This window comes from Methylobacterium sp. J-118, assembly GCF_057836565.1.
Genome location: NZ_JBYQFA010000001.1, coordinates 3,671,137 through 3,725,651, shown reverse-complemented (window position 1 = coordinate 3,725,651; position 54,515 = coordinate 3,671,137). Strand labels below are relative to the sequence as shown.

The window sequence follows — 54,515 nt, the reverse complement described above, 5'->3', positions numbered from 1 at the left end:
CGATGAAAAGCTTGCGGCCAACGAGCCGCCCTTAAGAGCCCCGCGACCACCCGTGCTTCACTAATCCCGGGACTGTTTTCACCGGGAGCATTGCCGTGGTCGGCAAGTCGAATGACGATCGTATCGTCCAGCGTTATCGGATCCTGCACGTCTTCCGGGCCCCGGTCGGCGGTCTGTTCCGCCATGTGGTGGACCTCGCCCGCCTCCAGGCCGCGGCCGGACACGCCGTGGGCATCGTCTGCGACTCCACGACCGGCGGCGAGCGTGGTGAGCGGGCCCTGGCGGACCTGATGCCCAGCCTGGAACTCGGCCTCGTGCGGATCCCGATGCGGCGGAACCCGCACCGGTCCGATTGGACCTGCCTGAAGGCGGTGGGGCGGCGGGCCGCCGCGGTGGGCGCCGAGGTGCTCCATGGGCACGGGGCGAAGGGCGGCGCCTTTGCCAGGCTCGCCCCGGGTAGCACGGCGATCCGTACCTACACGCCGCATGGCGGCAGCTACAATTACCGGCCGGGCACGCCGATCCATCGTCTCTACATGGGGGCCGAGGCGGTTCTTGCCCGCCGGACCGATGCTTTCCTGTTCGAGAGCGAATACGTCGCCGGACGGCACCGGACCTTCGTCGGCGGTCCCGAACGCGTGACCCGCATCGTCCACAACGGCATCGCGGAGGCGGAATTCGCCCCGATCGACCGCGTCGATGAACCCTTCGATCTCCTCTATGTCGGCGAGCTGCGCGAGGCCAAGGGTCTTCCGTACCTGCTCGATGCCCTCGTCCAGCTCCGGACCGAGGGCCGGTCCCTGCGCCTGCTGATGGTCGGCTCCGGGCCGGATGCCGACATCCTGCGTCAGAACGTCGAGCGCCTCGGCCTGGGCAGCGCGGTGTCCTTCGAACCGCCGCAGGCGATCCGCACCGTGCTGGCGCGGGGACGCATCCTGGTCGTCCCCTCGCTGGCGGAATCCCTGCCCTACGTGGTCCTGGAGGCCGCAGCCGCGGCGCAGCCGCTCGTGGCCACGCGGGTCGGTGGGATCCCCGAGATCTTCGGTGACGCCGCCGGCGATCTGGTCCCGCCACGGGATCCCGCTTCCCTCGCCGCCGGCATCCGGCGGGTGCTCGACGACGCGCCCGCGGTGCTCGACGCCCGCGTCCACGCGCTCAGCGCCGCGATCCGGCAGCGCTTCTCCCTGGAGCGGATGGGCAGCGAGGTCATCTCCGGTTACGCCGCGGCGTTTCAGGCCCGCGCGGATCGCCGCAATGTCGAAGCCCGGGAGATCGCCGGCGCGCGGACGGCCTGATCCGCCGATGCGCGCATCGCTCCGTCGCCGTGTGCCGGAGCGATGCGCGACGACGGAACGACCCGCGGACCGGGTCCGACGGTAAAATCGCCGCGGGCCGATCGCCTTTAAGTCTTCAGACAACGCCCCGTGCCACGCTGCGATTGAGAAGCCGCAGGCCGCTACGGGAGGAGCCGATCGATGAGTGCCTTCGACATCCGGGATCTCCTCGAAGCCGCCGGCCCTCTCCAGGCGCAGCCATCGCCCCGCGACGATGGCCCGGTACCGCTTGCCGAGACCTCCATACCGGGCGCAACGGCGGTGTCGCCGGTCGTGGTGGCTGGGCTGGTGCGGGCGGCGGAATGCGCCCTGATCTTCGGCCTCGGCGCGCTCCTGCACCTGCTGATGCTGCGCGGGCGGGTCCCGTTCGGCCTAACCTATGCCGGGGCGATCGGGCTCGTTGCGATCCTCACGGTTGCGCTGGTCCAGGCCGCCGGCGGCTATCGGATCTCCGCCTTCCGCGCCTTCTCCAAGAGCGCGATCCGGCTGATCGCCGCCTGGTCGCTGACCTTCCTGATCGTTGCCGCCGGGCTGGTCCTCGCCAAGGTGGCCGATCACTACTCGCGCCTGTGGCTCGCGACGTTCTACGGCACCGGCCTGACCGCTCTCCTGACCGGGCGCTTCCTCCTGTTCCGCGTGATCGAAGCGCAGACCCGGGCCGGACGCTTCGACCGGCGCACGGCGATCGTCGGTGGCGGCAAGCCGGCGGAAGATCTGATCGCCGCCCTAGAGACGCAGAGCGAGAGCGGCATCCGGATCGTCGGGGTGTTCGACGATCGCAACACCGACCGCTCGTCCGACGTGGTGGCGGGGCATCCGAAGCTCGGCAACGTCGACGATCTCGTCGCCTATGCCCGGCACGCCCGCCTCGACCTGATCGTCTTCACCATCCCGATCACCGCCGAAAACCGCATTTTGCAGATGCTGGCCAAGCTCTGGGTGCTGCCGATCGACATTCGCCTGTCGGCGCATGCGGCCAAGCTGCGCCTGCGGCCGCGCAGCTACTCGTATCTCGGCTCGGTCCCGGTGCTCGATGTCTTCGACAAGCCGATCGCCGACTGGGATGTCGTGGTGAAGGCGCTGTTCGACCGCTGCGTCGGATTGGTGATGCTGCTCGCCCTGGCGCCGATCCTGGTCGCCGTGGCGCTCGCGGTGCGCCTGACCTCGCGGGGGCCGATCCTGTTCCGCCAGAAGCGCCACGGCTTCAACAACGAGCTCATCGAGGTCTACAAGTTCCGGTCGATGTATGTCGACCAGTGCGACGCCGGTGCGGCCAGGATGGTCACCCGCGGCGACCCGCGCGTGACGCCGGTCGGGCGCTTCATCCGCAAGACCTCGCTGGACGAGCTGCCGCAATTGTTCAACGTGCTGAAGGGCGACCTTTCGCTGGTCGGTCCGCGTCCGCACGCGCTCCAGGCCAAGGCCGCCAATACCCTGTACGACCAGGTGGTCGACGGCTATTTCGCCCGGCACAAGGTCAAGCCCGGCATCACCGGCTGGGCGCAGGTCAACGGCTGGCGCGGCGAGACCGATACGTCGGAGAAGCTCCAGCGCCGTGTCGAGCACGACCTCTATTATATCGAGAACTGGTCGGTCTTGCTGGACTTGCAGATTCTGCTGACAACGCCGTTCGCGCTGCTCAAGACTGAGAACGCCTACTGAGATTCCGGCGGCCGGTCTGTGGCCGGCCGCCGGATCTTTTCGCCCTACGGTAGAGCGCCGGCCTTCTCCTTGGCCTTCATGATCGTGTCGCGACAGCCCTCAGCGTTACCGGCCTTGTCCTGCTGACGCGCCTGGGCGACCAGCTTCTTGGCGTCCTCGACGCCCGCCGCGGTCGGCTTGACGCTGGCATCCGACGGGGTCAGGGCCGGCGGCTTGTCGAGCGCCTTCGGGGAATTCGACGACGTCGTGCCGCCGGGCGGGGTCGTGCCGGTCACGGAGGCCGCGCCGGCGCTGTCGAGACGCCGCTGGAGGGTATCGACCTCGTCAGAACATGACGTCGCGAGGGCGGGTGTGGCTACGGCAAGCGCCAGGGCTGCGACGGCGAAACGAAACATCATCGATGGGGGTCTCCAAAGTGTCCGGACGCCACTGACACGCAACCCCGCCAGGGGGCGGGGACCGCGCGTCAGTGCGATTCACCGAGGAGACGCCGGGCGCATCGGCCCGTTCCCGAGACAGGAGGCCGCACGCGCCTCAGAGCAGGGGACGGGTGCCGCCGGCAACCTCTTGATTGCCGGCGCCGTCACCCCGAGCGCTCTCGCCGACGGGTTCGACGGCATGCGTCCCGACGGAAACGCGGAGCCGTTCCCGATGGCAGGGCGATCGGGAACGGCTCCAGCAAGGGCGTCAGCGTATCAGTACTTGCGGATGATCGGCTCCGGCGCCATCGCGACCGGCTCGGGGCCGAAGCGATAGGTCAGACCGGCATAGATCGACAGGGGCTGCGCCAGCGTCGTCGTCCGCGGATCGTTGATCGACAGGTTGCCGGCGATCGCGCCCGGCTCGGCGAAGGTACCGAATGTCGCGTAGCGGTTATTGGTGAGGTTGGTGATCAACCCGAAGATCTCCAGGTTCTTGGTCACATGGTACTTCGTGGTCAGGTTCATCACGTAATAGGCCGGCAGCTTGCGGTTCAGGTTCGAATCGTCACCCCGGAAGTAAGAGGACGAGAAGGCCGAGACGTTGAGGCCGAAGCGCCAATTCGGGGTGATGTTGTACTCGAACCCGGCCTTGATCTGGTGATCCGGGATCAACGGGATCTTGTTGCCCTTGTGGACGAAGATGGCCCCGTCGTCGGAGAGCGGGTTGTTGGGTGACGAGAGCGTTTGGTCAAACTGGTACGTGGCGTCGATCAAGGCGTAGTTGGCGTAGACCAGCAGATCGGGGTTGACGACGTACTCGGCGCTGACCTCAATGCCCTGCCGCCGGGTCGCCGGCACGTTGGTGTAGTAGGCGCGCGCCGCGTTGCCGGCGACGGCGATCTGGATGATGTCGTTCTTCAGGTCGGTGCGGAAGACGCCGGCCTTGTAGGTCAGGTTGCCGCCCGAGAGGAAGTTCGGGATCACGCCCCGGAAACCGACTTCATAGGTCTGGCCGGTGACCTGCTTGAGCGGCGGATCGGCGACCAGCGAATTCGGCAGCAGGCAAGGCTGGTTCGGGTTGGCGCAGGCGAGTTCCAGCGGTGTCGGCGCGCGGTTCGACTCCGAGTAGCTGCCGTAAAGGTTGAGCGCCGGGTCGAACTGGTAGGTCAGGCCCGCGAGCGGGTTGACCTTGGTGTATTCGTGGGTGCCCGTGACGTCCGGCGAGAACCCCGTCTGATCGACCGAGCGGATATGCGCGTAGTTGAGCCGGAAGCCTGCGGTGAGCGACAGGCGGTCGGTGACGTCGAGCGTGTCGGTGGCGTAGAGGCCGAGATACAGGTTCGAACCCGCGACCGAGCTCGGGGCGATGCCGAGGGCGCCCAGCGTGCGGAGGTACGGGGTGCCGAGGCCCGGAATGTTTCCATAGTACGGATTGCTCGGATCCGTGGAGATCAGGAGATTCGGGTTGATGACGCCGAGGGTGCTCGACGACTTGAACGAGTAATCGGCCGCGTCGACACTGCCGCCGATGACGAAGCTATTGGGCAGACCGAAGACCCGGTCGCGGTTGGCCGCCTGCAGCGAGCCACCGTAGCCCTGCGACTCCGTCTGGGTCGTGTCGATCGTCCCGTAGGGCACGTTCCGCGTGAAGGGGATGCGCTGGTTCTGCTGGCCGAGGAGCAGGAACTGGTTACGGAAGGCGTTCTGCGACTGGCCGGCCGACGGGCTGAACCCGTCATCCTGGTAGCAGAGGGAGCCGCGGAAGCTCGAGCGCGAGCTGCACTGCTCGAAATTGCCGTCGTTGCCGTCCACGTACCGCTCGCTGAAGCGGCGGAAATAGGCGTTGCCGGCAAGGTCCCAGGTCGGCGAGATGTCCACCCGGCCGGTCAGCTGAATCGTGCCGACCTCGGTTGTCTGCGTCTGCGGATAGGTGAAGATCGCCCGCGGATCGACATGGGTGAAGTCCACCGGGGTCGCGGCCGCCGCGCCGTAGAAGCTGCGCGCGGCGAGCCCGATCAGGTGGAACTCCGAATCCTGAGCGCGGTAGCCGAGGTCGGCGTAGAGCCGGCCGATGGTGCTCGGGTTCTCGTAGCGCCAGCCGCGGTCGTTCAGCCCGTCGCCGGTGAAGTAGAAGCTCCAGTTGTCGGAGACCTTGCCGTATTCGAGGTACCCGGCCGTGCGGCCGTCGGAGCCGCCGAACGCGCTGATCTCGGTGCCCTGCCAGGTGAAGCCGTTCTTCATCTGGATGTTGACCGCGCCGCCGATCGCGTTGAGGCCGAAGACCGGGTTGCCGGTGACGACATCGATCCGCTGGACCGCCTGCGGCGGGATCAGGTCGAAATTGACGACGTCGCCGAAGGCCTCGTTGATGCGGATGCCGTTCTGGTAGACGGCTAGGCCCTGCGGCACGCCCTGCACGGGCGATGCGGTGAAACCGCGGTAATTGAGATCGACGCGGTTGCTGTTGCCCTGCGAGTCGCTGAGATTCACGCCGGGCGTCTCGCGCGCGAAGGTGGCGAGGATATTGTCGGTGCCGCGGTCGACGTCGATCTGGCGCGTCGTGATGGTCTCGACGGTACTGGGGATCTTGTTGAGCGGTTGCTCGGAACCGCGCAGACGCACGCTGCCGGGTGCCACCGGTACCGTCGGCGCGATCTGCGCTGCCCGATCGAGATTCAGGGCCGGGCTGGAATTGCCGCCGCCGGCACCGACCGGCGAGGTCGAAACGACGCTGATCTCACCCAGCGTGACCGATTGCTGAGCGTGTGCCGCGCCTGGAGCAATCGAGAGCGCCAAGACTGAGGCAGACGCGAGCATGCTGCCCCGCAGCGTCCGACGTGACATTCCAATTCCCCTGCCTTGAGACCAGCGTCCGGTTGTTCCGGGCTTGGCGAGACTTTTGGCGGGTGGAGTTAAAGTTCACAATCGGGCTCACGGGCACGCGAGGGCTTTTGAGTGCTGTTTCGAGCGGAGAACGGTCAAACGCTCCGGCGCGTGGCGTTCTCGCAACAGTTATGCTTGCAAATTCAACGACTTGCGGAGCTTTAGGCAACACCGTTCGGGAAGATTCGGCAAGCGGTTGGCGACTGGATCGCCGCGCTCACAACCGTGCCTGAATCAACCGCGCGATCTCGCCCAACCGTTGCTCGAGGAGTTGCGGCACCTCGCAGACATAGGTGAGCGACTGGCTGCGCTCCTGGAAGATGCGCCGGTCCCAGGCGAACTTGGTTTCGAGATCGGACTGGTCCTTGGGCAGTTCGGTGGCGTCCGTGGCGCTCGGCGCGTCCTTGGTCTGGCTGATCTTGTCGGCCTCATCGCGGATGCGCTCCGCCATGCGCCGCTGGCCCTGGGCGTAGCGGCCGATGCCGCCCACGACCTTGTCGCGCTCGCCGTTGATCACCTCGAAGACGCCCGCGTAGACGCGGGTCAGGGCCTTGTCCTTCCCATCCTTGTCGGTGCCGAACTTGCCGGCGAATTCGTCGAGGAGCGGGCCGACCTGCGGCAACTCGGTGCGGCGGGAGGCGATCTTCTGGGCCAGCACCGCGGCGTCGTTGTCGCTGCCCCAGTCGCCGGCCGCCGCGATGTCCGGTCCGGTCCAGAACTGGCCGGGGCTGAGCGTGGCGACCTTGCGCTGGACGCAGGGCCAGTCCGGATCCTGCCGGGGCTGCGCGGATGCCGGTGCGGCCAGAAGCACCAGGCCGAGGACGGCATTGCGGGCGAGTCGGTTCATCGGGCGGGCTCCGTCAGGTGTTGTCGCCGGCCGGGCCACCGCGCCGGGCCATGATACCCCGGCCGGGATCGTAGGCGATCACCGCCATGCCGAAGAACGCGAGGGTCACGCCCACCACGACCGCGCAGGCGAGCGGCTCGAACTGGACGTAGAGGGCGAAGCGGACGAGCTGGACCGCGTGGCTGAACGGGTTCAGCTCGCAGATCCAGTACAGCGTCTCCGAGGATTCCCGGATCCGCCACAGGGGGTAGAGGGCCGAGGAGGCGAAGAACATCGGGAAGATTACGAAGTTCATCACACTGGCGAAGTTCTCAAGCTGGCGGACCAGCGAGGACAGGAACAGACCGATCGCCCCGAGCATCAGCCCCGAGGCCAAGAAGGCCGGGAGCGCCGTGAGATAGCCGAGCGGCGGGATGTCCGTCTCCCAGAAATAGGCCACCGCCAGGAAGGTGTAGGCCTGCACGATCGAGACCGAGACGCCCGCGATCAGCTTGGCGAGCAACAGCAGCCAGCGCGGATAGGGCGAGGTCAGCAGTACCTTCATGGACCCGACCTCGCGGTCGTAGACCATCGAGAGCGAGGATTGCATGCCGTTGAACAGCTGGATCATCACGGCCAGCCCCGGCACCACGTAGACCTCGTAGAGCACGTAGGTCTGGTAGGGCGGCTCGATGGAGACGCCGAGCGTGTTGCGGAAACCCGCCGCGAAGATGAACAGCCAGACCAGCGGCCGGACCAGGGCCGAGAAGAACCGCTCTTTCTGATTGAAGAAGCGCAGCAATTCCCGCCGGACGATGCCGCCGAGGCAAATCAGGTAGCCGACGGTGTCGAGCCGACCGATGCGCGCCGACGCGCTGTCGGCGGATGCAGCAGCGACCGGCGTCGACAGGCGTGTCGGAGCGCTCATGGGTGCTGCCCTCGATCGTACGATGATGCGCCGTTCGACGCCGTCATGCCGCCGCCCGCCCCGGCTCGGCCACGATGCGGCGGAACGCGTCCGCCAGGGCCTCCCCCGGGGCACCGATATCGCCGGCCCGGCCCTGCGCCACGATCCGGCCGCGATGCAGCACGACCGCGTCGTCCTCCGAGGAGATTTCCTCAAAGATATGAGTGGCCCAGAGAACCGACAGCCCCTCCTCGCGCACCAGCGCGCGCACGATCGCCACGATGTCGGTCCGCGATTCGAGGTCGAGGCCGACCGTCGGCTCGTCCAGCAGCAGCAGATCCGGACGGTGGATCAGCGACCGGGCGATCTCGATGCGGCGCGACTGGCCGCCCGAGAGCGTGCGGACCTTGTCGTGGCGCCGGTCCGCGAGCCCGACCCGATCGAGGAGCAGCCCGACGCGGTCCTTTCCGGCGCGACGGGTGATCCCGTGCAGGCTCGCGTGATACAGGAGGTTCTGCTCGACGGTGAGATCGGTATCCAGCGTCCGGGCCTGGAACACCACGCCGAGCCGGGCAAGTGCCCGGGAGGGCTCGCGGTCGAGGGCGTGGCCGAAGATCGAGACCCGTCCGGTCTGGTTGGTGTAGAGCCGGGTGATCACCGAGAACAGGGTGGTCTTGCCGGCGCCGTTGGGTCCGAGCAGCGCCGCGAAGCGGCCGCGGCCGACATCGAGCGAGACGTCGTCGAGCGCCGCGCGCGTGCCGAAGCGGTGGCCGACATGCTCCACCCGGAGCGCCGCCTCGCCGGTCATCGGCCGAGCGCTTTCCGGGCGTCGGCGACGGCATCGAGGCACTCGTCGAACTCGCCCTCTTTCTGCTCCCGCTCCGCGACCCGAAGGGCCTTCTTGAGCTTGGGCAGCGCGGCCTCGGACGGGTTCGCCGCGAGGGCGTCGCGGATCATGGCGATGCCCGCGGCGCAGGCGGAGGCATCGTCCGCCGCGAGGGCCGGGCCGGAGAGGACGAGGCACGAGGCCAGGAAGAACGCGCGCATCACTTCACCGTCAAAGTACCGGTCATGCCCTTGGCCTCGAGGCCGCGCGCCTCCCACTTGTAGCTGCCTGGCTTGATCGCAACGAACTCGATGGCGATCTCGCCGGGATCGTCGAATTCCAGGTGGTCGGGCGGGCCGCCGCCGTGGATCTCCTTGTGCTCGATCACGATCTGGTTGAACCAGATGTAGCGGAAGAACTCCGGCGCGTAGAACTTGTATTCCTGGTGACCCTTGGCGACGATGCGCAGCCGATAGGCCTTGCCGGATTCGAGCGTGATGTCCCTGTTCTCCACCGTGAAGTCGTTGCCCTGATCGTCGCCCAGGACGAGGTCGGGCAGGTTCTCCCGCTTCTTGGTGAGGTCCAGTGCCAGTGCCGGGCCGGCCGCGAACAGCCCCGCGCCGGCGAGAGCGGCCCATCGAAACATCCGCATCCTGTCGTTTCCCCCTGTGCCGCGTGATCCGCGGTCCTGGTTCATTCGAGCGGTCCCGCCGCCCAGCTCAGTTCGGCGAGATCGCCACGCCCCAGGGCAGCAGGCCGACCGGGATGCTCTTGACCACCTTCTCGGCGGCCACATCGATCACCGAGATGTCATTGGACGTGCCGTTCGTGGTGAACAGCTGCTTCTGGTCGGGCGTGAAGGCCAGCTGCCAGACGCGCTGGCCGACGGGGAGGTATTTCTCCACCGCGAACGTCTTGGCATCGATCACCGCGACGCGGTTGGCCGGGCCCAGCGCCACGAAGGCCTTGCTTCCGTCCTTCGTGATCCGGATACCCACGGGCTGGATCGCCTCGTCGTTCACGCTCGGGATCTTGAAGGTGATCTTCTTGATCACCCGGCGCTGGGCCACGTCGATGACGCTGACCGTGCCGCCGACCTCCGCGGACACCCACAGGAACTTGCCGTCGGCGGTGAATTCGGCGAAGCGCGGCCTTGCATCCACCAGCACGTTGTCGATAACCTGGAAGGTCTTCGTGTCGATGAAATGGGCCATGTTGGTCGTCTCGGAGGTGTTGACCAGGACCTTCCCGTCCGGCGACAGGCCCATGCCCTCCGGCTCGACGCCCACCGGCACCTCGGCGAGGACCTTGTTCTTCTCGATGTCGATAATCGTGACCTGGCTGTCGTCCTCGTTGGCGACGTAGAGCGGGTTGCCCGACGCGTCGAGGATGAACTGCTCCGGATCCGGACCCGAGCGCAGGGAGCGGACGACCTTGCCGGAGGCCGTGTCGAGCACGTCGATCCGGTCGTCGTCGCTGGCGCAGACGAACAGTTCCTTGCCGTCCTTGGACACGGTCACGCCGCGCGGGCGCCGGCCGACCTTCCAGGTACCGGTCACCGCCATCGTGTTCGTGTCGATGACGCTGACCGAATTGCCCTTCTCGTTGGTGACGTAGGCGGTGAAGGCGGCGGCCGGCCCGATGAGGGCGAACCAGGCGCCGAGGGCGACCACACTCAGACCTGCCTCGACGCGGCGGCTCATACCATTCCCTTCCCTTGCAGCTTCACGGCGTCCTCAATGGACGTTCTTGTCGGGCGATTGTAGTGCGATATCCGGGCGTTGGGAGGGCGCCGGCCGCTCGTCAACGCCGCAGGCAGTCCGGTCACTGTAACTTGCAGGTGGTCTCCGGGAGATCCACCCCCAGCGTGTCCAGGGGCGTGCGCTGGTGCAGGAAACCCTGTTCCGGCGCCACCGAGACCAGCGCCTTCGGTTGCACCACGATGATCGCCTGGCGCAGCTGGTGATCCCAGGGGCGGAAGCTCAGGGGCACGCCCTTGTAGGCCGGGAGGGTGAAGCCCGGATCAACGAGATAGGCGCCGATCACCGCCGGATCGTTAATCTTCTTGGCGGTCACGGCCTCGCCCACCGTCCGCACCGCAGCCCAGACCTGATAATCCAGGGGGCGCATCAGCCGGGAGGCCAATCGCCGGAACCGGTTCTGGGCCTGCGCGGCGCCCCAGGTCTCCAGCACCGGGGACCACGTGGTCGGTGTCAGCGCCTGCGTCCCGCCGACCGGGCGGGGATCCACCGTGCGGTAGGGGACGTAGTCGCCCCAATCGCCCTCCTCGTCGGCGACAACCGCCATGTCGTAGTCGAGCCCCCGGGTGAAGACCATCGCCTCCGCGCGGGTCGGCGTGTCGCCCCGCGCCTTGGCTAGGGGGCCGAAGGTCCAGGGCTTCTCGGCGGTGACCTTCAGCGCGAATTTCCGCGCCGAGTTGCGCATCGCGTCCGCGTAGGCCTTGTCGGCGTCGGTCGGGCCGACGATCAGAAAGATCTTCCGCCAGCGCATGACCGTGAGGTACTGCGCCAGGGCGTCGGTGAGCATCGCCCGGGACGGCAGGATGTGAAACACGTTGGCCCGGCAATCGGCACCGCGCAGCCGGTCGTCGGAGGCGCCGGCGTTCAGCACCACGACGCCCGTGTCCTTCACCGCATCCGCCACCGCCAGGACGGCGTCGGCGGGCAGCGCCAGGATGAGATAGCGCACGCCCTTGGCGATCAGGTCCTTCGCGGCTGCCACCGGGTCGGGCTTGTCGTCGGTCAGAGCCACGTCGTCGAGGGCGTAGGTCTGCTTGGTGAAGCGGCCGGTGGTGTTGTTGTCGGCGATGCCCATCCGGGCTCCGGCCAGCCCCTCATCCTCGGGGGCCGCCTCGGCGTCGTAGGAGGACGGGGCGGGCTGTGGCCGGTAGATCAGGCCGATATGGGTGTCGATGGCCTGTGGTGCGGGCTGCTGCGCCCGGGCCGCCATCGGCATGAGCGCCGCCAGGACGAGGGCCGCGCGCAGCCACTTCGGACGCGCCGGCCGCGGAAGAAGGGTCTGGGGTGCGGGATCGTGCATGTGCGCGGCCTCTACCAGTTTCCACCCCCGCCGCTCAATCGCGGCGCGTTGATGCGGTGTTCACGTTCCCGACGATGCACAGCCGGGCTTCGAAGATGGCTGCCGGCCCTCACGTTAGGTTCCAACCGTCTGCAGGCGCGGCACCTTGGGACGAGGACGCGGTTCGGAGGACGGTCTGTCGAGCGGGATGACCGGGACTTCGACGGCGCTAGATCCGTCGTGCGACGGCCGGGGCGCGAAGTACATTGCCAAAGTGTCCCGTCGCCCGACCTATGGCCGGAGAGGAGTCGCCCGTCGAGGCGGCCGCACCATGGAGAGGAACGTTCCGCCCATGCGCCACCTGTCCCTGCAAGCGGCGACCGCGTGCGGTCTCGTCGCCCTCGGAATCGCCCTGCCCGGCGCGGCTTTGGCCGCCGAGAAAGCGGCGGTGTTCCCCGTGGAGCTGTTCGAGCCCGGCGCGTCCTACGGGGCCAGGGCGCGCCCCGCCGATACCCGGAAGCTGACGCTCGTCACCGACGAATTGCGGAAGGCTCTCCACGACCAAGCCGGGCTGGAGATCGTCGACACGGCGCCGAAGGCCGACACCGTGGCCAAGGAAGGCCCCCTCTACAAGTGCGACGGCTGCGCGGCGGGCATCGGCAAGAGCCTGGGTGCGGACCTCGTCGTGACAGGCTATGTGGAGAAAGGGTCCGGTCAGATCTTCAACCTGAACGTCGCGATCGCCGATGCCGAGTCCGGCAAGGTCGTGCGCGGCGGGCAGGTGACGATCCGGGCCGACACCGACGAGACCTGGGCCCACGCCATGCGCTGGGTGGTGAAGAACCGCCTGCTCGCCGAGCCGCTGCCCGGGAAGTCCTGAGGCGTTCCATCGAGTCCCGAGTGTTCCGTGTCCTCCTCCTCCGTTCCGCGCCGAGCCCCGCCCCGCCTCCTCGTCAGCGTCCGTGATCCCGCCGAGGCCGAAGCCGCGCGGCTCGCGGGTGCCGACCTGATCGACGCCAAGGACCCGGAGCGCGGGGCCCTCGGCGCCCTCGAACCGGGCGTGGTGTGCGAGATCGTCGCCCGTGTCTCCGGCGGGGCCGAGACCAGTGCTGTCGCAGACCCGAATCCGGCGGCTCTGGCCGCGATGGCCGCAACCGGCGTGGCCTGGGTGAAGACCGGGCTCGATGCCGGGCACCGCGGCGACATCGCAGGCTGCGCGGCGCTCGCCGCGGCGGCGCCCGGGCGGGTGATCGCCGTGCTGTTCGCCGAGGACGGGCCTGCGGCCGAACTCGTGCCCGCGCTGGCGGAGGCGGGATTCGCCGGTGCGATGATCGATACGGCGGGCAAAACCGGCGCCCGCCTGCCCGATCTCGCTGCGTCGGATGACCTAGCGGCTTTTACGTCGGCCTGCCGCGCCCACGGCCTGATGAGCGGGCTCGCCGGCTCGCTTCGGGTGCTCGATATTACGGCCTTGGGGGCGCACGAGCCCGATTATCTCGGTTTCCGCGGCGGCCTCTGCCGCGACTTCGACCGGCGCAACGGCATCGATCCCCTGCGCATCGCGGAGGTGTTGCGCGCCCTGAGACCACACCACCGGGACGCCGCGTGATCGCCGTCGTGAAGGTCGGCGGCAGCCTGGAGACGGATCCGCATCGGCGGCGCGCCCTGCTGGCGTCGCTCGCGGACGGCGCGCTCGGCCGCTGCATCGTCGTCCCGGGCGGGGGAACCTTCGCCGGCGCGGTGCGGGCCGCGCAGGTCCGGGACCGGTTCAGCGATGCCGAGGCCCATCGCCGGGCCCTCGACGCCATGAGTGATGCGGCCGATATCTTCCGCGCGATCGAGCCGCGCCTCGTGCAGAGCCTGGACCCCTGGTCTGAGACCGCGCCGGCCCGGGCGCGGGTATGGAATCCGCGGCGGTTGCGCGCCGGCCATCCGGACATTCCCGAGACCTGGGACGTCACCTCCGACAGCCTCGCCCTGTGGCTGGCGCGCCAGGTCGGGGCGGAGCGCTGCGTGCTGGTGAAGTCCCGCGACCCCGCGCCGGGGCAGGATGCCGCCGCCCTGGCGCAGGACGGGCTGGTCGACGCCGCCTTCCCTGTCTTCGCCGAGCGCTTCGCGGGTCGGATCGAGATCTGGGGACCGGCTCAGCGCGTCGCGGTCGCGCCGAGGGTCATGGCGTGAGCGCTCCGGAGCACATCGTGTTCGTCACCGGGCGCCTCGCCCGGGCGCGGCTGGAGAAGGTCGCCGCCGGCCTGCCCGAAACATTTCGCTGGAGCATCGTGGATGCCGGCGTGAAGGTCGCGGCGCTCATGACGGAGGAGATCATCCGCCGCCGGGTCGAACTGCCCCCGGGCGCCACCCGTATCGTCCTGCCGGGCCGCTGCCGGGCCGATTCCGAACGCCTCGCCGGGCATTTCGGCGTGCCGGTGGAGCGGGGTCCCGACGAGGTCGTCGATCTGCCGGCCTGGCTCGGCCTGGCCGCCCGCAAGGTCGATCTCTCCCGGCACGACCTGCGGATCTTCTCGGAGATCGTCGATGCCTCTAAGATGAGCGTCGCGGAGATCCTGGCCAAGGGTCTCGACCTCGCCCGCCGGGGCGCGGACGTCATCGACCTCGGCGGCCTGCCCGACACGACGTTCCCGCATCTGGAGGATGCCGTGCGGGCCCTGAAGGGGGCTGGCCTGACGGTCAGCGTCGATTCCTTCTCCCGCGAGGAACTGGCCCGGGGCGCGGCCGCCGGCGCCGATTACCTGCTAAGCCTGAACGAGGAGACCCTCGACCTCGCCTTCGAGACGGACGCGGTGCCGATCCTGGTCCCGACACGGCCCGACGACCTGCCGTCCCTCGACCGGGCGATCGAACGCATGCAGAAGGCCGGGCGGCCGTTCCTCGCGGATCCGATCCTCGAGCCGATCCACCACGGGTTCGTGGATTCCATCGCCCGCTACCGCGAGACCCGCGCCCGCTGGCCCGACATCGCCATGATGATGGGGACCGGCAACCTCACCGAGTTGACCGAGGCGGATTCGCTGGGCATCACCGCCCTCCTCGTGGGCATGTGCTCGGAACTGGCGATCGGCAACGTCCTGATCGTCCAGGTCTCGAACCACACCCGCCGCACCGTCGAGGAGCACGACGCCGCACGGCGGGTGATGTACGCCGCCAAGGCCGATTCCGCCCTGCCCAAGGGCTACGGCCGGGCGCTGCTCGCCCTCCACGACAAGCGCCCCTTCGTGCAGAATCCCGAGGAGATCGCCCAGGCCGCCGCCGAAGTGCGCGATCCGAATTACCGGATCGCGGTCGCGGAGGACGGGATCCACGTCTACAACCGCGACATCCACAGGGTCAGCACCGACGCGATGGCCTTCTTCCCCGATCTCGCCGTGGCGAGCGACGGCGCCCACGCCTTCTATCTCGGGGCGGAACTCGCCAAGGCCGAGACCGCCTGGCGGCTCGGAAAGCGCTACGTGCAGGACGAGCCCCTCGACTGGGGTTGCGCGGCCGATGCCGAGATCGAAGACGCGACCGCCTTCAAGAAGGCCGGCCACACCCGGCATTCCGGCCCGGACGCCCCCCCGCCCGGTACGCGCGACGCCCGCCTGGTGAGGCCTGAGGCCGACGCGCGTCCCCCCGAGACCGTGTCCGCCGCCCCCGCCCGTTCCGGGACGGAGCCGGAGCACCGGCAGGATCCGCCCGCGCAGCTGGTCTGCGGTCGGCTCGTCCCATCGGACCGGACCTGAGCCGATGCCGCTGATCCTGGAGACCATCGTGACGACGCTCTCGCCGGCGGGCGAGGTCCACCTCGTCCCGTTCGGGTTGATCGGCGAGGCGGACGGCTACGTGCTGGCGCCGTTCCGGCCGTCGCCGACCATCGCCAATCTTGAGGCGAGCCCCTATTTCGCGGCCTCCAGCCCCCGGGACATCCGGGTGATCGCGGGCGCGGTGACCGGCCGGCGCGACTGGCCGACCGTGGCCTGCGACGCCATTCCCGGTCGCCGCCTCGCCGACAGCTTCGGGCACGCAGAGTTCGCGGTGGCTTCGGTCGAGGATCACGCGACCCGCCCACGCTTTCGCGGGCAGATGGTCCACAGCGCCGCGCACGCGCCGTTCATCGGCTATAACCGCGCCCAGGCGGCGGTTCTGGAGGGCGCGATACTCTCGACCCGGCTCCACATGCTGGAGCCCGACAAGGTGTTGACGGAGATGGCCTACCTCGCCATCGCCATCGGCAAGACCGCGGGCCCGCGCGAACGCGAGGCCTGGGACTGGATCGAGGACAAGGTTGCGGCGGCGCTCGGCCCCGCGGCGCGGATCCTCGGTCGGGACGACCGCTGAGGGCGGGAGGAGAAGGACACGATGAAGGCAATCACCCTGGCCTTGGCGGCCACCGCGGCGCTCGTCGCCGTGACGGCTCAGGCCCATGGCCCGACCCGGCGCAAGATTTCCGAGTCGATCGAGATCAACGCCCCGGCCGACAAGGTCTGGGCGGTGCTCGGCGACGTGAAGAACGCCGACTGGGTGCAGAACGTCACCAAGACCGAACTCACCGGCGACCCGGCGGGCAAGTTCAAGCGCGTGCTGACGCTGAAGAACGGCGATCAGATCCAGGAGACCAGCAACAAGTACAAGCCCGAGGACAAGCTGTTCTCGTACTACATCGACAAGGTCGACGTGAAGGACCTGCCGGCGAACGACTATTCGGCGACGATCACGGTCGAGCCCGAGGGCGACGCCAAGTCGAAGGTCGAATGGAAGGCGGCGTTCTACCGCGGCTACATGAACAACGATCCGCCGCCCGAGCTGAGCGACGAGGCCTCGGAGAAGGGCGTCGGCGACTGGATCAAGGCGAGCCTCGCGAATTTGAAGGCCAAGGTCGAGACGGGCTCGTGAGCCCGGCCCGGGGCCGATTGGCTTTCGCCGCCGGCCTCGCCCTCGTGGCGACCGTCGCCCGCGCCGAGCCGGCGCGGGAGGCGATCGTCACGGCGCAACTCGGCGGTGCCGTCGAGATCATCGACCTGAACGCGGGCACGCTGGTCCGCCGCATCCCCGTGGACGGGGCGCCAGCCGGTATCGCCCTGTCGGCGGATCGCAGGCTTGCCTACGTGACCCGCCCGGAGGGTCACGGGATTGCGGTAATCGACCTCGATGCCGGCCGCATCCTGTCCGAGGTGGCCCTGCCCGGCGGACCGCTCGGCATCGCGGCCGACCCGCGGGGCGGCACAGTCTACGTGGCCGACTGGTACGGCCACCGCCTGTTCGTCTTGACCGAGCGCGACGGCACGCTGCAGCCGGACGGCGAGATCGCCGTCGGGGCCTCGCCCTCCGGCATCGCCGTCAGCCCGGACGGGGCGACACTCTACGTGGCCAATCGCGAGGCCGATACGGTCTCGGTGGTGGATGCCGCCGGACGGCGTGAGACTAAGGTCATCCCGGTGGGCCAGCACCCGTTCGGCATCACCCTCGATGCCGCGGCGGGCCGGGCCTACACGGCCAACGTGACCAGCGACGACGTGTCGGTGATCGACCTGGCAGCGGGTCGTGAGATCGGACGGATCCCCACCGGCCGCCGCCCATACGTGATCGCCCTGGCGCAGGGCCGCGGCTTCGTCACCGATCAATATGCCGGCAGCGTCACGGTGTTCGACCTCACCACGCTCAAGCCGATCACCGACATCGATGTGGGCGACCACCCCGAGGGGATCGCAGCCGACGCCGACGGCCGCCTTTGCGTGGCCAACTGGGGCGATAATACCCTGAGCCTCATCGATGCTGGCACCCTCAAGGTGATCAAAACCGTACCGACAGGCAACGGCCCGCGCGCGTTCGGCACCTTCCTGCGTTGAAAGTCGGCACGCTTCGGGACGTCTCAAATCCGGGATGCCCCGAGATGCGCACGCCGCCCTCGGCGCAGCGCATCCCGGGTGCTTCGGCACGATCGCGGATGCCGCGTCGTGGTTTCCCCAAGGATGGAGCGGCCCGCCAAAGGGGTAAGACGCCTCGACCGGTCCGCGCCTGTCAGATCGCCGTCAGAACGTCCCGCGGTGCGGGGATCGCCGGTACGCGATGCGGGCCACCACCAGCGCGCCGCCCAACTGCAGAAATCCCGTTTCGCCCAGGTCGGGGGGGCCGAGATGGGCCTGGATCAGTATCCGCGTGAGTGCGTTCAGGGCGAGCAGGGTCAGGCAGAAGGCCGCTGCGGCCAGCAGGCTGGCGACGAACTCGGGCATACGATCGCTCCCGTTCCGAACGGGATCAGCCTAGCAAACCGTGAGCCAGGGCCAAGCTGCGCTTCCGGGATCGTCAGCGCCTTCGGGCGGGCGTCGCGGGCGCCTTGGCTTGCGCCGACGGGTCCTTCGCCGGTGCAGCGGGCATTTTGGCCTGCGCGGCCGGCGCCTGACGGGGCGTCTCGACGGCGAGCCGCTTGACCGGCCAGCCGTCGCTCCAGCGCTCCATGTCGGCAAGGCGCGGATTGGCCTTAAGGGTCGTCGCGTCGGAGCCGGCGAAGGCCGCGGCGGCGGCCAGATCGAAGGTCTTCCAGAATCCCAGGTAATCGAGCGCGTCCACCCGCGCGAGATTCACCTGCGCCACCAGCGTCTGCTGTTCGCCCGTCAGCGCCATATCGGCGGACCAGCGGAAGGGCGGCGGCTTCGGATCGTCCTTGGTCGCATCTTTCGGCTCCGGGGCGGGCTTGATCGCGCCGCCGTCGTAGGCCGTATCCAGACCGGCCGGGGCCGCCAGCGTCGCCGTGAGGGCCGGGAAGCCGTGATCGTCCGAGAGGATCCGAACGAACAGCTTGCGCTCGAACGGCACCCCACTCGCCTCACGCAGCAGGCGTCGGGCGGCCATGTCGGCGGCCCGCGTGTCCTTGTCGCCGACCATGGTGACGATGAGCGTGGACGGATCGATGACCGACAGGTCGCCGAGGGCGATGCCCCGCGATTTCGGTCCGCTGGCGATCCCACCGGGCGTCACGGCGAAGATCAGCTTCGGGACGGGCAGACCGCGCGCCTTGGCCTCGGCGGCGAGATCCAGGGCCAGGGGCGCGCCCGCCAGATGGCCGATCATCGCGACGCGCCCGAGGTCGGGCTTGGCCTCGCTGTCACCGGCGAGGTCGGCGAGGGCGGCCTTCACGAGTGATCCGGCGAGAGCGGGCGCGTCAGCCGGGCGGGTGCGGTTCACGTCCTGGAACCGCGGCAGGATGACGAGCCATCCCTGCCGGGCGAGGTGGTCGATCCAGGCCCCGTAGCTCTGCGGGTTCACGACCCCCCAGCCGTGCAGGAACACCGCGACCGGGCGGCCCACGTCCGGCGCGGCGCCCGCCGTATAGAACGCGAAGCTGCCGGCTGCGCCGCGCCCGAGGAGGCGCTTGGTTACCGCGGCCTTCCGGTCTCCGAAGCTCCCGGGCCCGTCTGCGGGCTGAGGCGGCGGCGTTGCCGCCCGGGCCGATATCGAACCGGCCAGGGTCATGATCGCGACCGCGACGAGCGATTCGCGAAGAGCGGTGAAACGCATGAAAGGCTCGATTGAGAAACGCGCTGCGCCGGCAGGACTGTCAGCGCTGAATAGCAGATTCTCTCCTGTTGGCGACTCGGTACGGCTCTTGTCGAAGCGGTAAGGCTTTAACCAACCGGACTTGTCTACGCGACTGCGCTCGCAGGGGCAGGCGGGAGCACCTGTGAGGCGCGATGATTTTTAACAGATCCTCTCGACGGTGCGCGGACTGACGCAAGCACATTGAGAAAGACGGCTGATCTGCACTCCCAGTCGGCGCGGAACGGGGAAAGGTCGCTTTTCGAGCGTCGAGCCGGCTCTACGGCGCGCTTGGGCGGCGTCAGGCCACGTGATGATCGCCCGGCCCCATACCGGACCCCTCAAGGCGCCGGGCGAGGTCCGCCAGTTCCAGAGGCAGCACCTGATCGGCCGCGCCGTAGAAACTGCGCAGTTCCTCGCTGAGGGATTCGAGAACTGTGGTCTCAGCCGTATCCCACTCCCCGGAGCGGCGGAGGGAATCGGCGTGATTGGCAGCGACGATCTTCATGGCGACGCTCGATCTGCGGTCTTTGGCGGGGGGGGGCGGCGCCGCACGTCAGGAGTGGCGTACAACGACGCCCCTGCTTCAAGTTTCCAAGCCGGGACTGATAATTTTGCCCCCGGGACCGATGATGGATGGACCACCGGTGCTGGGCGCGCGGCCCGCGGCCTGCTCGACCCAGGCCAGGATATCCTCGGCACGCCAGGGCTTCGGAATGAAGGTCGCGGAAACCCGCAGATCGCTCGGCTGATCGCCCGCGTCGCCTGATGTCAGGAGCACCCTGACCCGCGGCCAGGTTACGCCGATGATCCGCGCCAGTTCGAACCCGCCGATCGGTCCGGGCGTTCGCACGTCCGAGAAGACGACGCTGACCTCGTCGCCCCGGTCGTTAAGGATGGCAAGTGCCCGATCCGCGGTCTCGGCTTCGATCACGGTGAAGCCCGTATCCTCCAGGAGTGTGGCCGCGAGGAAGCGCTCGTCGGGTTGGTCCTCCACGACGAGAATCACGGGTTTCTGGCCGGTCTGTACCGAATCGCTCATGGGCCAGGACACTCTACAAGGGCTGAACGGCGGCCGCCGCGATCGGTTCAACACCGCATCGCGGTATCGAACCGGATCCGCGCGGACACGGAGCCTCCTGTGATCCTGGCATAATCGAGAAGTTCTGGTTGTGTCTTGAGTAACACAGCCTTCGACCAACGCCGAGATAGCCGTGCCGACATGGTCCAAAGACCTGCCGCCGAGCGCGATAGGTCAGTTCCAGGAAGCGATCGGAAGAGGCGGTTCATCCGGGACGGCGAAGGCGTCACCACATCCCGATCGAGCGCCGTAGTCCCGCACGGATTACCGCTCAGCCGACATCGTGCGCCTTGAGAAAGGCCAGCGCGCGCTGCCATCCGTCCTCCGCGGCCTCGCGCCGATAGCTCGGGCGGTAATCCGCATGGAAGCCGTGCGGCGCATCCGGATAGACGACCAATTCGACGCTCTTGCCCGCAGCCTTGGCCCGGTCGCGCGCCTCCTCCGCCGAGGCGACGGGAATGCCCGTATCGGCCCCGCCGTAGAGGGCGAGCAGCGGCGCGTTGATCTCCGCAGCGACATCGCCGGCCGTGCGCGGCTGGATGTCGGTCCGCTCGCCGCCGATGGGCCCGTACCAGGCGACCGCCGCCTTCAGGTCGCGGCGATGCGCGGCGTAGAGCCACACGTCGCGCCCGCCGCGGCACCATCCCATGACCGCGAGCCGGTGCAGGTCGCCCTTCGCGGCCGAGCCAGCCCAGGCCGCCGTGGCATCCAGGTCGTTGATCCACTGGGCATCCGGCGTCTTCGCGATGACGTCCCGGATGATGATCTTGGGATCGGTCATAGTCGAGAGATCGCCCTGCCGGGCATAGAGCTCGGGCGCGACGGCACAATATCCGACCTTGGCCAGGCGACGGCAGATGTCCTTGATGTACTCGTGGACGCCGAAGATCTCCTCGATCACCAGAACGATCGGGAACGGCCCCTCCCCCTCCGGGACGGCCCGATAGGCGGGCATCGGCCCGTCCGCGGCCGGGATCTTCACCTCGCCGGCCTCGATGCCGGTGGCGTCGGTGTGGATCACCTGCGCTTCGACCCGCGTCGTGGCGAGAGTCAGGCCGCTCATCAGGCTGGTCATCACGAAGCCGCGCCGCGACAGCGGCGGCACGATCAGGCCATCGAGACCCGCCGCGCGCCCTGCCGTGTCCTGATCCGCCATGGTGGGGTCTCCGTTGCTGCCCGGGAAGGGGTAGCGCGTTTGGCGACCGGCGTCTCCCAGGGGCCCGAAACTCCGGCGCGGATCGCCCTCGGCTCGACCAAAACTCCTTGGACGAAAAACGGTCGGGCGCCCGCCAGGGCCACCGACATCGTCGCCCCTCGTATGAGGCGTTACGCCCCCGCGGCGGTGAGCGCGCGGATGGCGGGCCGTGCCGTCGTCCAGACCCTGGCCGGCATCTCCCGCGGCTGCAGCATGTCGGACAGCGTGACGAAGGTCTCCGCGGCCGGCGCGACCACGGCTCGGATCCCGTAGCCCAGCGCGAAGGACCGGATCAGCTCGGCGTCCCGGGCGATGCCGAAACACTCGAGGGCGGCGAGAAACGCCTCCCGGAACAGGCTCGGCCGGCACCAGCGCTTCTCGGCCATCTGCAGCGGCCAGTCCCAGAGGCCCTCGGCCCGGCGCCTCGCGAGCGCGTCACGCGCGATGAAATAGCCGGTGTCCCGGTGCTCGATCCCCTCCGCCTGCACGGACCACTCATCATTGCCGTACAGCTCGGCCTCGGCCACGTCGTTCATCGGGTCCTCCGCGCTGGCTCGGCGTTCCGAAGCACCGGAACATTGCCGGAACACTGGCGCGGTTCGGCGCGTTGGTCAAGGTGATTGTTCCCGATGCGTTCGCTCAGACGGGACCCACCTCAGCGGCTTCGGAACAGCGCGTGCTCGACCCGGTCGCCGGGCTGGATACCGAGCTTGGCGGCCGTGCCGGCATTGAGTTCCAGAACGGCCACGACCGGGCTCCCTGACGGGATGATCGCGGTCGAAAGCGGCTCGGTGTCGGCCGCGATCCGGCTGATGGTTCCGTCCGGCCGGATGAAGACCATGTCCAGCGGCAGATAGGTGTTCTTCATCCACATAGTGACGGGCTCGTCACGCTCGAAATCGAACAGCATTCCGTGATCGGCCGCCATATGCCGGCGGAACATGAGACCGCGGGACCGGCCGGCATCGTCGCGCATCACCTCGACGTCGAAGCGCTTCGGCCCCGCCTTCGTGACGATCGTCAGCGCCTCCGCCTTGGGCGTGGCGGCCTGGGCCGGCGCCTGCGCGTGGACAGCCGGGACCGGAAAAAGGGTCGTCAGGCCAAGGCCGGCGATGGTCAGGGCCGTCGCGAGGCGGGACAGAACGTTCACGGGCTGGAGCCTCTCGGAAAGTGATGCGCCGTTTCAGCGCCGCTCCGCGCTGAGATAGTCCAAGACACCCGCGGGGGGAATCCGCGTCAGGGATCACCGGCTTCGGAACGGGATATGCGGAGCGGAGCCAGAAAGCGCCGCCTCGGCGCATCCCCCCGGGGGTCGGGATCGCGGCGGCGCGCTAATGCGAGGCCGGGAGCGCCCCGTCGATCAGTCGGACCTCGGCGGCCATGACGCCCTTCGAGCCGTCCCCGTAGCGGACCAGCACCGCCTCACCGGGCTTGAGTTCGGCGATCCCGTACCGGCGCAGGGTTTCCATGTGCACGAAGATGTCGGGGGTGCCGTCGCCCCGGGTCAGGAAGCCGAACCCCCGCAGGCGGTTGAACCATTTCACGACGGCGGTCTCGAGGCCGCTCGTCGGCGTCACGGTCACGTGGGTCCGCGGCAGCGGCATCTCCGAGGGATGCACCGCCGTTGCCTGATCCAGGGAGACCACCCGGAAGGCCTGCCAGCCGCGCGGCCGCTCCACGGCCTCCACGACGATGCGCGCCCCCTCGCTCGCCGCCTGATAGCCGTCCCGACGAAGGCAGGTGACGTGGAGGAGGATATCGGGCGCCCCGTCATCCGGCACGATGAAGCCGAATCCCTTGGAGACGTCGAACCACTTGATGTGGCCGGCCACCTCGACGAGGTCCAGAACCTCGTCCTCGCGCTGCATCGTCTCGCCGCCTCGGAGGTCGGCTGCCCGATCGAGGTTCTCCGGCCCGGATCCGCGTTCGTCAGACATGGCCGAGCAACCTACCCTGAATCACGCCGCGCGCTCTCCTGGCAAGATTAACGAAGTCCTGACTCCCGGGAAGCCCGTTTCGTCGGCAGGCGAGCTTGGCCGAGTTGCAATCTCGATGCTTGTATGCGCGGCGGCAACAGTCGATCGGTCGCAGGTCGTGGACCGATAGGTCTAAACGCACAGCGTCGTAAGGCGAATCTTCCGTTTGGCGGTCCCCGAAGTCGGCCGGAAGATCGAACCCCGGCACCGGTCACGTTTTTGAGAGGGTCCGTCGATCGCGGCACGCCGTTCCGGGTCGGCGCGGCGGGGCCTTGGCACCCACCGTAGCCGCGTGGTTTGGGTTCGACATCATGTCCGTCGACCCCGCCATCGATCTGCCCCCGGCCGCCCCGACCCCCGGGGCGCGGCGGCGATTGCCGATCATCGATGCGGCGCGCGCCACGGCCCTCGTCGCCATGGCGAGCTACCACGGGCTCTGGGACCTCGGATATCTCCGGCTGACCGCCGAGAACTACGCCCTGACGCCAGCCGGCCACCGCGCCGCCGAAACCATCGCCGGCAGCTTCCTGATCCTGGTCGGGGTCGGGCTCGTCCTGATGAACGGCCGGGGCCTCCGCCTCCGGCCGACCCTGATGCGGCTCGCGCGCATCGGCGGTGCGGCCGCCCTGGTGACCCTCGGGACCTGGATCGCGTTCCCCGACGCCTACGTGTTCTTCGGCATCCTGCACTGCATCGCGTTGTCGAGCGTGCTGGCGCTGCCCTTCCTGTTCCTGCCCGTACCGATCACCGCCCTAGCGGCAGCCCTGGTGCTCGCCGCACCGCTTCTCGTGCATGCGGCGGTGCTGGATGCGCCCGCGCTGTTCTTCCTGGGCCTCGGATCGGTGACGCCGCGGACCAACGATTACGTCCCGCTGTTCCCCTGGTTCGGCTTGGTGCTCGCCGGGATCGTCCTCGGCCGGGTCGGCCTGCCCAGGCTCGCGGGCTCGCGCCTCGGCGCCTGGTCACCGCGCTCGGCCCTCGGTCGCGGCGCGACCTTCACGGGCCGCCACAGTCTCGCGGTCTACCTGATCCACCAGCCGGTTCTGCTCGCCCTGCTCACCGGCGTGGTGGCGGTCACCGGTTCGAACCCGCGTGCCGGTCTCCGCTCGTTCCGCGCCGATTACGTGACGATCTGCACCCGCACCGGCGGCGAGCCGCCGCTCTGCCGGATCGCCGCCCGTTGCACGTCGGACGCGCTCCTCAAGGAGGATCTCTTCCGGGAGGACGGCAGGCCGTTCAGCGTGCCGGAGCGGCTGCGGGCTCAGGCGCTGTCGCAGGGGTGCTACAGCACCATCGAGAATGCCGCGCACGCGCCGCACTGACGCGCGCTGCGACAGACGCCGGCTCAATCCTTGGCGCGTTCCACGTAAGCCCCGTCGGCGGTCATGACGACGACGCGCGTCCCGGCCGCGATATGCGGCGGCACGGTGGTGCGCACGCCGTTCGACAGGGTGGCGGGCTTGTAGGATGAGGAGGCAGTCTGCCCCTTCAGCACCGGCTCGGTCTCGGTGACCTCCAGGGTCACGCGCTGCGGCAGCTCGATCGTCAGCGGCACGTCGTTATGGACGGACAGCATGACCGCCATGCCCTCCTGGAGATACGGGGCGGCGTCACCGACCACGTCCGCCGGCACCGCGACCTGCTCGTAGCTCTCGGGGTTCATGAAGTGGAACCCCTCGGCGTCGCTGTACAGGAAGGTGTGCTCGCGATCCTCCACGAAGGCGCGCTCGACCTGCTCCGTGGTCCGGTACCGCTCGGACACCTTCACGCCGTCCGTGATGCGGCGCATGTCGAGCTGGGTCACCGGCGTGCCCTTGCCGGGATGGATGTTCTCGGCGAACAGGATCACGTAGAGCTTGCCGTCTTTGTCGACGACGTTGCCCTTGCGGAGCGTTGAGGCAATCACCTTCACGGAATGGCGTCCTGCATTGACATGGGGAGCGGCACGCGCCAAGCGCGGGCTCTGCGTTTCGGACCCTCGCCACTATCGCATCTGCGTCCCGGTTGCCAGCGGGCGCCGAACCGTCGACGCGAGCCGACACCGGGTCCGTCGCGAACGCGTCGGCCCTGCGGCCGGACGGGGCCGAGGATGAGCCTGTGCCGAACCCAGCCGACCCTCGCCCGGCCCTGACCGCCTCGCCGCCCCGATGGTGGACTCCGGACCGCCATGCCGACCGCCGTCCGGCGCTGATCCTGCGCAACAGGCTCCTGGCGGCGATCCGGGCGTGGTTCGCTGCGGGCGACTTCGTCGAGGTGGAGGCGGCCTGCCTCCAGGTCTCGCCGGGCAACGAGGCGCATCTCTCGGCCTTCGCCACCGAGGCCGTCGGCGCGAGCGGTGCGCGCACGCCGCTCTATCTCCACACCTCGCCGGAATTCGCCTGCAAGAAGCTGCTGGCCGCCGGCGAGACGCGGCTGTTCAGCGTCGCCCGCGTGTTCCGCAACCGCGAGCGCGGGCCGCTGCACCATCCGGAATTCACGATGCTGGAATGGTATCGGGCCGGCGCGCCCTATACGGCGCTGATGGCGGATTGCATCGCATTGATTCGGCAGTCTGCCGCCACCGCGGAACTGCGCCGCTTCGTCTTTCGCGGCCGGGAGGCCGATCCCTACGCGGAGCCCGAGCGGCTGACCCTGGCCGAGGCCTTCGACCGGTTCGCGGGGATCGACCTGCTCGCCACCGTCACGCGCACCGGCGAGACCGATCGGGACGCCCTCGCCCGTATGGTCGCCGGTGCGGACCTGCGGGTCGCGTCGGACGATACCTGGGCCGACCTGTTCTCCCGGGTCCTCGTGGCGCGCATCGAGCCGCATCTCGGCATCGGACGGCCGACGATCCTGTGCGAGTATCCGGTGAGCGAGGCGGCGCTTGCCAGACCGGCGCCGCACGATCGCCGGGTGGCCGAGCGTTTCGAACTCTATGTCTGCGGGGTCGAACTCGCCAACGCGTTCGGCGAACTGACCGACCCGGAGGAACAGCGCCGCCGCTTCGAGATCGAGATGGCGGAGAAGGTCCGCGTCTACGGCGAACGCTATCCGATCGACGAGGAGTTCCTCGCTGCCCTCGCGACGATGCCGGACGCGTCAGGGATCGCCCTGGGCTTCGACCGGCTGGCGATGCTCGCCTGCGGCGCCGGCCGCATCGAGGATGTCATCTGGACCCCCGTGGCGGAGACCCTGGCGTGACCGATACCCTGCGCAGCGCCGACGACTTGGCCGCCGCCGGCCTGATCTCCGGCGTCGAGGCCGAGGTGCTGCGCACGGTGCTGGCCCGCTACGCCGTGTCGCTGACACCCGACATGGCCGAGCTGATCGATCCGACCGACCCGGACGATCCCATCGCCCGCCAATTCGTGCCCACCGCGGAGGAAGTCCGGATCGCGCCGGAGGAGCGTGCCGACCCGATCGGCGACGCCGCCCACGCGCCGGTGACCGGGATCGTCCACCGCTACCCCGACCGCGTGCTGCTCAAGCCGCTGCACGTCTGCCCCGTCTATTGCCGCTTCTGCTTCCGCCGGGAAATGGTCGGGCCGAATGGCCTCGGGACGCTGAGCGAGGACGAGCTGGAGGCCGCCATGGCCTACATCGCCGGCGATCCGCGGATCTGGGAGGTGGTGCTCACCGGCGGCGACCCGTTCGCGCTCTCGGCAAGACGCCTCGGAATCATCGCGGGGCGGCTGTCGGCCATTGACCACGTGCGCGTGCTGCGGATCCACACCCGCGTCCCCGTGGTCCGGCCCGACAGCGTGACGGATCCGCTCGTGCGCGCCCTGCGGACGTTCGGAGGCGCGGTCTTCGTCGCCCTGCACGCCAACCACCCGCGTGAGTTCACGCCGGGCGCCCGTGCCGCCTGCGCCCGTCTGATCGATGCCGGCATCCCGATGGTGAGCCAGTCCGTGCTCCTGCGCGGCGTCAACGACGATGCGGCGACGCTGGAGGCCCTGATGCGGACCTTCGTCGAGAACCGGATCAAGCCCTACTACCTGCACCACGGCGATCTCGCCCCGGGCACAGCCCACCTCCGCACCGGTCTCGCGGAGGGACAGACCCTGATGCGGACCCTGCGCGGGCGGCTCTCGGGGCTCGCACAGCCCACCTACGTGCTCGACATTCCCGGCGGCTACGGCAAGGTGCCGGTCGGGCCCAGCTATCTGCGCGACACCGCCGACGGGCAGCGGGTGACCGATCCGGACGGGCGCGAGCATCCCTATCCGCCCGAGGCATGAGGAAGACGCGTGACGCAACGCAGGCTCTGGGGACGGCTCACCTCGGTGAACGTCCAGAAGGCGGTCTGGGGGCTCGACGAGGCCGGACTGGCCTACGAGCGGATCGCGGCCGGCGGCGCCTACGGAATCGTCGCCGATCCCGCGTACCGCGCCCTGAATCCGAACGGCCTGGTCCCGACGCTGGAGGAGGACGGCTTCGTCCTCTGGGAGTCGAACGCGATCCTCCGCTATCTCGCGGCGATCAGCCCGGCCCTCGCGCTGCCGGATGATCCCCGCGCCCGCGCCCATGTCGAGCAGTGGCTCGATTGGCAGGCCACCAGCTTCACGCCCGCCATGCGCGACGCCTTCTGGCAACTCTATCGGTCGTCGGCGCCCGACCGCAGCGTCATCGCGGCTTCGGTCGCCAAGACCGAGGCCATGGCGGCGATCCTCGACGCGCATCTCGCGGTACGCGACTACGTGGTCGGGGACCGGTTCGGCATCGCCGATATCGCCCTCGGCTGCGCGGCGCATCGCTGGCTGAACCTCCCCACCGACCGCGTCGAGCGCCCGGCGCTGCGGCGATGGTACGCGCGCGTCGCCGCGCGGCCGGCGGCGGCCCGGGCACTCGGCGAGCCCATCGCCTGAGGGCTTGGCGGCCCAGGTCTCGGCCCTGACAGGTGGCGCTGGTGCTCGGACAGGCGCCTGTGCGGCCCCTGAACAGGATCACACCGTGGCGCCGATCTGCCAGGGCGCGAATTCCGAGGACCCGAAATCGAACTGCTCGCTCTTGGTCCGCTCGCCCCCCGCGACGCGCAGGATCTGTTCGAAGATCCGGCGCCCGGCCTGCTCGACGCTCTCCGCCCCGTCGAGGATCGTGCCGCAATTCACGTCCATGTCCTCCTCGAGCCGGCGATACATGGCCGAGTTCGTGGCGATCTTGATCGAGGGGGCCGGCTTGCAGCCGAACACGCTGCCGCGGCCGGTTGTGAAGCAGACGAGATTCGCGCCGCCCGCCACCTGCCCGGTCGCCGAGACCGGGTCGTAGCCGGGTGTGTCCATGAACACGAAGCCCTTGGCGGTCACGGGGTCGGCGTAGCGCAGGACGTCCACGAGGTTGGTGCTCCCGGCCTTGGCCATGGCGCCCAGGGATTTCTCCAGGATCGTCGTGAGGCCCCCGGCCTTGTTGCCGGGCGATGGGTTGGCGTCGATCTCCGATCCCTCTCTGCGGGTATAGTCCTCCCACCAGCGCATCAGGTCGACGAGCTTCTGGCCGATCTCGGCGCTCACGGCACGGCGGGTGAACAGGTGCTCCGCCCCATAGGTCTCGGTGGTCTCCGAGAGGATCACCGTGCCGCCGTTCCGGACCACGAGGTCGCTGGCGATCCCGAGCGCGGGATTGGCCGAGACCCCCGAATAGCCGTCCGAACCGCCGCATTGCAGGGCGACGATCAGCTCGCCCGCCGGCACCGGTTCGCGGCGGACCACGTCGGCCTCGGGCAGGATGCCCTTCACGAAGTCGATTCCGGCCTCGACGGTCCTGCGGGTGCCGCCCAACGCCTGGATGTTCATGCTGCGGATCCGGTCGCCGAGCCCCTGCTCCTCCAGGAAGGCACCGATCTGGTTCACCTCGCAGCCGAGCCCGATCATCACGATGTGCGAGAAGTTGACGTGCCGGGCATAGCCGGCGAGCGTCCGGCGCAGGAGCCGCAGCGGCTCGCCCATCGCCATGCCGCAGCCGGTCTTGTGGGTCAGCGCCACGACGCCGTCGACGTTCGGATAGGCGGCGAGCGGGTCGAGGCCGAGGATCGGGTGCCGCCGGAACGCGTCGGCGATGAGATTCGCCACGTGGGCGCTGCAATTCACCGAGGTCAGGATGCCGACGTAATTGCGGGTCGCCACGCGCCCGTCGGGGCGACGGATGCCCTGGAAGGTCGCTTGCGGCGTGATGCTCTGCGTCGGCCGGACATCGACCCCGAACGCGTAGTCGCGGGCGAATGCGCCCATGCCGAGATTGTGGACGTGGACATGCTGTCCGGCGGCGATGTCGGCCTTCGCGAAGCCGATGATCTGGCCGTACTTGAGCACCGGCGCGCCGCTGCGATGCGGGCGCACCGCCACCTTGTGGCCCGCCGGGATCCGCTCGGCCGCGGTCACGCCGTCCGCGACCGGCGTGCCGGGCTCGATCGCGGCCCGGGCGACGACGACGCCGTCGTCGGGGCGCAGGGCGATGACGGGAAAGGCGGACATGGGGCTCTCCTCGGGATGCGTCACGGTCGCGTCGCTCATCGGGCCGGCTCGGGGCGGAGCGCCGGGACGCGGGCGTCCCGGACCGGCAGCGGTGCGATCTCGCCGACCACGAACAGGTAGATGAAGGCGCCGAGCAGGCAGAAGCCGCCGGCCACCATCAGCGGGATGGCGAACGAGCCCTGCGTGACGGTGAGCATGATTCCGGTGAAGGTCGTCGTCACGATGCCGGCGACGTTCGAGGCGAAGTTCTGGATCCCGCCGATCGAGGCCACGTGGGCCGGCGTCGGCGCCACGTCGCCGGGCAGCGCCCAGATCGACGCGGCCGTGAAGGCGAGGCTGCCATAGGCCACGGCGAAGCACAGCAGGGCGACGTAGACGTTGGGCGCGATGATCGACAGCGTGATCACCGAGGACATCAGCATGCCGCCGACCAGGCAGGTCTTGCGGGCGGCGGTGAGGCTCCAGCCCCGGCGATAGAGAGCGTCCGAAGCGAAGCCGCCGAGCCAGCCCGCGGGGATCGAGGCGAGGGCCGGCAGGGTACCCAGGGTGCCGAGTTCCGCCAGCGAGAAGCCCCGGGCCTTGATCAGGTAGGTCGGGAACCACGTGATGAAGAAGTAGATCACGAAGTTCAGGCAGAAGAATCCGGCCATCATCCCCCAGACGGTGCGGTACCGGAACAGGGACAGCCACGGCACCTGATTCTGCGCCTCGGCGGCATCGACGGCCTTCGGCCGCTCCTGCGCGGCGCGGAGTCGGGCGAGGTCCTCCGGCGCGACGGCGGGGTGGTTCTCGGGCTCGCGGTAGAGCCACATCCAGAACACGGCCCAGACGAAGCCGAGCAGCCCGGTGACGATGAACGATTCGCGCCAGCCCAGCGTCGCGATCACCAAGGAGACCAGGGGGATCGCCAGCGCCGATCCGACCCGCGAGCCGCTGTCGAAGATGCTGCTGGCAAAGCTGCGCTCGCTCCGCGGGAACCACGAGGCCGCGACCTTGGCAAAGGACGGGTAGGCCCCGGCCTCGCCGACGCCGAGCAGCATGCGCAGGCCGAGCAGCGACAGGAAGCCCCGGCCGGCGGCGGTCAGCGCCGTGCAGGCCGACCACCAGACCACCGCCGCCACCAGCGACAGCCGCGCCCCGACCCGGTCGGCGACGTAGCCGAAGGGCAACTGCATGATCGCGTAGGTCCAGAAGAAGCCCGACAGGATCAGGCCCAGGTCGGTGGTGTTCAGCCCGAGCTCCTTGGCCATGGAGGGGGCTGCGACCGCGAGGTTGGCGCGGTCGATGTAGTTGATCGCGTTGGCGGCCATGCACAGGCCGATCATGAGCCAGCGTAAGCGGGGCATCGTGCTCCTCCCGAACGCGGGGATGGCGTCCCCGTCTGGAGCGGCGCCCCCGTTTTGGCCGGGGGTCGCCGCGGTCTCGTCCGATCAGGTCCGCTTCCGCGGACCCGGCTCAGTCACGGTAGGCATCCCCGTCGAGCCCGTGCGGCCGGCCCGCGGCCAGGAGCGTCTCCCAGACCGGCTCCGGCAACGGGACCCCCTCGGCGAGGCGCTGGGCGCGCATGCGGCGCTCCGGCTCGCCGGGCAGTAGCACCTCGGCGCCCGGCATCGGCCGGGCGCTCTTGAAGAAGTCGAGATAGGTTCGCGCCTCGGTGGCGAGGGCGTCCTCGGTCCCGAAGGCTTCGGGCCTCACGTAGATCGACAGCATGCCGTTGCAGATCCGCCGCCGGCCCGGCCCCGCCGTGCCGGAACCGGTGAGCGCCCCGGCGAGCAGCTCGCACATCAGGGCGAGGCCCGAGCCCTTGTGCTCGCCGAAGGCGCGGATCGCCCCCGTGCCGCGCTGGTTGTCGCGGGCGTCCCCGTCGAGGGGGCCGAACAGCGTCACGGGATCGGCGCTGAGGCGACCGTCCGGTTCGATCAGCGCGCCCGCCGGCAGCGGCTTGCCGCCCCGGGACGCGACCAGCACCTTGCCCTCGGCTACGGCCGAGGTGGCGAAATCGAGGATGACCGGCTCGGAATCCGGCACCGGGAAGCCGGCCGCGAAGGGGGCCGTGGAGAACCGCCGCTCGACGGAGCCGAAGGGCGCCACCAGCAGGCTCCCCGACACGTTGACGAAATGGACCGAGACCAGCCCCGACGCGGCGGCGCGCTCCGCCCATTCGCCGATCCGGCCGAGATGCCCGGCATGCCGGAGCGCGACGATCCCCACGCCGTTCGCCTGCGCCTTGGCGATCCCAAGATCGGTGGCGAAGGGCCCGGCGGTCTGCCCGAACCCGTAATGCGCGTCGATCAGGGCGAAGCACGGGGCATCGCTGACGATCTCAGGGACCCGGCCCGCCTCGACCTCGCCCGCGCGCAGCCACTCCACGTAGCGGGTGACCCGGACGACGCCGTGGCTGTCGTGGCCGGTGAGGTTGGCGGCGACCAGGAAACGGCCGATCCGCTCTGCCTCCGCCTCCGCGCAACCCTCGCGGACGAAGATGTCCCGCACATAGGCGGACAGCCTATCGGCCGAGATCCGCATGCCGTTACCTCCCTGGCCGCACCTCGCCGGGCGCGTGCGGGATGAAGCTAGCGCTCAAGGACGTGCCGCGCGAGCACCGGCGGTGACGTCCGAGCGGACCTGTCGTCCGATCGAAACATCGTCGGCGGGGGGCCCGTCACGAGATCTCGCGGATCAGCTTGGCGATGATCGCGCGCCCGAACGCCTCGAAGCCCTCGGCGGTCATCACGAACGCCCCCTCGCCGCCGATCACGAGGTTCCGGTAATAAGCCGCGAGGCCGCCGGCCGGGTTGGTGTGCTCCCTCAGGAAACCGGGCATTCCGTCCGGATCGGTGAGGATCACGATGCCGTTCACCGTGATCCCGGCCGTTACGGCGGCGTCCCGGGCCTCCGTGATCGAGCGGCCGGCATTGCCGGTGCCGTCACCCGAGACGTCGATCACCTTCCTGTCGGTCCGGAACGGTGCCCGCGCCAGCAGGTCGGCGGCGAAACCGATGGCCGATCCGATCGCGGTCCGGCCGTAGAAGGGGCGCTCCGCTGCGGCGAGCCGCGCCGCGAAGAGGCCCGCATCCTGCGCGGAGGCGATCACCATCCAGTCGACCGCGACGCGCTGCTCCCCGGGCCCGGCCCAGTCGAACAGGGCGACGCCGATGCGCCCGGCCGGCCCGTCGGCGATGGCCCGCAGGATCCGGGGATCGGCGAAGGCCTCGCCATAGCCGCGCCGTTCCAGGTCGAAGCGCGCCTCGCTGATGCTCAGGGAGACGTCCACCGCGAGCGCCAGCAGCACGTCCACGTCCAGGTCGGCCGCGGCGGCGCGGCCGCCGGGGAGGGACAGTGTCGCGAGCATTCCGGACAGGAGCTGGCGTCGCCGCATGGCCGACACTCGAGGGGAGGCGCCGCGCGCGGGGGCGGACGGCCGCATCCCAGGCAACGGACCTGCCGCCCCGCCAGTTCGATCCGTCGCCAGCCCGGCTCGAAATGGTTCCGCGCCGGGCCCTCGGCACCGTGCCGCTTTTGGTCCCATCCCGTGCCTGCCCGACGCCGCTAACTGGGCCTCACGAAGGCGCGTTGTGCGCTGCGAAAACCGGAAAACATCCTATGCGCATCGTCCACCGGATCGGACGCGGTCTCGAGAGCTTGATCGTGGCGGCCCTCATCGGGGCCGTGGCCCTGTTAAGCCGAACGATCGACGCCATGATCGGCTTCGTCGGCCGCCAATCCGATCGCCTCGAGGCCGGACTGGGGGAACTCGCCCGCCAATCCAAGGAACGGCACAGGCAGCAGGGCCGGCGACTGATCGATCCGATCAGCCTGAAATAGGTCGATGGCCGGGGCTCCCGTTTCGGGACGACGTGCTACAGCCCCGGCCCCTTGGCGGCCCCGAAGATGCGGCCGGGCCGATTGTCGGCACCACCCTGCAGCAGCACGACCCAGCTGTCGGCTTCGGCGATCGCGGCCTGCGTGTCGGGCACATCGAAGCTGACCGCCTGGCCGGTCCAGTGGCCGAGATGCTGCAGCCCCCGCACCACGTTGACGTAGGTCGCGGTCCGGCCGCCATTCTCGCCGGCCTGGATCGCGATCACCCGGCTGCGCAGGACGGGGACCAGCCAGACCTCGCCGCGCAGATCGGCCGCGAGGTCCGGCGCCGCCCCGATCTCCACCTGGATCCGGTCGCCGCGGATCTCGCCGCGCACCGGCACCGGCAGGCCGCCGCGCTGAGACGCATCGCGCATCAGCCGGTCGAGACCGGCTCTGTCGGAGCCCACCACCACGCCGCTGCCATCGATCACCGCCTGCGGGGTGAAGACCTGCCGGGCGCCGCGCGTCCGCGCATAGGCCCGCTGACGCTCGGTGAGGGGCCGCGAGGCCAGGGTGTCCTTCCAGCCGAGGTAATCCCAATAGGTCACCGGAAGGGTCAGGGCGATCACCCCGGGCTGGCGGGCGAGGTCGCGCAGCACCGGATCGGCCGTGCGGCAGGCCCCGCAGCCCTGGCTGGTGAACAGTTCCACGACCGCGCGAACCGGCTCGGCCCGCGCCGCGGAGGCAGCCACGGCGGTGCCGAGCAGCACGGCCGCGCGGAGCGCGCGACGGTCGCGGATCGGGGCGCGGTGCCGGGGATTCATGGGGACATCAGAGCGTCTGGTCCGCGTTCTGGGAAATCACGTTGGCTTGAGAAGCATCGACCGGCGGGCGGGACGCCGCCGATGCCATCCGCGGCTCGGGCAGCATGTCGGGTCGCCACCGGCGGTGCATCCAGAGCCACTGACCGGGATTCTCGCGCACCCATCCCTCGACCACGGCGGTCATCGCCTGCATGGTGCCGGGCACGTCGATGGTCCCGTCCGCGGCCCGCGGCAGAATGAGCGGCGGCGTCAGTTCCAAGCGGAAGCGGCCCTCCGGCAACCGCACGACCCGGACGCCGTGGACGGGGCACTCGTAGTGACGGACGAGCTTGGCGAGCAGCGGGTTGGCGAGGCAGGGCCGCCCGAGGAACTCCACCACGACGCCGCGGGTGAAGTGCTGATCGATCAGCTGACCGAGATGGCCGCCATTCTCCACCACGTCGCGCATGGCGAAGACGGCGCCCGGCTTCGATGCGGCCAGGCCGCCCATGGAGCGGCGGCGGACCTCCTGCACGAGGCGTGCGGCGGCCGGATTGTTGGGCGGCCGGAATACGGCGGTGGCATCGAGGCCGAACCGGGCGGCGCAGATCGCCGGCAATTCCCAGTTGGCCAGGTGAGCGGAGAAGATCAGGCCCGGCGCGCCGTCGTCGCGCAGGGCGAAGAAATGCTCGATGCCCGAGACCTCGGTCCGCGATGGGCCCGTGGCCGCCGGATCGTAATCGAACAGGCTGTCGAGATGGGCGTATTCGGCGCCCGTCCGCCCGAGATTGTCCCAGGCCTCCAGGGCGATTGTTCGCCGCTCAGCCTCCGGCATCTCGGGAAAGGCCGCCCGCAGGTTCTGCAGGGCGGTCCGGTGGGCCGGCAAGAGGGGCCCGATCCGGCGCAGCAGCCCGGCGCCCAACGCGGTCGAGCGCGCCGGCCCGAGGCTGCGGGCGAGCCAGACCAGGGCGCGGATCAGGGGTATCGTGGCGTAGCCCAGGAGGCGCGGGTACGACCGTTTCAGCAGAAGGGCGAGACGCAGCACTTTCGTTTCCCGGGCTCGATCCGGGCCGCCCCCCAAGACACCCGTGCGGCACCGTTTACGCCAGGTTTGCCGCAGCGCGAAACACGCTCCGACGCGCAGGCTCCGCGCCCGCGCGTGCCGCCCTACAGGCTGACGAGGATCTTGCCGAAGACGCGGCGCGATTCGAGGCGCTCCAGACCCTGCGCGAAATCCGCGAGGGGATAGATGGTATCCACGACCGGCCGGATGCCGGCTTCCATCTTATCGAGGGACTGGCGGATATTCGCCAGCGCGCAGCCGAACGAGCCGGTGATCCGATATTGCTGCTGGAAGAGCTGCATCAGGTTCATCGTTGCCGAGACGCCCGAGGTCGACCCGCAGGTCACCAGACGCCCGCCGCGCTTGAGGCACAGCAGTGAGCCGTTCCACGTGTCGGCGCCGACATGCTCGAACACCACGTCGACGCCCTTGCGCTTGGTCAGTCGCCGGACCTCGCCCTCGAAGCGCTCGGTTCTGTAGTTGATGACGTGGTCGGCGCCGAGCTCCGCGGCTTTGCGGCCCTTCTCGTCATCGCCGACCGTCGTGTAGACGGTGCAGCCGATGGCCTTGGCCATGCGGATCGCCCCGGTGCCGATCCCCGAGCCGCCGGCATGCACCAGCACGCTCTCGCCGGGTTCCAGCCTGGCGTTGTCGAACAGCATGTGCTGGACGGTCCCGAAGGCGATACCCGCGCAGGCGGCATCGGTGTCGCTGACGCCCTCCGGCACCCGCACGACGAGGCGCGCCGGCAGGGTCACCAACTCCCGGGCGAACCCGTCGCGGTGGAAGCCCATCACGCCGGAGACATCCTCGCAGAGGTTGTCCCGGCCCTCGCGGCAGGCCCGGCACTGACCGCAGGTCATCGCCCCGTAGGGCACGACCGGATCGCCGGCCGCGAGGTCCGTGACGCCCTCCCCCACCGATTCGATGACGCCCGACGCTTCCGCGCCGACGACGAGGGGCAGCTTACGCTTGGCGAAGGCCATCCCGCGAAAACCCCAGACATCGATGAAGTTGAGCCCCACGGCACGGATGCGGATCCGCACCTCGCCCGGACCGGGGGCGGGCGGCGCCGCGATCTCGGTCAGGCGCAGGTCGCGGTCGCCGAAGAGCTGGAGGGCTTGCATGATCATCGTCTTTTTGTAGTCGACGCCGTACCGTCATCGGCCAGGGCCCAGTGCCGCATCAAGCGTGTAGGATCGCTGCGAAATGGGCCGCCAGTCGTGTGCGATCCGCCAGGCCCAGATGTCCGATCCGGCGACCGATCTGACCATTCGGCAGCGTGAACACTTTACAGCGGACCACCGAGGGGTGCCGGAGGCCGGCCGCGGCGAGATCGACGATCGCGTGATCGCTCGGCCAGTGGCTGCCGGCGCCCGTTGTGATCATCGCGGTCACGACATGTCCGTTCGTATCGTTGAAGCCGGTGTTCGAGAGGACCATGACCGGTCGCGGTTCGCGGACCGGGACGTCGATGAACGGAAATAGAGCCGTCAAAACATCGAACCGCTCATAGGCCGTCATAGGCTGCGGCATCGTCCGGACTGTTCCACTCCGTCAGCGTCGCGCCGAGCGACAGAAGATAGGGATCGGGCATCGGCCGCTCGGCCTCGACCGTGATCATCGAACCGCGACGGGACTGCAAGTCATGCCAGGTCTCCGCATCGGCCGGCTCGGGCCCGACGCCGTCGGTGGCGTGGCCGGTGTCGCCGTCGAGGACCTTCCGAAAGCGCATGGGCCTGCCGTCGATCCGCAGGACAAGGCGCTGGTCCGGCCGTAGCGCGCGGATCGTCAGCGCCAGATCCGGATCGCCCTCCACGTGCCGCGCCCGGAGCACCACGTCGCGCAGGATCATCGTCGCCATCGAAGCACCTCCCGCCGAGAGCTACGCGCCGCCCAGCCGCAGATCAACACGGACTCCGCGACCTTACCCCGGAGCTTGGAGCCGGTGTTCGGGAGGGCGCCTATTCCGGCGCCAGGTAGCGCCGCCGCGCCCAACCTAGGGTTCGGCCGGCCTTGACCCGACACCATGTGGTCCGGCTCGGCGTATCGTTGGTGCAGCCGAAGACCAGGGCGCGGACACGGATCTCACCGACCTGCTCGGCGGCGGGATCAGGCTCCGCCCGGATGCTCAGGGCTTCGCCCGGCGGCAGGCCCGAGATGCGGTAGGGCTCGGGTTCGGCCCACGCGGGACCGGAAGCGAGCGTCGCCGAGAGGCTCAGGGCGGCGGCGAGGGCGAGGCTGACGCGCATCGGTGGGATCGTCCGGTTCGGTGGGTCACCGGTCACGTCCGGTGGATGCCCATCATCGCGGTCAGGCCGCCATCCACCGGCAGCACCGCCCCGGTGATGTAGGACGCCCCCTCGCCCATCAGGAAGGCCACGAGCGCCGCGACATCCTCGGGCTTGGCGAACCGTCCGGCGGGAATCTGCCGCTCCATGCCGTCGCGGTGGGCGGCGTAGCGCGCCAGCATGGCGGTGTCGACGAAGCCGGGCGCGACGACGTTGACGGTGACGCCGCGCCGGGCCGTTTCGATCGCCAGGGTGCGGCAATAGGCGATGAGTGCCCCCTTGGTGGCGGCGTAGGCGGCATTGCCGGCATTCGCCCGCAGGGCGGCGACGGAGCCGATCGCCACGATGCGCCCGGACCGGCCCCGGGTCATCGCCCGCACCAGCGCCTTGGACAGGCGGGTCAGCGAGAAGAAGTTGACCTGCATGGCCGCCTCGGCCTGGGCCTGATTGAGCATGGCGGCCAGCGCGTCGCTGGATTGGCCGGCATTGTGGACGAGGCCGTAATAGGCCGTTTCCTCCGCGGCCGCGCAGAACCCGTCGAGGGCGGCCCGGTCGGCGAGGTCGAGGCGGTGGGCCGCGAAGGCGCGGTCCGGATAATCGGCGTGCAACGCGGCGAGCAGCGCCTGGGCCGCGTCTGCCGAGGACCGATAGGTGAAATCGACCGCGAAGCCCGCGCCGGCCAGGGTCCGGACGGTCGCCGCACCGATCCCGGACGCGCCGCCGGTGACGAGGACGCGGCGGTGGTGGTCCGTGCCGCTCACGCCGGCTCCGCGCCGAGGACCAGACAGGTGTTCTGGCCGCCGAATCCGAAGGCGTTCGAAAGCACCGTTCGCACCGGCAGATCGCGGGCCGTCTCGACGATGTCGAGGGCGATGGTCGGATCGGGGACGCGATGGTTGATGGTCGGCGGGATGCGGCCGTGGCGGATGGTCAGCAGCGACACCGCCGCCTCGATGGCGCCGGCGGCCGTGAGCGTGTGGCCGATCATCGATTTGTTCGAGGTCACCGGCAGGGCGGACGCCCGGGCCCCGAAGACGGCCGCGAGCCCGAACGCCTCCATCTTGTCGTTCTCCGGCGTCGAGGTTCCATGGGCGTTGACCGTGTCGATCCCGTCGGGTTCGAGCCCGGCATCCTCAAGGCTCGCCCGGATCGCCGCGATGACCGGTGCCCCGTCAGGGCTGGAGCGGGTGCGATGGAAGCCGTCGCCCTTCTCGCCGCAGCCGAGGACGTAGCCGAGAATCGTGGCGCCCCGGGCTCTCGCAGCGTCGGCGTCCTCCAGGACCAGGGCTGCGGCGCCCTCCCCCATGACGAAGCCGTCCCGGTCCTTGGAAAACGGTTTCGAGGCTGCCTCCGGATCGTCGTTGCGGGTGGAGAGCGCCGAGAGCAGCGAGAACCGGATCAGCGATTCCGGGTTCACCGAGCCATCGGTGCCGATGCAGAGCGCCGCCGCGGTCTCCCCGCGCCGGATCGCCTCGACGCCGAGCTGGATGGCGGTGGCGCCGGACGAGCAGGCGGTGGAGAGCGAGATCGGTGAGCCCTTCGTGCCGAAGCGGTCGGCGATCCGGTCGGCGACGGTGCCGAAGATGAACAGGTCGTGCCAGGCATCGAATCGGCGAGTCGCCGCGGCCCGGAGAAGGCCGGCATAATCGACCGGACCGTTGCCGCCCACGGCCTCCGCCAGGGCCTGCCGCTGCGGCCATTCCATCTCAACCGGCGGCACCGCGATGAACAGCGCCCCCGGGAAGTCGCCGGCTTTGCCGATCCCGGCCTGCGCCACCGCCTCCTCGGCGGCCGCCGCGGCGAAGCGCTCGGACAGGAGGGGCGCCACCAGCGGCTCCGTATCGAGGAAATCCACGGTGCCGGCGATGCACGTGCGCAGGCCGTTGGTTGGGAACCGCGCGATGGCGTGGATGCCGGACCGGCCCGCCACCATGGCGGCCCAGGTCTCGGCCTGACCCTGGCCGAGGGAGGAAACGACGCCGATGCCGGTGACCGCGACGAGGGGCCGGCCCCGGGCGTCGCGGTGGGATCGCGCGCTCATGGTGCGGTCCTTACGGGATTTTCCGCGCCGGTACACCACCGCGCCTTCCGAACCGCCGCCGCGATCCCGCGTCGGGGCGCCACGGCTCCTGGCTCGCATCGGCAGGCCGAGCCTCCGTCATTCGGCAGCGGAGGGGCCGCGTCCATCCGGGCGGGGTGCGTTGGCCAGACGAAGCACGGTCTGGAGCAGGACATCGGCGCCGGCCGCGCAGTCGGCCTGGGTGGCGGATTCCGATTCGTTGTGGCTGATCCCGTCCTTGCACGGCACGAAGATCATCGCGGCCGGCACCCTGGCGGCGAGGTTGCAGGCATCGTGACCGGCGCCCGAGATGATCCGGCGGCGGGCGTGGCCGAGGCTCTCGGCGGCCGCGTCGATCGCCGCCACGATGGCGGGGTCGAACGGGACCGGTTCCTTGCGCCAGATCCGCGTCAGGGCGATCTCGAGGTGCCGGCGGCCGGCGATGGCCTCGGCCGCTTCGCCCAGGGCGGCCTCCATGGCGTCGAGGGCCTCCGAGCGCGGGTCGCGCACGTCCACCGTGAAGGCGACCCGCCCGGGCACGACGTTGCGGGAGGGCGCCAGGATCTTGGCCTCGCCGATCGTGGCCACCGCCGAGGGGGCGTGCGCCAGGGCGATCCGCTCGGCGGCCAGCGCGAACTCCGACAGGGCCAGCAGCGCGTCCCGGCGGCGCGGCATCGGCGTGGTGCCGGCATGGCTCTCGAAGCCGGTGATCACCCCGTCGAACCACATGATGCCCTGGCCGCCCTCGACCACCCCGATGGTCTTGCCCTCGGCTTCCAGGATCGGGCCCTGCTCGATGTGCAGCTCCACGAAGGCGCCGATCTCCCGCGTGCCGACCGCCTCGACCCCACGATAGCCGATGGCGTCCAGCGCCTCCGCCACCGTGGTCCCGGCGGCGTCGCGCTTGGCCAGGATCTCGTCCGCGGTGAAGTCGCCGGCATAGGCGGCCGAGGCCATCATGGCGGGGGCGAACCGGGAGCCCTCCTCGTTGGTCCAGTTGACCACCATCAGCGGCGCCTCGGTCTCGATGCCGGCGTCGTTGAGGCTGCGCATGACCTCGAGACCGGCCAGCACGCCGAGCACGCCGTCGAACTTGCCGCCGGTGGGCTGGGTATCGAGATGCGAGCCGAAGGCGACCGGCGGCCGGCTCATGTCGCGGCCCGGCCGGAGGGCGTATTGCGTCCCGAGCGCGTCCACGGAGACTTCGAGCCCGGCCGCCGCGCAGGCATCCCGGAACCAGTCGCGGACGTGTCCATCCTCGGCCGAGAGCGTGAGGCGGTTGATGCCCCCGGCGGGTGTACCGCCGAACGTGGCGGTCTCCAGGATCGTCGCCCAAAGGCGCGCGCTGTTCGCGCGCAGATTGTGGGTCTTGCTCGGGTTCGTCTCGGCCATGCCGGTTCCTCTGACGGCGGAGCGCCGTGCCACACGTCCCTCATCGGGCAGCGCGCGCCGCCGGAGCAACGCCGGTGCCAACCGGCGCCGTCAGGCCGGGCGGCGCCGCACCGGATTGGCCCGGAGGAGTTCGACCCCGTCGACCTGCAGGGCGGCGGCGATCGCGCCGAGGGCGCTCGCCTCGATGTTGCTGATTCCGTCCTGATCGGCGACATCGGCGGCGATCAGGAAGACGTTCTCGCGCTGGCTCGCGGGCCGCTCCGCGACCGCCGTCACGTGGCGCAGATTCTCCGTCCGCCCGAGGCGGGTCCGCGCCCGGGCGATCCCCTCGTAGAGTTCGGTCTCGAGCATCAGCGCGTCGTAGCCCTTCATCAGGACGGGATCGGCGATCAGCCCGTGCAGGGCGGCGTCGAACTCCTGGCCAGCCACCTCCCCGTCGGCCACGATGACGTTGGCCGCGGCCGAGACCGCGGCGAGCATCAGCGCCTTGTCGCCGACATAGGCGGTGACGGTGCGGCTCACTTGGCCGAGCAGATCGCGCAGGACGTTCATGAAGACTTTGCCGGGGGCCGGTCGGGAGCGGAGACGCGGCAGGGATAGCAGAGGACGGCGCGGAAGGAAGCCGGCATGGCCCGGCCGGTCAACGCGACGCGGGGGACGGGCCGGCCCGCCGCCCGTTCACGGGGATGTTACAACTTCTGCGGATTTACTGGCGGCCAGACACGCTTGGGCAACATCGCCATGCAAATCTTGTTTCAGCTGCGCTGATGCGCGGTCGACGGAAGGCGGACCAAGTCCCCCCAGCGCAATCCGCCTCCGTCGCGACGCCGCCGGGACGATGTTCGGGTGCCCCCCAGGCCCGACCTTCGTGCCGGCGGTGGCCCCTCCCGCCGCCGGCTGCCCGATCCGCGCGTTCCACCGGCCGCCGCAATACGGCGCGGCCGAGGTTCACCGCCAGAACGGCTTCACGTCGAGGAGATCGGCCCGCGCCTCGGCGGCGGCCTTGAGCAGGTCCCGCGTCCCCGGATCGTCGGAACTAGGCATCGCCGGCCCCGACAGGCTTTCGGTCATCGTCCGCGCCGTCTCCAGGTCGTTGAGCGCGCCGAGATGATCCTGGAGATCCGACAGCGCGTCGCCGAACTTCGCCTGTCGGCGCAGATCCTTCTCCCGCTGATAGAGGCCCGCGAAGAACTCCGCCCCGTAGCGGAGCTTCTTGGCGGCGATCCGCGCACGGTGCCGGGTATGCGGGTCGAGGCGCTTGAGGCCGCGGCCGCGCTTCTTGAGCCTGAGACGCGCGCTGTCGAGCACCCGGGCGGCGAAATCGCGCCCGTCCTCGGCGGCGGACGGCTGCGCGGCCCAGGCACCCGCCTCGATCCATCCGGCGAGATCGATGATCAGGCCGCGCCATTGCGGGCTCTGCAGGGTCGCCAGAACCACGTCGTAAGCGCGCTCCCGCTCCGCCTCGGCCCGGGCGCGGAGATCGTCGAGCCCGGTCTCGTCCGGGCGTGCCTTGGCCAGCTCCGGCAGGGTGTGACCCAGGAACACGTCGAGGTTCCGGGCGTGGCCGAAGGGCTCGGTGACACGCTTGATCTCGTCGTTGAAGCCGCCTGCCCGGGGGTCGCCGTCCAGCATCGGGGCGAACAGCGACAGCGCCGAGCGGAGACGGCGCAGGGACACGCGCATCTGGTGCAGGGCCTCGGGCGGCCGTCCGGCTTCGAGGAACGCGTCCTCGTTGAGGCGCATGTGGCGGAGGCAGGCGCGCGCCACCCGGCGGAACACCGCGCCGGCGGTCGCACCCTTCGGCAGCTCGGTCGGCCCGGCCTTGACCACGCCGCGGCCTGTCCCGTCGATCAGCGCGAAGCCCACGGCGCTCTTGGCGTAGACGCCCAGGCGCAGTGGTACCGTTTCGGCCAGGGCCTGCGCGAGCTGGAACAGGTCGGCCGGGTCGCCATCCTGCAACTCCAATTCGAGCTCGCAAAGCGGTGCGTCGCCGACCGGGCTCTCGACCCGGCCCTCGTCGAGGGTGACCAGGATCCGCGAGCCGTTCTGTGTCACCGGGATTTCCCGGCGCATGACGACGGTCGAGAACAGCCGCTCCAGCGGCGCTTCGGCCGCGCGCAGGACCGGCTCGGCCGCCGTGCCGGCACAGGCAGCCGGATCGGGGGCCTCACCGGCGATCTCGGTCTCCCACTCGGCCCGGTCGAACAATCCGACAGCGCCGGACCCGGCCTTCACGGTCTGGATGTGGCGGCCGCCCTTCGCGCGGACGCGGAGGGTCAGGTCGGCCGCCCGGAGATCGCGCTTCGCCGTATCGAAGTAAGCGGTGACCAGATGTTCGGGCTCGACGGCTGCGGCGCCCTGGAGCCGCGGATGGGCGGCGAGTGCCGTCAGGTCGGGTCCGGCACAGTCGAGCTTCAGCTCGATCTCGCGCGGCTCCACCGCGCTGCCGCTTTCGCTCTCGCTCATGCTCTCCTCTTCATGACCCAGCCAACCCGAGCGGGTGTACGCCCATGAGGTTGCACCGAACTGTCGATCCGGTCGCGGCCCCGCGCACCATCAACCGCCGCCAGTCTAGCAAAAACCGACGCCGCGCGCGGGCGCAACGGCGATGCATCAGGGATCGTTGCGGCTCGAGATGCTGCACTGCGTTAAAATCGCCCTTTCACAATTCGTAAACGCGTGGCAAGACAAATTGTCCACAATCCATCTGCCGCGCATGCCCCGGCCCCGACCGTCCGGCGGCCCATGGCTCGACGAAGAGCCGGCGCGGCGGGATTCCCTACGACGAGATGTGTGCGCTCCGCGTGGACGGCGGCGCCGTAGCGATGGTCGGGTCGGTGACTGCGTTGAAGACACTTCTCGTAGGCGTGGTTGGCCATGTGGATCACGGTAAGACCGCGCTGGTGCGCGCTCTTACCGGGATCGAGACGGACAGGCTGAAGGAGGAGCGGGCCCGCGGCGTCTCCATCGTCCCGGGCTTCGCCCTGCTGCCTTCGGCGCGGGGGGAGATCGACCTCATCGACCTGCCGGGCCACGAGCGATTCGTGCGCGCCATGGTCTCGGGAGCAACCGGCATGCGCGCCGTTCTGCTGGCGGTGGATGCCCAGGAAGGCATCAAGCCGCAGACCGTCGAGCACCTGGAGATCGCCCGGCTGATCGGCGTACGCCGCGGCGTCCTTGCCCTGACCAAATCCGATCTCGCCACGCCCGAGACCCTCGCGGCGCGGACAGCCGAGATCGCCGCCGCGGCGGCCCGCGCCGGGCTCGAGGCGGGCCCGGTCATCCCGACATCGACGGTCACGGGCGCCGGGATCGCCGACCTCACGGCGTCCCTCGCCGCGCTGCTGGCGGAGGCGGAACCCGGGAGCGACGACGGCTTCCCCTACCTGCCGGTGGACCGGGTCTTCTCCCGGGCGGGCTTCGGCACCGTGGTGACCGGGACCCTCAGGCGCGGGGCGCTGGCGGTCGGCGACACGGTCGAGATCGTTCCCGGCGGTCGAAGCGCGGTGGTGCGCGGTCTCCAGATCCACGGACGCCCGGTGGACCGGGCCGAGCCCGGGCGGCGCACCGCCGTCGCCCTGCGGGGTGTCGGCCTCGACGAGATCGCCCGGGGACAGGCCCTGGCGCTGCCGGGCGTGCTCGCCCCGAGCGCGTGGCTCGATGTCGCGATCACGGCCGCCGCCAGCGCCACCGACGCCCTCGGCAGCGGCACCGCCTGCCGGCTCCTATTCGGGACGACCGAGGTCGAGGCCCGGCTGCGCCTGCTCGACCGGGACGCCCTGGAGCCGGGGGCGAGCGCGCAGGCGCAGCTGCACCTGGCCGAGCCGGTCACTGTGCCGGCGCGAGAGCCGTTCGTGCTCCGGCTCGATTCGCCGGCCGCGACGGTCGCCGGCGGGCGCGTCCTCGATCCGGGGAGCCGCCGCCGCCGCCGCCACGACCCGCGCGTCCTGGCCGACCTCGCCGCCCTGGCCGCGGGGCAGCCCGCGAAGGCGATCGCGGTGCGCCTCGGACAGGCCGGCGCGGCCGGTGCCCCGCTGGTGGATCTTGCCCGGCTCGCCGGAGCGGCCCCGGCCCGGGTCCGCGCGATGCTGAGCGAGGCGGGGGCCCTGGAGATCGGTGACCGGTTCGTCGGCGCCGGGGCCTTCGAGGCGCTGCGCACCGGGATCCTGGCGACGCTCGCGCAGCATCACCGGGACAATCCGATGGAGCACGGGATCGCGCTCGAACGCCTGTCCCGATCCCTGGCACTCCCGGACGCGCTCACCGGCACGGCCCTGCGTACCCTCGCGGCGGCGGGTACGGTGGTCCAGGCCGGTACCCTGTGGCGGCGCGCCGATTTCGACCCTGCCCGCAACGAGAGCGAAGCAGCCCGGAAGCTGGAGCAGATCTTCCGGCGCGCCGGCCTCAACCCGCCTGACGAGACCGAGGCCGTGGGTCGCGACGTGCGCCGGCGCGAGGCGCTGACCTATCTGGTCGGGGCCGGGACGGTGATCCGGGCCGTCGACCGGGTCCAGCGCCGCGCGGTCCTGTTCCACCGGGAGGCGGTGGCGAGTGCCCGCACGCGCCTCGTCGACGCCTTCCCGCAGGCGGCGACGCCGGAGACCGGCTTCCTGGCCCGGGAGGCAGGCGCGGCGCTGGGGATCTCCCGCAAATTCTCGATCCCGCTCCTGGAGCACCTCGATGCGACGGGCTTCACCCGCCGGGCGGGGGATCGGCGGGTGATCGTCGCCCTCGAACCGGCCCCCGGCGGTCCGGCGGTGTAGGGCGTCGCCCGCCCGGGCGGCGCGAGGGTCTGCCGAGGTTCCTCTCGGACCCGTTTCTGAGACTGCCGCGGCTTGGTCGGGGCCATGAGCCCGCACAGCGTCCGGACGCGAAACCGCGGACCAACTTGAAGAAAGCGGCTCAGAAATCCTCGCCCGGCCAGTCCCCGGCCCCGGGCTCGTAGCAGGTGTAGCCGATCAGGCAGTTCGGGTTGTCCCGGGTCGGGCGGAAGGCGCGCTTGGCGATCTCGGTCACCTCGCAGAAGGAGCGGTCGCGCACGAATCGGTCATAGGTCATGCCGCCGGTGCCCAGGACCAGGGCACCCCGCGCCTGGATCAGCCGCACGGCCTGCTGGCAGGTCATCGCGGTGCTCGACGGCCGCGTCTGCGCGACCGCCGGCATGGCGGCGAGGACGAGGACCGTCGCAATCCGGATCACAAACGCGTTCATCAGCTTCCCCACCCGGACATGGCGACAACCCGGGGCGCGCCCGTTTCCGTCCCGGGGCGAATCGTCCCGGCGCAGGCCGTCACTCCTCGAAGGATTCCACGTGGACGGTCCCAGCCCCCTGGCGGCAAGCGGCCGCCTCGATCCGGGCCAGCTGCGCCTGAGCCCGCCCGCAGGGGAAGCCGTAGCGGATGCGAACCCGCTCGCTGGCGATCCCGAGGGCCAGCCGGCTCAGGTTGACGAACTCGTCGACGGGATAGTCCTGACCGACCGCGAGATGATCCTTGATGACCAGGGAGGGGGAATAGCAGGCCTCACGGGATCCGTCCGGCCAGCGGATGTGGAAGCGCATCTCAGGCATCGGTGGGCATCCGCGTCGTGTTCCAGGCCGCCGAGCCGGTGGCGGCCGGCACCGCCGGCCCGGCACCTGGAAGGAGCGCCCCGTAGGTCGGCAGGTGCCGCGCCGCGCAGGCCGCCCAGGCATGGGCCCGGGCGACATCGCCACCGGCCGCGCGCAACCGCGCCCGCCGCTCGGGCTCCAGGCTCGCCCGCATCGCCGCCGCCAGGGCTTCGATATCCTCCGGATTCACCGAAAGGGCTTCGCCGGGGGCGAGGTACTCGGTGAAGGGCGGGCGCGCGGAGACGATCACCGGGGTGCCGCAGGCCATGGCCTCCAGCACGCACAGGCCGTAGCCCTCCGTCAGGGACGGGGAGACCAGCGTTGAACACAGCCGGTAGAGGGCCGGCATGTCGGCCTGGGCGATCGGTCCGATCTGAACGACCGGGCAGCCCGGACCGACCGACAGACCCGCATCCTCCAGCGCGGCATGGCACAGGGCCTCGTATCCGGGCGGTTCGAGGATCGACGCCTGTCCCGCCACCACGAGCTGCGCCGTCGGACTGCGTCTGTGGAGCGCCGCGAAGGCCGCGATGACCGCGCGGGTGTTCTTGCGCGCCGCAAATCCGCCGACGCTCAGGAAGACCGGGCCGGCACCGAGCCCAAGTCGTCGACGCAGAGCCTCGTCGCCGGGCCCCGGTTCTGGCTCGTAGAACGCCGCGTCGACGCCGCTGCCGACGACCTCAGCCTGTGCGCCGTACTCGGCCGCGAGCGTCGCCGCCCAGGTTCGGCTGACGCAGAGCAGGCGGCCGGCATCTACGATCGCCCGATCCTGCCATCGGGCCAGCTGCGAGTCCGCAAAGGCGTCGATGCGGTGGACCGTGCGCGCGAACCCGGAGACCAGTCGCCGCCGCGTGAGCGTCGCCAGGGCATTGCCGCCGATGCTGCATTGGGCGTGGAACACGTCGAAATCGCAGGCGGCCGGCATCGAGAAATGGGCGAGGTAATCCGCGATCCGCGCCCCGACCACCGCCGCGGCGGATCCGTGGGTCGGCTTGGCCGCCACGGAGATCACCGGGCAGCGCGCGTCGCGGAAGAAGCCGCGCCCGGTCGGATCCGGGGCGTGGACGACGGCCTCGTGACCGAGCCCGCACAAGGCTTCGCCGAGCGCCAGGGCATGGACCCCGGTGCCGCTGGGCTCGGTGGAGGAGGTGAGGATCGCGATGCGCAAGCGGTCGACCCAGGGACGGCGCGACGCGGCTCGCGGCCCGTCCGGACGTGGCGCCCGATGCGACGAACCACGGTCTCCGCCGCCCTCCCGGAGATCCGCACGAGCCCGGACGCATCGTCCGTGCCGTGTTGCCCTGAGCGGTGCCGCGGGCGGGCAGACCCGTTGACGAAGTCTGAATCCGCGCCCGCCAGCCTCGGGCACTTAATTTTGTGTTACGAATTCATCTGACTTTCAAGCGGTCCGAAAAACGGCACTTTCCGAACCCATGTGACAGATTGTATCCGTCATTCAGGAGCGCTGGAGCCGTCGATCCCGTGTCAAAATTCGCCACCGCCCTGACGCCTGCGCGGCCGGTCCGCCGAATGCTGCGCCGCCTCGGCGTGCTCTGCGGTCTCCTCGTTCTGCCCACGGCGGTCCTCGCCTATGCGGATCTCCTGCCCGAATCCCTGGATCTCTTCGGCATCGATCTTCAGGAAAGCCCGGACCTGCCGCACGTCGCCCGCCAGATCGCCATCGGCGCGCCGTTGAAGATCGTGGCCTTCGGCTCGTCGTCCACCGAGGGCATCGGCGCGTCGAGCCCGGCCAACGCGTATCCCGCCCGCCTCCAGATCGACCTGCGCAAGACGCTGCGCGGGATCAACGTGTCGGTGGTCAATCGCGGCATCGGCGGTGAGCACGTCGACGACATGCTGGCGCGCCTGGACCGCGACGTCATCGCGGCCGAACCCCAGCTCGTCATCTGGCAGACCGGCAGCAACGACCCGCTGCGCGGGGTCTCGATCGCGCATTTCCACGAGGCCACGGTGGCGGCGATCCGCCGGATCCGCGATGCCGGCATCGATGTCGTGCTGATGGAGCCGCAATGGTGTCCGAAGCTCGAGGCGACTCCGGGCGCATCGCGGTTCCTCGAAGCGGTGCGCAGCATCGGCGACGAACTCGATGTGCCGGTGATCCGGCGCGCCGACCTGATGCACGGCTGGGTGCGCGAGGGGAAACTCACGACCAAGCAGCTCTTCGCCTCCGACGGCCTGCACATGGCGGATCGCGGTTATGCCCTTCTGGCCGAGGCCGCGGCCCGCTCGATCCTCGCGGATGCCGGATCGGTGCAGACCCCCGAGGCGGTCGCCGAATAAGATCCGTCGGACCGCGCAGCGTCGCCGGCCGATCCCGAACCAACGGCTGGACGGCGCCCTCAAGACTCCCCATCTCGACGCGGTCGAGATCGGAGCCGAACCTTGAGCCAGGACGCCTACAGGCAAGACGACCGGGGCGCCGTGCCTCAGATGCACGCGACCACGATTCTGATGGTCCGCAAGGGTGGTCGCGTCGTCCTCGGCGGCGACGGGCAGGTCAGCCTCGGCCAGACCATCGTGAAGGGCAACGCCCGGAAGCTCCGGCGGCTGGCCAAGGGGGCGGTCATCGGCGGGTTCGCCGGCGCCACGGCCGACGCCTTCACCCTGTTCGAGCGGCTCGAAGCCAAGCTGGAGCAATATCCCGGGCAACTGACCCGGGCCTGCGTCGAACTCACGAAGGACTGGCGTACCGACCGGTACCTGCGCCGCCTGGAGGCGATGATGCTGGTCGCCGACCGCGACGTGAGCCTGCTCCTGTCGGGGTCCGGCGACGTGCTGGAGCCCGAAAGCGGCGTCATGGCGATCGGCTCGGGCGGCAATTACGCGCTGGCGGCGGCCAGGGCCCTGGAGGACGGCGATCTCGACGCCGAGGCGATCGTGCGCCGGGCCATGGCCATCGCCGCCGAGATCTGTGTTTATACGAACGGTAATCTGGTCATCGAGGCGCTGGATGCCGCCTGGACGCCTGAGCTCTCCGTGACCTCCGGCGAATGAGCCGACAATAAACCGCGGATACCAATAGCGAGCGCCTTTGCTCAGTTAACCGCCTTTTGAACAATTGACGATATTTTGCATCCAATCAAACCTGCAGGGTTGGAAGAGCATGCATATCGGCGGGAAACTCCTGGGCTTCGTCGGCGCCTGCAGCCTGACGACGCTGATCGTCGCCGGCGTCAGCGTGGCAACGCTGAACAGCTTCGAACAGGCGCTCATCAGCGTCGAGGGTGCCTCCATCCGGGCGCTCGACGCGGCGAACTTCAACCGCCTAGCCGCCGAGGTCACGATGGATTCCCGCGGCATCTACGCCTCCGCCGACCGCGCCGAGGCCGCGAAATACGCGGCCCGTCTCCGGCAGGGTTTAGCCGAGATGGACGCCCTGCGCGCCGAATGGGCGCCGAAAGTCGCGCCGTCCGAGCGCCCGCTCTTCGACGTGATGGCGCGCAATGCCGATTCCTTCCGGACCCTGCGGATGGCCCTCGCCGAAGCCGGCGAAACCGTGAGCCCGCGCGCCGCAGCGGATCTCGGCTTCAACGATGCCAATCAGGCCAACCGCAAGGCGTTCCAGACCAGCATCAACGCCCTGGTGAGCCAGGGCCGCACCGAGATGGCGGCGGTCAAGGGCGACACCCAGGCGTTGTTCCAGGGGCGGACGCTCCTCCTTCTCGGCCTCGCGCTCGCCGGCACGCTGATCTGCTGCGCCCTCGGCGTCCTGGTGGGACAGCGCCAGATCGCCCGGCCGCTGCGGGCGGTTGCGGAGGCGATCGAGCGCCTCGCGCGGGGCGATCACGCGCTCCCGGCGGTGACGCCGCGCCGGGACGAGATCGGCGCGATCTGGACGAGCACCAAGATCCTCAACGAGACCCTGGTCGAAGCCGAATCCCTCCGCCAGGAGCATCAGCGGCAGGATATCGATGCGGCCACGCGCAAGCAGGTCGAGATGGCCGGTCTCGCCGATCAGTTCCAGGGCAGCATCGGCAGCCTCGTCTCGCACCTCGCCGGCGCGGCGTCGGGCATGGAGCGGGCGGCGGCCGCGATGGCGGGCAACGCCGAGCATGCCGGTGTCCAGTCCCAGGCGGTCACGCGCGCCGCCGAGACCACCGCGCACAATGTCGAGGCGGTGGCGGCCGCGACCGAGGAACTCGCCGCGACCGCGAGCGAGATCGGCGTTCAGGTGTCCCAGACTTCGAACGCGGCCGAGAGCGCGGTCGAGGCGACCCGGCGGACACGCACCAGCGTCCAGGCCCTGGCCCGAAGCGCCGACGGGATCGGGCAGGTCGTGTCCCTCATCTCGACCATCGCCGGGCAGACCAATCTGCTGGCCCTGAACGCCACGATCGAGGCCGCCCGCGCCGGCGAGGCCGGACGTGGCTTCGCCGTGGTGGCGACTGAAGTGAAGGAGCTGGCGACGCAGACCGCCAAGGCCACCGAGGAGATCGCCGCTCAGATCGCCGCCATGCGGGCCGCGACGCACGAGGCGGTCTCCGCGATCGAAGAGATCGGCGGCACGATCGAGCAGGTGCACGGCATCGCCATCGGCGTGGCCGCCGCGGTGGAGGAGCAGCAGCTCGCCACGCAGGAGATCGCCCGCAGTATCTCCGAGGCGGCGAGCGGGACCCGCTCGGTCACCGAGACGATGGCCCTGGTCCTCAACGCGGCGCACGAGACCGGCGTCAGTGCCGCGCAGGTCCTGGAGGCGGCCGCCGACATCGCCCGGCGCTCGAACGGGCTGGGCGGCGAGGTCTCCGGCTTCGTGGCCCAGGTGCGGGCGGCTTGAGGCCGCCCCGACGCCCGGGCGCCGTTGCGTTGCGGCGCGGAGCGCCGTAGGACCGGTGCATTCGCAAGGACCCGGTGAAAGCCCGGGTGGCTCTTCCGGCCGCCGATCCGCCGGACCACGCATCCGAGATGCCCTCCCGTCCGCCGAGCGCGCGGACGCGCGTCTCGTGCGGAATATTCATCACATGCAGCCCAGTAGCTCCGCGACCCGCGGCCTCCCCGGCCCGTGGCTCGGCACGATCCGCGGCGACACCCTCTCCGGCATCGTCGTCGCCCTCGCCCTGATCCCGGAAGCGATCGGATTCTCGGTGATCGCCGGGGTCGACCCGAAGGTCGGCCTCTACGCCTCGGTGGTCATCGCCTGCACGATCGCCTTCGCGGGCGGGCGGCCCGCGATGATCTCCGCCGCCACGGCCGCCACGGCGGTGGTGATGATCGACCTCGTGCGCGAGCACGGCGTGCAGTACCTCTTCGCCGCGACCATCCTGATGGGCGTCCTGCAGATCCTGGCCGGGCTGCTCAGGCTCGGCCGGTTGATGCGGTTCGTCTCGCGCTCGGTGATGACCGGCTTCGTCAACGCGCTGGCGATCCTGATCTTCCTGGCGCAGCTCCCCGAACTCACCGGCGTGACGCCCGCGACCTACGGGCTGATCGCCCTCGGGCTGGCGATCATCTACGGGTTTCCGCGGGTCACCCGGGTCGTCCCCTCGCCCCTCGTGGCGATCGCCGTGCTCACCTCGGTCACGGCGCTCTTCCACCTCGACGTGCGCACGGTCGCGCATCTGGGCGCCCTTCCGTCGTCGCTGCCGCGCTTCGCCCTGCCGGACGTGCCCCCGACCCTGAAGACCTTGCGCATCATCCTGCCCTACGCGGCGACGCTCGCCGCCGTCGGCCTGCTGGAGAGCCTGCTGACCGCGCAGATCGTCGACGACATGACCGACACCGCCAGCGACAAGAACCGCGAGTGTATGGGCCAGGGCGTCGCCAACATGGCCTCCGCCGTGTTCGGCGGCATGGGCGGCTGCGCGATGATCGGCCAGTCGGTGATCAACGTCTCCTCGGGCGCGCGGGGCCGGCTCTCCACTTTGGTGGCGGGGGCCTTCCTGCTCCTGCTCCTCGTGGCGCTCCAGGACCTGCTCGCCGTCGTGCCGGTGGCGGCACTGACGGCCGTGATGATCATGGTCTCGCTCAACACGTTCTCCTGGCGCTCCCTCCTGCAACTGCGCACGAACCCGCTGCCATCCTCGGCGGTGATGCTGGCGACCGTCGTGGTGGTGGTGGCCACCAAGGACCTCGCCCTCGGCGTCCTCGCCGGGGTGCTCCTGTCGGGCGTGTTCTTCGCCGGGAAGGTCTCGCGGCTCAGCCGGGTCACCTCCGAACGCTCAGGCGACGGGCGGAGCCGGACCTACCGGGTCACCGGGCAGGTCTTCTTCGCCTCCGCCGGTACGTTCTCGGAGGCGATCGACGTGCTCGAACCCGTCGAGCGCTTGATCATCGACGTGACGGCCGCGCATTTCTGGGACATCTCGGCGGTCGCCGCCCTGGACCGCGTCGTCCTCAAGGCCCGGGCGCGGGGGCGCACCGTCGAGGTCGTGGGGCTCAACGCGGCGAGCGCGACCCTGGTCGAACGGTTCGGGACGCACGACAAGGCCAACCCCAACACCGCACCCGCGGGGCACTGAGGCGATCTTACGCCCCCGCGCGGCCCCTTGCGCGGGGGCGCGCGGGACCCCATTCCCGGCGCAGGGTTCGGGCGATCCGGCCGGGAACAGGGATGGACCAGCGGTGACGACGTTCTCTCCGCGCGAGATCGTGTCCGAACTCGATCGCTTCATCGTCGGGCAACACGACGCCAAGCGCGCCGTCGCGATTGCGCTGCGCAACCGCTGGCGCCGCCAGCAGCTCACTGGACCGCTCCGCGAGGAAGTGGCACCGAAGAACATCCTGATGATCGGGCCGACGGGCTGCGGCAAGACCGAGATCGCTCGGCGCCTCGCGCGGCTTGCCAACGCGCCGTTCCTCAAGATCGAGGCCACGAAGTTCACCGAGGTCGGCTATGTCGGCCGCGACGTCGAGCAGATCGTGCGCGACCTCGTAGAGGTGGCGATCGGCCTGACCCGCCAGACCAAACGCGAGGGCGTGAAGGCCAAGGCCGAGGCGGCCGCGGAGAACCGCATCCTCGACGCCCTGGTCGGTGCCACGGCCAGCCAGGCCACGCGCGACAGCTTCCGGCGCAGGCTCCGCAACAGCGAACTCGATGACAAGGAAGTGGAGCTGGAACTGACATCCGGCGCCCCCGCGGGCCTGCCGATGTTCGACATCCCCGGAATGCCGGGGGCGTCCATGGGGGCGATCAACATCGGCGACATGCTCGGCAAGGCGCTGGGCGGCCAGCGCGGCAAGCCGCGGCGGATCCTCGTGCGGGACGCCTACGCGCCGCTGATCGCCGAGGAATCGGACAAGCTCGTCGACGACGAAGCGCTCGTGCGCGAATCGATTCGCGAGGTCGAGAACAACGGCATCGTGTTCCTCGACGAGATCGACAAGATCTGCGCCCGCGAGGGCCGC

Annotated in this window: 56 protein-coding genes and 1 other annotated feature (1 of these 57 running past the window's edge); of the genes, 20 read left to right on the top strand and 36 right to left on the bottom strand. The window is 70.0% G+C overall.

Annotated elements, in window-relative coordinates; all coding sequences use genetic code 11:
- Positions 1-95: 95 nt before the first annotated feature.
- Together AC3IF3_RS17990 and AC3IF3_RS17985 are read left to right on the top strand one after the other, a co-directional pair.
- On the top strand, positions 96-1,295 hold the full coding sequence (locus AC3IF3_RS17990) for a glycosyltransferase family 4 protein (RefSeq protein WP_489229741.1): 1,200 nt from the start codon (positions 96-98) through the stop codon (positions 1,293-1,295).
- A gap of 180 nt (positions 1,296-1,475) precedes the next feature.
- Positions 1,476-2,996, top strand: coding sequence for an undecaprenyl-phosphate glucose phosphotransferase (locus AC3IF3_RS17985; RefSeq protein ID WP_243973745.1), 1,521 nt, complete (start codon positions 1,476-1,478; stop codon positions 2,994-2,996).
- Positions 2,997-3,040: 44 nt separating this feature from the next.
- Here the strand turns inward: AC3IF3_RS17985 and AC3IF3_RS17980 are convergent, their stop codons facing one another.
- From AC3IF3_RS17980 to AC3IF3_RS17940, 9 genes are all read right to left on the bottom strand, one after another.
- The gene (locus tag AC3IF3_RS17980; RefSeq protein WP_243973746.1) at positions 3,041-3,394 is read right to left on the bottom strand and encodes a hypothetical protein; all 354 of its coding nucleotides are present in this window, start codon (positions 3,392-3,394) and stop codon (positions 3,041-3,043) included.
- 297 nt (positions 3,395-3,691) lie between these two features.
- Positions 3,692-6,262, bottom strand: coding sequence for a TonB-dependent receptor (locus AC3IF3_RS17975; protein ID WP_489229740.1), 2,571 nt, complete (start codon positions 6,260-6,262; stop codon positions 3,692-3,694).
- Positions 6,263-6,518: 256 nt separating this feature from the next.
- A complete protein-coding gene (locus tag AC3IF3_RS17970) occupies positions 6,519-7,148 on the bottom strand; it encodes a hypothetical protein (RefSeq protein ID WP_243973748.1) in 630 nt (209 codons plus the stop codon).
- Positions 7,149-7,161: 13 nt separating this feature from the next.
- Complete coding sequence (locus tag AC3IF3_RS17965; protein ID WP_489229739.1) at positions 7,162-8,055, bottom strand: ABC transporter permease; 894 nt, start codon at positions 8,053-8,055, stop codon at positions 7,162-7,164.
- Positions 8,056-8,098: 43 nt separating this feature from the next.
- A complete protein-coding gene (locus AC3IF3_RS17960) occupies positions 8,099-8,842 on the bottom strand; it encodes an ABC transporter ATP-binding protein (protein WP_489229738.1) in 744 nt (247 codons plus the stop codon).
- The gene (locus tag AC3IF3_RS17955; RefSeq protein WP_243973750.1) at positions 8,839-9,081 is read right to left on the bottom strand and encodes a hypothetical protein; all 243 of its coding nucleotides are present in this window, start codon (positions 9,079-9,081) and stop codon (positions 8,839-8,841) included. The genes AC3IF3_RS17960 and AC3IF3_RS17955 overlap by 4 nt, the downstream gene beginning before the upstream one ends.
- Positions 9,081-9,506, bottom strand: coding sequence for a cupredoxin domain-containing protein (locus AC3IF3_RS17950; RefSeq protein ID WP_409564918.1), 426 nt, complete (start codon positions 9,504-9,506; stop codon positions 9,081-9,083). The genes AC3IF3_RS17955 and AC3IF3_RS17950 overlap by 1 nt, the downstream gene beginning before the upstream one ends.
- A 73-nt stretch (positions 9,507-9,579) precedes the next feature.
- A complete protein-coding gene (locus AC3IF3_RS17945; protein WP_243973752.1) occupies positions 9,580-10,563 on the bottom strand; it encodes a YVTN family beta-propeller repeat protein in 984 nt (327 codons plus the stop codon).
- A 121-nt stretch (positions 10,564-10,684) separates the two neighbouring features.
- Complete coding sequence (locus tag AC3IF3_RS17940; RefSeq protein WP_489229737.1) at positions 10,685-11,920, bottom strand: ABC transporter substrate-binding protein; 1,236 nt, start codon at positions 11,918-11,920, stop codon at positions 10,685-10,687.
- 331 nt (positions 11,921-12,251) lie between these two features.
- Between AC3IF3_RS17940 and AC3IF3_RS17935 the strand changes: the two genes are divergently transcribed.
- From AC3IF3_RS17935 to AC3IF3_RS17905, 7 genes are read left to right on the top strand one after another with little or no spacing between them, the layout of a single operon-like run.
- Positions 12,252-12,779 carry a DUF3280 domain-containing protein gene (locus AC3IF3_RS17935; RefSeq protein WP_489229736.1) on the top strand — a complete coding sequence of 176 codons (528 nt, stop codon included), beginning with the start codon at positions 12,252-12,254 and terminating at the stop codon, positions 12,777-12,779.
- A 27-nt stretch (positions 12,780-12,806) separates the two neighbouring features.
- On the top strand, positions 12,807-13,508 hold the full coding sequence (locus AC3IF3_RS17930) for a (5-formylfuran-3-yl)methyl phosphate synthase (RefSeq protein WP_489229735.1): 702 nt from the start codon (positions 12,807-12,809) through the stop codon (positions 13,506-13,508).
- Positions 13,505-14,080, top strand: a complete 576-nt coding sequence (locus AC3IF3_RS17925) for an amino acid kinase family protein (protein WP_489229734.1) — start codon at positions 13,505-13,507, stop codon at positions 14,078-14,080. Before AC3IF3_RS17930 ends, AC3IF3_RS17925 begins: the two co-directional genes overlap by 4 nt.
- A complete protein-coding gene (locus AC3IF3_RS17920; protein ID WP_489229732.1) occupies positions 14,077-15,639 on the top strand; it encodes a DUF6513 domain-containing protein in 1,563 nt (520 codons plus the stop codon). Before AC3IF3_RS17925 ends, AC3IF3_RS17920 begins: the two co-directional genes overlap by 4 nt.
- A 4-nt stretch (positions 15,640-15,643) precedes the next feature.
- Positions 15,644-16,234 (top strand): DUF447 domain-containing protein, encoded by a 591-nt coding sequence (locus AC3IF3_RS17915; protein ID WP_489229731.1) that lies wholly within the window; start codon positions 15,644-15,646, stop codon positions 16,232-16,234.
- Positions 16,235-16,255: 21 nt separating this feature from the next.
- Complete coding sequence (locus AC3IF3_RS17910; protein WP_243973761.1) at positions 16,256-16,789, top strand: SRPBCC family protein; 534 nt, start codon at positions 16,256-16,258, stop codon at positions 16,787-16,789.
- A complete protein-coding gene (locus tag AC3IF3_RS17905; RefSeq protein WP_489229729.1) occupies positions 16,786-17,742 on the top strand; it encodes a YncE family protein in 957 nt (318 codons plus the stop codon). The genes AC3IF3_RS17910 and AC3IF3_RS17905 overlap by 4 nt, the downstream gene beginning before the upstream one ends.
- A 183-nt stretch (positions 17,743-17,925) precedes the next feature.
- Here the strand turns inward: AC3IF3_RS17905 and AC3IF3_RS17900 are convergent, their stop codons facing one another.
- The 8 genes from AC3IF3_RS17900 to AC3IF3_RS17865 form a co-directional block, all read right to left on the bottom strand.
- Entirely contained in the window at positions 17,926-18,126 is a 201-nt protein-coding gene (locus AC3IF3_RS17900) for a hypothetical protein (protein ID WP_489229728.1), read from the bottom strand.
- A 73-nt stretch (positions 18,127-18,199) separates the two neighbouring features.
- Positions 18,200-19,411, bottom strand: a complete 1,212-nt coding sequence (locus AC3IF3_RS17895) for an alpha/beta hydrolase (protein WP_489229727.1) — start codon at positions 19,409-19,411, stop codon at positions 18,200-18,202.
- 319 nt (positions 19,412-19,730) lie between these two features.
- The gene (locus AC3IF3_RS17890; protein ID WP_489229726.1) at positions 19,731-19,937 is read right to left on the bottom strand and encodes a hypothetical protein; all 207 of its coding nucleotides are present in this window, start codon (positions 19,935-19,937) and stop codon (positions 19,731-19,733) included.
- Between the two features lie 78 nt (positions 19,938-20,015).
- Entirely contained in the window at positions 20,016-20,471 is a 456-nt protein-coding gene (locus AC3IF3_RS17885) for a response regulator (RefSeq protein WP_243973766.1), read from the bottom strand.
- A 310-nt stretch (positions 20,472-20,781) separates the two neighbouring features.
- Positions 20,782-21,666 carry a dienelactone hydrolase family protein gene (locus AC3IF3_RS17880; RefSeq protein WP_243973767.1) on the bottom strand — a complete coding sequence of 295 codons (885 nt, stop codon included), beginning with the start codon at positions 21,664-21,666 and terminating at the stop codon, positions 20,782-20,784.
- 170 nt (positions 21,667-21,836) lie between these two features.
- Positions 21,837-22,241 carry a hypothetical protein gene (locus AC3IF3_RS17875; RefSeq protein ID WP_489217522.1) on the bottom strand — a complete coding sequence of 135 codons (405 nt, stop codon included), beginning with the start codon at positions 22,239-22,241 and terminating at the stop codon, positions 21,837-21,839.
- Positions 22,242-22,360: 119 nt separating this feature from the next.
- Positions 22,361-22,855: a DUF192 domain-containing protein gene (locus tag AC3IF3_RS17870; RefSeq protein ID WP_489229725.1), complete on the bottom strand. Its 495-nt coding sequence runs from the start codon at positions 22,853-22,855 to the stop codon at positions 22,361-22,363.
- 181 nt (positions 22,856-23,036) lie between these two features.
- Positions 23,037-23,642 carry a cold-shock protein gene (locus AC3IF3_RS17865; protein ID WP_409564916.1) on the bottom strand — a complete coding sequence of 202 codons (606 nt, stop codon included), beginning with the start codon at positions 23,640-23,642 and terminating at the stop codon, positions 23,037-23,039.
- A gap of 350 nt (positions 23,643-23,992) precedes the next feature.
- Here AC3IF3_RS17865 and AC3IF3_RS17860 point away from each other — a divergent pair, with 350 nt between their 5' ends.
- Positions 23,993-25,003 (top strand): heparan-alpha-glucosaminide N-acetyltransferase, encoded by a 1,011-nt coding sequence (locus AC3IF3_RS17860; protein WP_489229724.1) that lies wholly within the window; start codon positions 23,993-23,995, stop codon positions 25,001-25,003.
- Positions 25,004-25,026: 23 nt separating this feature from the next.
- On the opposite strand, the gene efp is transcribed toward AC3IF3_RS17860, so the two are convergent.
- Positions 25,027-25,593 carry an elongation factor P gene (gene efp, locus AC3IF3_RS17855; RefSeq protein ID WP_243973770.1) on the bottom strand — a complete coding sequence of 189 codons (567 nt, stop codon included), beginning with the start codon at positions 25,591-25,593 and terminating at the stop codon, positions 25,027-25,029.
- A 215-nt stretch (positions 25,594-25,808) separates the two neighbouring features.
- Here efp and epmA point away from each other — a divergent pair, with 215 nt between their 5' ends.
- The 3 genes from epmA to AC3IF3_RS17840 are packed head-to-tail and all read left to right on the top strand — an operon-like array spanning position 25,809 to position 28,531.
- Positions 25,809-26,864 (top strand): EF-P lysine aminoacylase EpmA, encoded by a 1,056-nt coding sequence (epmA, locus tag AC3IF3_RS17850; RefSeq protein ID WP_489231334.1) that lies wholly within the window; start codon positions 25,809-25,811, stop codon positions 26,862-26,864.
- Entirely contained in the window at positions 26,861-27,904 is a 1,044-nt protein-coding gene (locus AC3IF3_RS17845) for a lysine-2,3-aminomutase-like protein (RefSeq protein WP_489229723.1), read from the top strand. The genes epmA and AC3IF3_RS17845 overlap by 4 nt, the downstream gene beginning before the upstream one ends.
- Before the next feature lie 9 nt (positions 27,905-27,913).
- Positions 27,914-28,531, top strand: coding sequence for a glutathione S-transferase family protein (locus tag AC3IF3_RS17840; protein ID WP_489229722.1), 618 nt, complete (start codon positions 27,914-27,916; stop codon positions 28,529-28,531).
- Between the two features lie 78 nt (positions 28,532-28,609).
- Here AC3IF3_RS17840 and AC3IF3_RS17835 read toward each other — a convergent pair whose 3' ends face one another.
- The 4 genes from AC3IF3_RS17835 to AC3IF3_RS17820 form a co-directional block, all read right to left on the bottom strand.
- The gene (locus AC3IF3_RS17835; protein WP_489231333.1) at positions 28,610-30,133 is read right to left on the bottom strand and encodes a UxaA family hydrolase; all 1,524 of its coding nucleotides are present in this window, start codon (positions 30,131-30,133) and stop codon (positions 28,610-28,612) included.
- Positions 30,134-30,168: 35 nt separating this feature from the next.
- The gene (locus AC3IF3_RS17830) at positions 30,169-31,479 is read right to left on the bottom strand and encodes an MFS transporter (protein ID WP_489229721.1); all 1,311 of its coding nucleotides are present in this window, start codon (positions 31,477-31,479) and stop codon (positions 30,169-30,171) included.
- Positions 31,480-31,588: 109 nt separating this feature from the next.
- Complete coding sequence (locus tag AC3IF3_RS17825) at positions 31,589-32,659, bottom strand: malate/lactate/ureidoglycolate dehydrogenase (RefSeq protein WP_489229720.1); 1,071 nt, start codon at positions 32,657-32,659, stop codon at positions 31,589-31,591.
- A 136-nt stretch (positions 32,660-32,795) separates the two neighbouring features.
- Positions 32,796-33,512, bottom strand: coding sequence for a DUF1194 domain-containing protein (locus AC3IF3_RS17820; protein WP_489229719.1), 717 nt, complete (start codon positions 33,510-33,512; stop codon positions 32,796-32,798).
- 269 nt (positions 33,513-33,781) lie between these two features.
- On the opposite strand from AC3IF3_RS17820, the gene AC3IF3_RS17815 reads away from it, so the two are divergent.
- Positions 33,782-33,958 (top strand): hypothetical protein, encoded by a 177-nt coding sequence (locus tag AC3IF3_RS17815; RefSeq protein ID WP_489229717.1) that lies wholly within the window; start codon positions 33,782-33,784, stop codon positions 33,956-33,958.
- Between the two features lie 35 nt (positions 33,959-33,993).
- On the opposite strand, the gene AC3IF3_RS17810 is transcribed toward AC3IF3_RS17815, so the two are convergent.
- The 11 genes from AC3IF3_RS17810 to AC3IF3_RS17760 all read right to left on the bottom strand — a co-directional run bounded on the left by AC3IF3_RS17810 (position 33,994) and on the right by AC3IF3_RS17760 (position 44,011).
- Complete coding sequence (locus tag AC3IF3_RS17810; RefSeq protein ID WP_243973778.1) at positions 33,994-34,761, bottom strand: DUF1223 domain-containing protein; 768 nt, start codon at positions 34,759-34,761, stop codon at positions 33,994-33,996.
- A 7-nt stretch (positions 34,762-34,768) separates the two neighbouring features.
- The gene (locus AC3IF3_RS17805) at positions 34,769-35,785 is read right to left on the bottom strand and encodes a lipid A biosynthesis lauroyl acyltransferase (protein WP_489229716.1); all 1,017 of its coding nucleotides are present in this window, start codon (positions 35,783-35,785) and stop codon (positions 34,769-34,771) included.
- A 122-nt stretch (positions 35,786-35,907) separates the two neighbouring features.
- Complete coding sequence (locus tag AC3IF3_RS17800; protein ID WP_489231332.1) at positions 35,908-36,930, bottom strand: zinc-binding dehydrogenase; 1,023 nt, start codon at positions 36,928-36,930, stop codon at positions 35,908-35,910.
- Between the two features lie 58 nt (positions 36,931-36,988).
- A complete protein-coding gene (locus tag AC3IF3_RS17795) occupies positions 36,989-37,327 on the bottom strand; it encodes a type II toxin-antitoxin system PemK/MazF family toxin (RefSeq protein WP_489217509.1) in 339 nt (112 codons plus the stop codon).
- Entirely contained in the window at positions 37,314-37,667 is a 354-nt protein-coding gene (locus AC3IF3_RS17790; RefSeq protein WP_489217508.1) for a hypothetical protein, read from the bottom strand. Before AC3IF3_RS17790 ends, AC3IF3_RS17795 begins: the two co-directional genes overlap by 14 nt.
- 100 nt (positions 37,668-37,767) lie before the next feature.
- On the bottom strand, positions 37,768-38,055 hold the full coding sequence (locus AC3IF3_RS17785) for an SH3 domain-containing protein (protein WP_243973782.1): 288 nt from the start codon (positions 38,053-38,055) through the stop codon (positions 37,768-37,770).
- A gap of 32 nt (positions 38,056-38,087) precedes the next feature.
- The gene (locus AC3IF3_RS17780) at positions 38,088-38,855 is read right to left on the bottom strand and encodes an SDR family NAD(P)-dependent oxidoreductase (protein WP_489229715.1); all 768 of its coding nucleotides are present in this window, start codon (positions 38,853-38,855) and stop codon (positions 38,088-38,090) included.
- A complete protein-coding gene (locus AC3IF3_RS17775; RefSeq protein ID WP_489229713.1) occupies positions 38,852-40,135 on the bottom strand; it encodes a beta-ketoacyl-ACP synthase in 1,284 nt (427 codons plus the stop codon). Before AC3IF3_RS17775 ends, AC3IF3_RS17780 begins: the two co-directional genes overlap by 4 nt.
- Positions 40,136-40,252: 117 nt before the next feature.
- Complete coding sequence (locus AC3IF3_RS17770; RefSeq protein WP_489229712.1) at positions 40,253-41,545, bottom strand: Zn-dependent hydrolase; 1,293 nt, start codon at positions 41,543-41,545, stop codon at positions 40,253-40,255.
- Positions 41,546-41,635: 90 nt separating this feature from the next.
- Complete coding sequence (locus AC3IF3_RS17765; protein ID WP_489217504.1) at positions 41,636-42,097, bottom strand: tellurite resistance TerB family protein; 462 nt, start codon at positions 42,095-42,097, stop codon at positions 41,636-41,638.
- 396 nt (positions 42,098-42,493) lie between these two features.
- Complete coding sequence (locus AC3IF3_RS17760; RefSeq protein ID WP_489229711.1) at positions 42,494-44,011, bottom strand: CYTH and CHAD domain-containing protein; 1,518 nt, start codon at positions 44,009-44,011, stop codon at positions 42,494-42,496.
- A 359-nt stretch (positions 44,012-44,370) separates the two neighbouring features.
- Here AC3IF3_RS17760 and selB point away from each other — a divergent pair, with 359 nt between their 5' ends.
- The gene (selB, locus tag AC3IF3_RS17755) at positions 44,371-46,308 is read left to right on the top strand and encodes a selenocysteine-specific translation elongation factor (protein WP_489231331.1); all 1,938 of its coding nucleotides are present in this window, start codon (positions 44,371-44,373) and stop codon (positions 46,306-46,308) included.
- Between the two features lie 139 nt (positions 46,309-46,447).
- Here selB and AC3IF3_RS17750 read toward each other — a convergent pair whose 3' ends face one another.
- The 3 genes from AC3IF3_RS17750 to AC3IF3_RS17740 all read right to left on the bottom strand — a co-directional run bounded on the left by AC3IF3_RS17750 (position 46,448) and on the right by AC3IF3_RS17740 (position 48,321).
- Entirely contained in the window at positions 46,448-46,756 is a 309-nt protein-coding gene (locus AC3IF3_RS17750) for a hypothetical protein (RefSeq protein ID WP_243973788.1), read from the bottom strand.
- A gap of 79 nt (positions 46,757-46,835) precedes the next feature.
- Positions 46,836-47,114, bottom strand: coding sequence for an MSMEG_0570 family nitrogen starvation response protein (locus tag AC3IF3_RS17745; RefSeq protein ID WP_489229710.1), 279 nt, complete (start codon positions 47,112-47,114; stop codon positions 46,836-46,838).
- Complete coding sequence (locus AC3IF3_RS17740; protein WP_489229709.1) at positions 47,107-48,321, bottom strand: MSMEG_0565 family glycosyltransferase; 1,215 nt, start codon at positions 48,319-48,321, stop codon at positions 47,107-47,109. The genes AC3IF3_RS17745 and AC3IF3_RS17740 overlap by 8 nt, the downstream gene beginning before the upstream one ends.
- A 362-nt stretch (positions 48,322-48,683) precedes the next feature.
- Between AC3IF3_RS17740 and AC3IF3_RS17735 the strand changes: the two genes are divergently transcribed.
- From AC3IF3_RS17735 to hslU, 5 genes are all read left to right on the top strand, one after another.
- A complete protein-coding gene (locus AC3IF3_RS17735; RefSeq protein WP_489231330.1) occupies positions 48,684-49,454 on the top strand; it encodes an SGNH/GDSL hydrolase family protein in 771 nt (256 codons plus the stop codon).
- Between the two features lie 150 nt (positions 49,455-49,604).
- Entirely contained in the window at positions 49,605-50,168 is a 564-nt protein-coding gene (gene hslV / locus AC3IF3_RS17730) for an ATP-dependent protease subunit HslV (RefSeq protein WP_489231329.1), read from the top strand.
- A 109-nt stretch (positions 50,169-50,277) separates the two neighbouring features.
- Positions 50,278-51,948 (top strand): methyl-accepting chemotaxis protein, encoded by a 1,671-nt coding sequence (locus AC3IF3_RS17725; protein ID WP_489229708.1) that lies wholly within the window; start codon positions 50,278-50,280, stop codon positions 51,946-51,948.
- Between the two features lie 64 nt (positions 51,949-52,012).
- Positions 52,013-52,068: a sequence feature (sul1 is cis-regulatory element that is thought to sense ions involved in sulfur or methionine metabolism; They are found in Alphaproteobacteria), on the top strand.
- Positions 52,069-52,132: 64 nt separating this feature from the next.
- Entirely contained in the window at positions 52,133-53,629 is a 1,497-nt protein-coding gene (locus AC3IF3_RS17720) for a SulP family inorganic anion transporter (protein ID WP_489229707.1), read from the top strand.
- A 103-nt stretch (positions 53,630-53,732) separates the two neighbouring features.
- Positions 53,733-54,515, top strand: partial view of an ATP-dependent protease ATPase subunit HslU gene (gene hslU, locus AC3IF3_RS17715; protein ID WP_243973793.1) — the 5' portion only. It continues 531 nt past the right edge of the window; 783 of the gene's 1,314 nt are visible here — the first part of the coding sequence; the start codon lies at positions 53,733-53,735; its stop codon lies beyond the right edge, outside the window.

Excerpts from the sequence above, each read along its gene's own strand:
- AC3IF3_RS17825 (WP_489229720.1), bottom strand. The coding sequence starts at position 32,659 with ATGCGGATCTCGGCCGATAGGCTGTCCGCCTATGTGCGGGACATCTTC.
- AC3IF3_RS17895 (WP_489229727.1), bottom strand. The coding sequence starts at position 19,411 with ATGCGTTTCACCGCTCTTCGCGAATCGCTCGTCGCGGTCGCGATCATG.
- AC3IF3_RS17975 (WP_489229740.1), bottom strand. The coding sequence starts at position 6,262 with ATGTCACGTCGGACGCTGCGGGGCAGCATGCTCGCGTCTGCCTCAGTC.
- AC3IF3_RS17750 (WP_243973788.1), bottom strand. The coding sequence starts at position 46,756 with ATGAACGCGTTTGTGATCCGGATTGCGACGGTCCTCGTCCTCGCCGCC.
- AC3IF3_RS17935 (WP_489229736.1), top strand. The coding sequence starts at position 12,252 with ATGCGCCACCTGTCCCTGCAAGCGGCGACCGCGTGCGGTCTCGTCGCC.
- AC3IF3_RS17970 (WP_243973748.1), bottom strand. The coding sequence starts at position 7,148 with ATGAACCGACTCGCCCGCAATGCCGTCCTCGGCCTGGTGCTTCTGGCC.
- AC3IF3_RS17875 (WP_489217522.1), bottom strand. The coding sequence starts at position 22,241 with ATGAACGACGTGGCCGAGGCCGAGCTGTACGGCAATGATGAGTGGTCC.
- AC3IF3_RS17880 (WP_243973767.1), bottom strand. The coding sequence starts at position 21,666 with ATGGCGGATCAGGACACGGCAGGGCGCGCGGCGGGTCTCGATGGCCTG.
- AC3IF3_RS17725 (WP_489229708.1), top strand. The coding sequence starts at position 50,278 with ATGCATATCGGCGGGAAACTCCTGGGCTTCGTCGGCGCCTGCAGCCTG.
- AC3IF3_RS17955 (WP_243973750.1), bottom strand. The coding sequence starts at position 9,081 with ATGCGCGCGTTCTTCCTGGCCTCGTGCCTCGTCCTCTCCGGCCCGGCC.
- AC3IF3_RS17980 (WP_243973746.1), bottom strand. The coding sequence starts at position 3,394 with ATGATGTTTCGTTTCGCCGTCGCAGCCCTGGCGCTTGCCGTAGCCACA.
- AC3IF3_RS17795 (WP_489217509.1), bottom strand. The coding sequence starts at position 37,327 with ATGACGGCCTATGAGCGGTTCGATGTTTTGACGGCTCTATTTCCGTTC.
- AC3IF3_RS17800 (WP_489231332.1), bottom strand. The coding sequence starts at position 36,930 with ATGCAAGCCCTCCAGCTCTTCGGCGACCGCGACCTGCGCCTGACCGAG.
- AC3IF3_RS17985 (WP_243973745.1), top strand. The coding sequence starts at position 1,476 with ATGAGTGCCTTCGACATCCGGGATCTCCTCGAAGCCGCCGGCCCTCTC.
- AC3IF3_RS17940 (WP_489229737.1), bottom strand. The coding sequence starts at position 11,920 with ATGCACGATCCCGCACCCCAGACCCTTCTTCCGCGGCCGGCGCGTCCG.
- selB (WP_489231331.1), top strand. The coding sequence starts at position 44,371 with ATGGTCGGGTCGGTGACTGCGTTGAAGACACTTCTCGTAGGCGTGGTT.
- AC3IF3_RS17790 (WP_489217508.1), bottom strand. The coding sequence starts at position 37,667 with ATGGCGACGATGATCCTGCGCGACGTGGTGCTCCGGGCGCGGCACGTG.
- AC3IF3_RS17830 (WP_489229721.1), bottom strand. The coding sequence starts at position 31,479 with ATGCCCCGCTTACGCTGGCTCATGATCGGCCTGTGCATGGCCGCCAAC.
- AC3IF3_RS17720 (WP_489229707.1), top strand. The coding sequence starts at position 52,133 with ATGCAGCCCAGTAGCTCCGCGACCCGCGGCCTCCCCGGCCCGTGGCTC.
- AC3IF3_RS17835 (WP_489231333.1), bottom strand. The coding sequence starts at position 30,133 with ATGTCCGCCTTTCCCGTCATCGCCCTGCGCCCCGACGACGGCGTCGTC.
- AC3IF3_RS17965 (WP_489229739.1), bottom strand. The coding sequence starts at position 8,055 with ATGAGCGCTCCGACACGCCTGTCGACGCCGGTCGCTGCTGCATCCGCC.
- AC3IF3_RS17945 (WP_243973752.1), bottom strand. The coding sequence starts at position 10,563 with ATGAGCCGCCGCGTCGAGGCAGGTCTGAGTGTGGTCGCCCTCGGCGCC.
- AC3IF3_RS17890 (WP_489229726.1), bottom strand. The coding sequence starts at position 19,937 with ATGAAGATCGTCGCTGCCAATCACGCCGATTCCCTCCGCCGCTCCGGG.
- AC3IF3_RS17865 (WP_409564916.1), bottom strand. The coding sequence starts at position 23,642 with ATGTCTGACGAACGCGGATCCGGGCCGGAGAACCTCGATCGGGCAGCC.
- AC3IF3_RS17950 (WP_409564918.1), bottom strand. The coding sequence starts at position 9,506 with ATGTTTCGATGGGCCGCTCTCGCCGGCGCGGGGCTGTTCGCGGCCGGC.
- AC3IF3_RS17745 (WP_489229710.1), bottom strand. The coding sequence starts at position 47,114 with ATGCCTGAGATGCGCTTCCACATCCGCTGGCCGGACGGATCCCGTGAG.
- AC3IF3_RS17915 (WP_489229731.1), top strand. The coding sequence starts at position 15,644 with ATGCCGCTGATCCTGGAGACCATCGTGACGACGCTCTCGCCGGCGGGC.
- AC3IF3_RS17860 (WP_489229724.1), top strand. The coding sequence starts at position 23,993 with ATGTCCGTCGACCCCGCCATCGATCTGCCCCCGGCCGCCCCGACCCCC.
- AC3IF3_RS17765 (WP_489217504.1), bottom strand. The coding sequence starts at position 42,097 with ATGAACGTCCTGCGCGATCTGCTCGGCCAAGTGAGCCGCACCGTCACC.
- AC3IF3_RS17960 (WP_489229738.1), bottom strand. The coding sequence starts at position 8,842 with ATGACCGGCGAGGCGGCGCTCCGGGTGGAGCATGTCGGCCACCGCTTC.
- AC3IF3_RS17820 (WP_489229719.1), bottom strand. The coding sequence starts at position 33,512 with ATGCGGCGACGCCAGCTCCTGTCCGGAATGCTCGCGACACTGTCCCTC.
- AC3IF3_RS17810 (WP_243973778.1), bottom strand. The coding sequence starts at position 34,761 with ATGAATCCCCGGCACCGCGCCCCGATCCGCGACCGTCGCGCGCTCCGC.
- AC3IF3_RS17770 (WP_489229712.1), bottom strand. The coding sequence starts at position 41,545 with ATGGCCGAGACGAACCCGAGCAAGACCCACAATCTGCGCGCGAACAGC.
- hslV (WP_489231329.1), top strand. The coding sequence starts at position 49,605 with ATGCACGCGACCACGATTCTGATGGTCCGCAAGGGTGGTCGCGTCGTC.
- AC3IF3_RS17885 (WP_243973766.1), bottom strand. The coding sequence starts at position 20,471 with ATGAGCGATTCGGTACAGACCGGCCAGAAACCCGTGATTCTCGTCGTG.
- AC3IF3_RS17910 (WP_243973761.1), top strand. The coding sequence starts at position 16,256 with ATGAAGGCAATCACCCTGGCCTTGGCGGCCACCGCGGCGCTCGTCGCC.
- AC3IF3_RS17900 (WP_489229728.1), bottom strand. The coding sequence starts at position 18,126 with ATGCCCGAGTTCGTCGCCAGCCTGCTGGCCGCAGCGGCCTTCTGCCTG.
- AC3IF3_RS17760 (WP_489229711.1), bottom strand. The coding sequence starts at position 44,011 with ATGAGCGAGAGCGAAAGCGGCAGCGCGGTGGAGCCGCGCGAGATCGAG.
- AC3IF3_RS17735 (WP_489231330.1), top strand. The coding sequence starts at position 48,684 with ATGCTGCGCCGCCTCGGCGTGCTCTGCGGTCTCCTCGTTCTGCCCACG.
- AC3IF3_RS17775 (WP_489229713.1), bottom strand. The coding sequence starts at position 40,135 with ATGAGCGCGCGATCCCACCGCGACGCCCGGGGCCGGCCCCTCGTCGCG.
- AC3IF3_RS17785 (WP_243973782.1), bottom strand. The coding sequence starts at position 38,055 with ATGCGCGTCAGCCTCGCCCTCGCCGCCGCCCTGAGCCTCTCGGCGACG.